This window comes from Salinicola endophyticus, from assembly GCF_003206575.1.
In the GTDB taxonomy this organism is placed as follows: domain Bacteria; phylum Pseudomonadota; class Gammaproteobacteria; order Pseudomonadales; family Halomonadaceae; genus Salinicola; species Salinicola endophyticus.
Genome location: NZ_PZJO01000001.1, coordinates 282,284 through 338,545, shown reverse-complemented (window position 1 = coordinate 338,545; position 56,262 = coordinate 282,284). Strand labels below are relative to the sequence as shown.

The following is a 56,262-nucleotide window of genomic DNA, read 5'->3' as shown; positions in this document are numbered from 1 at the left end:
TGTGTTCGTCGCTGGTGTTGTAGCGCAGGCGCAGCGTCAGCGGATGGTCGGGGCCATAGCCGGCCTCCTCGAGCAGCGCCTTGGCCTTGGCCATGCGTGCGTTCATATCGTCGCTGCCCAGATCCATATGCTGGGCCTGGTAGTGGTTGGTGCCCGGCGGCACCAGCCCGGTTGATGCCTTGAACGAGCCTGCCATGATCTGTTGCGAGATGACGTTACGTCGGATGGCCAGATTGAGCGCTTCGCGGACCCGCTTGTCGGTTGTCGGATGTCCGTCGCGATGATTGAGCACGTAGTAGTAGGAGCCGAGCATCGGGCTCATGTGGGTGGCCTTGGGCAGGTTCTCCTTGAGCCACTGGTAGCGGCTGGAGGGGTAGTCCGCCAGCACATCGAGCTCACCGGCACGGAAGCGTGAGATGCCCGCGTTGCGATCCTCGACGGTGTAGTAGTTGACGCCATCCAGGGCGACCTCGTCAGCGGCGTAGTAGGTCGGGCTCTTCTCGACGCTGATGCGCGACTGCGACACCCACTGCACCGGGTGAAAGGCGCCATTGGTGGCGATATGGTCGAGATCGACCCAGTCGCGGCCATACTCGTCGACCAGATGCTTGGGCACCGGGTAGGCGGTGTAGTGGGTCAGCAGCTGCAGAAAGTAGGGCGTCGGATGATCGAGGGTCACCTCGAGCGTCTTGCCGCCATCCAGCGACTTGGCCCCCAGGCTATCGGTCGGCTGTTTGCCGGTGTTGATCGCCTCGGCGTTGGCGATGGGGTAGAGCATGTAGGCGTACTTGGAGGCGTTCTTAGGTGCCAGCAGATGCTGCCAGCCGAACACGAAGTCCTCGGCGGTGACCGGCTCGCCGTCCGACCACTTGGCGTCGTCGCGCATATGGAAGGTGTAGGTCCTGCCGTCGTCAGAGACCTGCCAGCTCGTTGCCATGCCTGGCAGCAGCTCGCCTGTCGGCGATTGCACGACCAGACCCTCGAAGACATCCATTAGTACCTGGGATTCCCACACCCCACCGGAGACCTGTGAGGTATCGAAGGAGGCGAGCTCGCCCTGGACACCGATATTGAGCGTGTCGGCCTGGGCCGGGGCGGCGAGGCTGCCCATGGCGAGGGTCAGGGCGCTGATGGCGTAAAGACCGCGGGGAAGAGCGGGGAGGGGCATTGCAGATGTCTCCGAGTTTGTTGTTATGGCGCGCTTCAGGGGGCTTTTCAGACAGTGCCTAGGGTTTGTAAGAGTCGGTCAGTGCCTAGGGTTTGCAAGAAAAGTCAGCGAGCGGCCGATGTCACACCATCGCGCGATCGACGTGACGCGTCTAATTCAAATGCTCGATGGGGCGTTTCATCTCATGCATAGCAGGTCGAGCGGCCTGCGGCGACTGCCGTGGATCGGCGCGGTTGGGGAAGCGGTGCCAGGTGTGGGCGCATCAGGACAGGGGGCGAATCATCGTGGCGCTGTCGCCCTGCTCGGCGTCGTCGACGCAGATACGATCGCGGCCCTGGCGCTTGGCGCGGTAGAGAGCGCGGTCGGCGCTGACGATGGTTGCGGACAGTGTCTCGCCCTCCGGCGCCGCCTCGGCGATGCCGATCGAGAGCGTCACCGGGATATCGTGACCGGCGGCGTGCACCGGGGTGCGTATCATCGCGTCGCGCAGGCGCTCGGCGATCGCCCGGGCCGCTGCGCTGTCGGCCCCGGGCAGCAGTATCAGAAACTCTTCGCCGCCCCAGCGTACCACGACGTCCCCGTTGCGCACGGTCCCGCGCAGGCGCGCGGCGACCGCGACGATCACGCTGTCGCCGACCTCGTGGCCGTGGGTATCGTTGATACGCTTGAAGTGGTCGATATCCGCGAGCAGCACGCCGGCCCGGGGGCTCTCGGGGTCCGCCGTGCGCGCCGTCTCCAGCCGGCTCAGCGCGCGCTGGGCGCCGTGGCGGTTGGCCAGACCGGTGAGCTGATCGGTCTCGGCCTGCTGGCGCAGGGCGCGGTTGGCGCGCTCACCGGCCATGGCGATATAGCCGAAATAGACCAGGATACTGGCGACCCGGTCGACGGCAAACGAGGGGTAGTTGAGGCCTTCCAGCGTCGCTGGGGCGAGATCCAGCAGCAAGGCCGCGCTGGTGCCTGCCAGTACCACGGTGTAGGCGGCGAACGCCAGGGCCACGACGATCGACGAGAAGAGTCGTTCCGACGCCGGCCTGACGATCTCGAACACCGTCAGCGCGGCGGGTATGACGCAGGCCGCAGTGATGACCAGGCGGCGGTAGTGCAGTGCCACGTGGCATAGATCGAGCAAGGCGAAGGTCAGCAGCGGCAGCAGTAACAGGGCGCCCAGCAGGCGCCGATCGATGCGCCGGTGATAGAACAGCCGCATGCCGCTCCAGGAGCCGGCCAGACTGATCATGAACAGGAAGTAGGTCGCCAGGCTGACCGCCATCGCAGGCTCGCCGTTGGCCGGGAACCGCATCATCAGCGCCGCCCCCAGGGAGGAGCCGACCAGTGCTGCTAGCCAGTGCCACAGATAGCGCTCCTTGGGCTGGCTCAGGACCACGGTCAGAAACACCAGCAGGAAGGCGGCGCGGCTCAGCGTCGCTGTGAGCAGGGCATTGTCGATCATGTGCATGGTGTCGCCCTCCTTACCGGGTTGGGCCGCCCTCGTCGGATCAGAAGCGGTAGCCCAGCCCGGCGCCCAGTGTCCAGATGCTGGCCCGAAGCTCGCTGCTGAAGCCGTCGCCTTCGAAACGGTAGGTGGGCACCTTCAGGTAGCGCAGGTTGGCGCTGGCGAACCAGGCGCCGCCCAAGTGGTAATCGGCGCCGGCCACGACGAGCGGGCCGGTGACCGGCTCGACCGTGAAGTCGGGAATGCCGGCGGCGGGCTCGACGCTGTGCTCGCGGGCATGATAGAGACCCGCGCCCAGGTAGGGCGTCAGCGCCCCCCAGGGGAGGAAGTGATACTGCAGTGACAGCATCGCGCTGTCGCTGTCGACGCGGCCCACGTCGAAGTCACCGATCAGCGAGTCGCGCACCCGGTAGTACGCACGCGAGATACCGCCGGTGAATTCGAGCGCCCAGCGCTCACTCAGGAAATAGCTGATGTCGGCACCCGGCTGGATGCGGGAGTCGATCTCCAACGCGCCGCCGATGGTCGAGATCGTCGAGTGCACCTGGGCGGCTTGGCTACCGATCACCATGCCACGCAGCAGCCAGTCGCCTTGGTGCAGGGCATTGGCGCCGGCCGGTGCGGTCGGTGTCAGGACGGTGAGCAGGAGCAGGTAGAAAAGCACGACTTGGCTTCGGGAGGGCGCGTGGGGCTGGACGACAAGTGATGCGAGGTGCCGCATGACGCGCTCTCCCGGGGGCGATCGAAGGTCGGGGCCGGCCACGCCGGCACCGTAGCGCCCTGCCGCCGCTCGCTACTTTATCGGCGTCGGCGCAGCGCGCTTGAGCGCCACGGCCGCCGCGAGCGGCATTACTCCGGTTTGTGCACCCAGCGCGAGGCGTGCATGTCGAGGGCGTTGTCGTCCCAGCCGGTGAGCGTCGGTGCGACCAGGTTGCGCGAGCTGTAGGTGTAGATCGGCGTCAGCGGATAGTCGGCAAGTCCCAGCGCCTCGGCCTGCTGCATCAGCTGGGCCCGCTTGGCCGGGTCCTGTTCGCCATCCGATTCACTCAGCAATTGGTCGTAGCGCGCGTCGTGGTAGTCGCCGTAGTTGTTGGTCTCGGCGGAGAGCAGCTGGAGGAAGTTCTGGGCGTCGTCGTAGCTCGAGATCCAGGCCGCGCGGGCGACCTGGAAGTCCCCCTGCATCAGGTCGGCATAGTGGATGTTGGCCTCGGTGTTACGTAGTTCGACATCGACCCCCAGCGGCTTCCACATGGCGGCCACGGCCACCGCGATCTGGCGGTGCTCGTCGCCGCTGTTGAAGCGCAGGGTCAGCTTGAGCGGTTTGTCCGGGCCGTAGCCGGCCTCCTGCATCAGCGCCTTGGCCTTGGTCATGCGGGTGTCGATGGGCTCATCGAGCCCCGGCTGCGACTGCGCCTGATAGTCGCTGGTCCCCGGCGGCACCAGCGAGGTGGCGGCGGTGACCGCGCCCTTGAGCAGTTGCTCAGCGATCACATCGCGGCGGATGGCCAGGCTCAGCGCCTCGCGCACTCGCTTGTCGGCCACCGGTGAGCCGTCGCGCAGGTTGTAGACGTAGTAGTAGGTGCCCAGGGAGGGGAAGCGGTGGGTCGCCTTGGGCAGCATCTTGGAGAGGCGCGGATACTGGGCCGCGGGGTAGTCGCGCAGGATATCCAGCTCGCCGGCGCGGAAGCGCTGGATACCGGCCACCTTGTCCTCCAGCGGGTAGTAGTCGACGCCATCCAGGGTCACCGCGTCGGCGTCGTGGAAGTGTGGATTCTTGCGTGTCTCCAGCTCGGTGTTGGAGATCCACTTGACCGGTTTGAAGGCGCCGTTGACTGCGATGTGTGACGGGTCGCTCCAGTCGTCACCGTACTTGGCGTAGAGGTGCTGGGGAATCGGGTAGGCGAACGGCAGCACCAGGGTCTTGAGGAAGTAGACCGTCGGCTCGTTCAAGGTGATCTGTAGCGTCTTGCCGTCGTCGAGGGAGGCCACGCCGAGCGCCTCGAGGGGTTTCTTGCCGGCATTGATCGCCTGAGCGTTGACCACCGGATAGAGACGGTGGGCGTAGTTGGAGGCGGTCTTGGGGTCGACCTGGTGACGATAGGCGAAGACGAAGTCGTCGGCGGTCAACGGCTGGCCGTCGGACCACTCGAGGCCATCGCGCAGATGGAAGGTGTAGGTCTTGCCGTCGTCGGAGATCTCCCAGCTTTCGGCGGCGCCGGGGATGATCTGGCCCTCGGCATCGATGGCGATCGGGCCCTCGAACAGGTCCCGCAGCACGTCCTCCTCCCACACCCCGCCGGTGATCTTGGCCGGGCTGAGCGAGGCGGGATCCCCCGAGATGCCCATGTGCAGCGTGGCGGCCGGGAGTGAAAGCGAGGTCAGGCCGGCGGCCAGACCGATGGCGAGGGCGAGCGGATGGGAGCGCATCGGCAGGAGGTCCTTGTAGCTGTTGTTGGTCATGGCGATGTGTCGTTGATCATGGCGATAGGGTAGCGGCTGTCCGGTAATGGCCGTCGGGGGATCGCGCCCCCGATGGGCGACGAACTGGGCGTCGACGGTAGCAGGGCCTTCACGGCCGGCGTAAATGAATAATAGTGAAACCGTTATAACTATCTACCAACTGGTGCCTATCGCACGTGCCTGTCACGCACCCCTTGTCTCTGACGCTGCCCCTGGCGCCGCCCGGGATGACGCTCTGCCGGCGTTTGGCTACAATAGTCGACCTTTTGGGCAGCCCGGCGCCGGGTGCCACCCCTGCGGTTGGCGCGGCCTGGCGGGTGCCCACGCTCATGATGGCAGGAGTCCCATGCAAGAGATCAATCCGATCAACAACCTCATCAAGGACCTGTCCGAACGGACAGACGTCCTGAGGGGGTATCTTTGACTATGCCGAGAAGAAAGATCGGCTAGAAGAAGTCTCGCGCGAACTGGAGAACCCCGAGGTCTGGAATGACCCCGACTACGCCCAGAAGCTGGGCAAGGAGCGGGCGTCGCTGGAAGCCGTGGTCGAGACCATCGATACCCTGGACAGCGGCCTGGCCGACAACCGCGAGCTGCTCGAACTGGCGGTGATGGAGGAGGACGATGCCACCGTCGACGAGGTGTGCAAGGAGCTCTCCTACCTCGAGGGGCAGCTGGACAAGCTGGAGTTCCGGCGCATGTTTGCCGGGGAGATGGACGAGAACAACGCCTATCTCGACATCCAGGCCGGTTCCGGCGGTACCGAGGCCCAGGACTGGGCCAACATGCTGCTGCGCATGTACCTGCGCTGGGCCGAGCACCACGGCTTCAAGGCGGAGCTGACCGAAGTCTCCGCCGGCGAGGTCGCGGGCATCAAGTCGGCCACCGTGCATGTTCAGGGCGATTACGCCTTCGGCTGGCTGCGCACCGAGACCGGGGTGCACCGGCTGGTGCGCAAGAGTCCGTTCGACTCCGGCGGGCGCCGGCATACCTCGTTCGCTTCGGTGTTTCTCTCCCCCGAGGTCGATGACAACTTCGAGGTGGAGATCAACCCGTCCGATCTGCGCGTCGACACCTACCGCTCTTCCGGGGCCGGCGGTCAGCACGTCAACACCACCGACTCGGCGGTACGTATCACCCACGAGCCCACCGGTATCGTGGTGGCGTGCCAGAGCCAGCGTAGCCAGCATGCCAACCGCGACTTCGCCATGAAACAGCTCAAGGCGAAGCTGTGGGAGCACGAGATGCAGAAGCGCAATGCCGCCAAGCAGCAGGCCGAGGACAGCAAGGCCGACATCGGCTGGGGCAGCCAGATCCGCTCCTACGTGCTCGACGACCAGCGGATCAAGGATCTGCGCACCGGGGTGCAGACGAGCAACTGCGAGAAGGTGCTCGACGGGGAGTTGGATCAGTTTATCGAGGCGAGCCTGAAACAGGGGCTTTAAAGCGCGTGTCTGCGCTCGACGAGGCGGTGTTGCGCCGGCGCGAATCCTGCTCATGGACAACCGCGTCCACTGCGCGGATTCGCGCCGGCGCGCCTAGACTCGTCGTCGCTCGAACCCCGCGCTGCTAGCGTTGGCCGGGTTGATACCCTAGAACGGTTCGGGAATTCGACCCCCGCGCTGCGAGCGTTGGCCGGTTGATTCCCTGCGCGCAACATTGCCAGACCCTCTGGCGCTGGGCCAGGGCAAGGCGCGCAGCAGCGGGCCGACGGTTTCACAGATTCGACGACGTTATCGATTCGACGACTTCATAGATACGAATTTCCACAGGCGACGACATGGCGAACCAGGACAACCCGCAATCTCCCTCCGCTGCACCGAGCGACGTGCAGGAAGAAAATCGGCTGATCGCGGAGCGTCGCGGCAAGCTGGCGGAACGCCGCGAGCGCGCGGCGGAGCAGGGCGGCAGCGCCTTCCCCAACGCCTTCCGCCGCGACAGCCTGGCGGCTGAGCTGCAGACCGAGCTGGGTGAGCACGACAAGGCGGCGCTGGAGGCGCTGGATCGTCAGGCCGCGGTCGCCGGGCGGGTGATGCGCAAGCGCGGCCCGTTCATCGTGATTCAGGACGTCTCCGGGCAGATCCAGCTCTACGTCGACAAGAAGGGCCTGCCGGCCGAGCTGCTGGCGGATATCCAGAGCTGGGACATCGGCGATATCGTCGCCGGCAGCGGCCCGGTGCACAAGTCCGGCAAGGGCGATCTCTACGTCATGCTGCGTCAGGCCGAGCTGCTGACCAAGAGCCTGCGCCCGCTGCCCGACAAGTTCCACGGGCTCACCGATCTCGAGGCGCGCTACCGGCAGCGCTACGTCGACCTGATCATGAACCCGCAGTCGCGGCGGGTTTTCGAGGTGCGCTCCGGGGTGATCGCGGCGATCCGGCGCTTCATGGTCGAGCGCGGCTTCATGGAGGTAGAGACGCCGATGCTGCAGCCGATCCCCGGCGGCGCCACCGCGCGTCCCTTCGTGACCCACCACAATGCGCTGGATATCGACATGTATCTGCGCATCGCCCCGGAGCTCTATCTCAAGCGGCTGGTGGTGGGCGGCTTCGAGCGGGTGTTCGAGATCAACCGCAACTTCCGCAACGAGGGGCTGTCGACGCGTCACAACCCCGAGTTCACCATGCTCGAGTTCTACTGGGCCTACGCCGACTACCAGGACCTGCTCGACTTCACCGAGGCGATGATCCGGGATGTCGCCGAGCGCGTGCTGGGCTCCAGCGTGGTGGTCTATCAGGGCACCGAGTACGACCTGGGCCAGCCGTTCCGGCGCCTGACCCTGCGCCAGTCGATCCTCGAGCACGGCGATGGCATCGGCGAGGCGGACATCGATACGCTCGATGGCGCCACTGCCACCTGCCGGCGCCTGGGCATCGAGGTCAAGGCGAGCTGGGGGCTGGGCAAGCTGCAGACCGAGATCTTCGAGGCGGTGGCCGAGCATCGCCTCGATCAGCCCACCTTCATCACCGAGTATCCGGCCGAGGTGAGCCCGCTGGCGCGGCGCAACGACACCAACCCCCACGTCACCGACCGCTTCGAGTTCTTCGTCGGCGGGCGCGAGATCGCCAACGGCTTCTCCGAGCTCAACGACGCCGAGGATCAGGCCGAGCGCTTCGCCGCCCAGGCCGCGGAGAAGGATGCCGGCGACCTCGAGGCGATGTACTTTGACGCCGACTACGTGCGTGCGCTGGAGTACGGCATGCCGCCCACCGCGGGCGAGGGCATCGGCATCGACCGCCTGGTGATGCTGCTGACCGACAGTCCCTCGATCCGCGACGTGCTGCTGTTCCCGGCGATGCGCCCGGAGTGATCACGCCGCCCAGGCCCTTCGATATCGGCCGGCAGGGCGTCGGCGTCTAGCCCAGCGGGGCGACGCCGAGGCCCTCGACCAGGGTTTCCAGGGCGCGCAGGCCGGCGACCGAGTTGCCGTAGCTGTCGAGCCTTGGTGACCACACGCAGAGGCTCATCTGCCCCGGCACGATCGCCACGATGCCGCCGCCCACGCCACTCTTGCCGGGCAGGCCGACACGCCAGGCGAAGTCGCCGGCGGCGTCGTAGAGGCCGCAGGTGAGCAGCAGGGCGTTGAGCTGACGGTTCTGCTGCGGGGTGACGATGACGCTGCCGTCGTCCGGATGCACGCCGCGATTGGCCAGGAAGGCGAACGCCCGTGCCACGTCGACGCAGCTCATCGACAGCGCGCAGCCGTGGAAGTAGACGTCGAGCACCTCGTCGACCTCGCCGTGAAGATTGCCGTAGGCCTTCATCAGATAGGCGAGGGCGGCGTTGCGCGCCTTGTGCGCCATCTCCGAGCTGGCGACCCGGGTGTCGAAGGCGAGCGCCGGGTTGCCCGCCAGACGCCGCGCCAGTTCGCGCATCACCCAGTGGATCGACATGATCCGCGATACCAGCAGATCGGTGACCAGCAGCGCGCCGGCGTTGATGAAGGGGTTGCGCGGGATGCCGCGCTCCACCTCCAGCTGCACGATCGAGTTGAACGCCTGCCCCGAGGGTTCGCGGCCGACCCGCTGCCAGATATCGGCTTCGTCCAGGTGCTGGATCGCGATGATCAGGTTGAGCAGCTTGGAGATCGACTGGATCGAGAACGGCGTATCCGCCGCCCCGGCGCGGTAGACGCGGCCGGCGACGTCGCATACCGCGATGCCGAACTGATCCGGGACCACTTCCGCCAGCGCCGGGATGTAGCTGGCGACGTTACCTTCTCCGAAGTGGCGCGGGGCGTCGCGGGCGATACGCGTGAGCAGGTCGTCGAGGGCGCTGGGGTCGAACGAGGCGGGCATGGCGATGACGGCAATCGGCAGATGGAGGGGGCGCCAGTGTAGGCTGCCGCCGCGCCGATTGCATCCGTCTGCCCGCCGCCGTGCGAGCCTGCGGCGGGCGCGGCAATCCGGTGTTGGTCATGGGCGCGACGAACGCTCATACTGTCGGCGCTGCGCGCAGCGCCGCACCAGTGCGGCTTCGAGATCGCCGGCCTCAGGGCTGGCAAATTCGACGCCGTCGGTTTCGATGCAAAGGGGTGACACCATGAAGCTGCTCAACCGTTCCGCACTCAGCGTGAAGCCCACTCAGGCCTTCGTCGACTGGGTCAATTCGCTCGAACCCACCATGGGCGAGGACGATCTTACCCTCGACGACATCGCGGCGGAGACCACCGTCTATCTGATTCCCGAGATGGATACGCCGGAAGCGCTGGCGGCCTACGTCGAGGAGCGCTGCGTGGATATTCTCGAGAGCGAGCTGCGCGCCTGGGAAGAGGATTCGCGGCAGTGGCCGGAGGTGGTCGATCTGGCGCTGTTCGAGCAGTTCCTGATCGTCGAGCACAGCTATCTGGCGATCGACCTGGATGACGAGGTCGAGCTGGAGACCGCCGAGGTCGATGACGAGCTGCTGATGGAGACCGACGAGGAGTGAGCGAGATCCTGGGCCTGGTTGGACGCCGCCTGCTGCCGGAGGTGGGCGTGGCGGCATGCTGAAACGGTTGTTCGAGGTACGTGACGGCGACGACGGGCTGCCCGGGCGCGAGCGCAAGCTGGCGCTGCTGGCGCTGGTCACCGGCACGCAGATGGCGGTGCTCGACAGCGGCATCGTCAATATCGCGCTGCCGACCCTGGCCGACGAGCTCGGCATCAGTGGCGCGGCGTCGATCTGGATCGCCAACGTCTACCAGCTGGTCACCGCGGCGCTGTTGCTCACCTTCGCCGCGCTGAGCCGGGTCATCGGCCGGCATCGGCTCTATATCGGCGGCCTGGCGGTGTTCACCCTGGCATCGCTGGCCTGCGCGCTATCGCGCTCGTTCGAGCTGCTGCTGGTGTCGCGCATGCTGCAGGGGATCGGCGCGGCGGCGATGCTGAGTATCGGGCCGTCACTCTATCGCATCATCTTTCCCACCCGTCTGCTGGGCTCGGCGATCGGGCTCAGTGCGCTTACCGTGGCTTTCGGGATCGCCGCCGGGCCCTCGATCGGCGGTCTGATCCTGCATCTGGCGAGCTGGCCGTGGCTGTTCGCGATCAACGTGCCGGTGGGGCTGCTGGCGCTGTTCCTGGCGCTGCGCTCGTTGCCGCGTGAGCCGGCACAGCGGGTGCGCTTCGATGTCTGGGGCGCGCTGCTGTCGATCGTGATGCTGAGCGGCAGTGTCTTCGCCCTGGATCAATTCGGCCACGGCGGCGGCGGAGCGATGGCGCTGGCCACCCTGGCCCTGGCGCTGGCCTGCCTGGTCGGCTTCGTCTATCGTCAGCGCCACGTCGCCAGCCCGCTGGTGCCGCTGGCGCTGTTCGAGGAGCCGCGCTTCTCGTTCGCCGCGATCACCTCGATGTTCGCCTTCCTGGCCCAGGGCATCGCCTTCGTCGGGCTGCCGTTTCTCTACCAGCGGGTGATGGGCGTCTCGCCGATCGCCTCGGCTTTGCTGTTCACGCCCTGGCCGCTGGTGATCATGGTGATCGGCCCGGTGGCCGGGCGCCTTGCCGACAAGGGCAATCCGGCGCTGATCAGTTCGCTGGGTCTGGGTCTGTTCCTGCTCGGCATGCTGGCGCTGACCGGGCTCGACGCCGACTCCAGCCATCTCGACGTGATCTGGCGCACGGCGCTGTGCGGCGTCGGCTACGGCCTGTTCCAGGCGCCCAACAACCGCGAGATGATCGGCAGCGTGCCGCTGGCGCTGAGTGCCAACGCCTCCGGTGTGCTCGCCTCGGTGCGCACCTTCGGCCAGTCCCTGGGGACTGCGCTGGTGGGCCTGATCCTGGGGCTGTCGTTCGGCTCGCTGACGCTGTCGCTGTGGCTGGGCTGCGTCTCGGTGGTGGTGGCGCTGGCGCTGAGCCTCTACCGGATACCGCTGGCGGCCCGCGATCGACGCGGCTGAGGCAGCGGGTGCCGTCGCCGCGGCGGCCGCCAGACGTTACAATGAACCGACTGGCACAGGAGGTGTTGCATGAGTGTTCAAACCCGCATCGAAGAGAAGTTGGCCGCGCTCGAGCCGCAGTATCTGACGGTCGAGAACGAGAGCCACATGCACCATGTGCCGCCCGACTCGGAAACCCACTTCAAGGTGACCCTGGTCTCCGAGCGCTTCGCCGGGCTGATGCCGGTCAAGCGCCACCAGTTGATCTATTCGGTGCTGGCCGATGAGTTGGCCGGGCCGGTGCACGCCCTGGCGCTGCACCTCTACACGCCGCAGCAGTGGGAAGCGCGTGGCGGCAGCCGACCCGACTCGCCCAACTGTCGCGGGGGAGGCGGGCGGTGATCGCCGACCCCCAACGGCTGCAGTACCTCGAGGCGATGGGCGTTCCGGCCTGGGTCTCGCGCTACCGCTTGATCAACGCCCGATCCACCGAACAGTGTGAGTGGGCGGTGCCGGCGGCGGAGAAGCCCGCGCCGGGCCAGCGTCTTCACGCGCTGCTGGAGACGCCCCCCGCCCATTCCGAACCCGCAGCGCCCGCACCCGCTGTGGCGACTCCCGAACCCGCCGAGCGTGTTGAGGGCAGTGCTCCGGTGGCGCGTGCCCGCGCCCTGCTGGGCGAAGATCAGGCACCCGCCGAAGCGCCTGCTCCCGCTGCCGATACGACCGCCGCCCCCCCGGCTCCGGTGGCGGCAGCCGCCGAGCGGGCGGCGCCGCTGCGCTTTTCGCTGACGCTGGCGGTGCTCGACCAGCGCTGGTGGCTGCTGCTGCCGGGGGGGCGCGAGGGGCTGTCGTCGGCGGCCCAGGCGCTGCTCAAGCAGATGCTCGTGGCCGCCGGGCTGCCCGGCGACTGGCGTGCGCTTTCGAGCCTCGACTGGCCGCTGATGGAGGCGCCGGTGGACGATCCCGTCAATGAGGCCCGCGACGGCCTGGCGGTGTTCTGTCGCGGTCAGGCGATGCGCAACGGCCTGAGTATCTCCGGCGCCATCGTGATTCCCGGCGCTGATGACGAGGCGCTGTTCGCGGACGACGACACGCCGTTCGAGGTCGACTGCCACCGCTGGCCACATCCGGGCACCCTGCTCGGCGACACGGCGGCCAAGCGTGCCTGCTGGCCGCAGCTGCATGCCACCGGCGAGGCGTGGCGGCAGGCGACTGCCGGCACCGCCTGAGCCGAGGCGTCAGCATGAGTGCCATCCCCTCTCTCCCGGCATCGCCGCGTCTGCTGGGCGCGGACGATCTGACGCCCTGGGCCCGCTTCGAAGCGCTCGCCAACGATGATGCCTGGTCGGCCACACTGCTCGGCAGCGCGCTGAGTGACGACACCCTGGAAGTATGGGGCGTGTTCGAGGCCGCCGAGCTGCGCGCGGTGGCGGTGGTGGCCTATCTGCCGTTCGATGCCGAGCTGCAGTCGATCAGCGTGCACCCCGCTGCGCGCCGGCGCGGTCTTGCCGCGGCGCTGTTGGCGTGGCTGCTGGCGCGGACGGCGCGGCGTGGGGCCGAGCGCATGCTGCTGGAGGTGAGGGCGTCGAACCAGGCCGCGCAGCGGCTCTACCACAAGCTGGGCTTCGCCGAGGATGGCCGGCGGCGGGGGTACTACCGCTGTGACGACGGCGGCAGTGAAGAGGCGGTGTTGATGTCGCGGGGGTTGGCGGCAGGCGCCTCAGCGGAGTAGGCGGTGGCACCGACGACCGGGGCGGTCGCCGGTGCCGCGAGACGGGCTGAGCGGGGCCTCAGGCTCCGGCGTCGCTGGGTGTCTCGTCGAGGGCGCGCAGCTTGTCGAGCAGGCCGCCCAGGCGGCGTTCCCACTCGTCGCGCTCCTGGCGCAGCTGGGCGTTCTCGGCCTTCAGCTCTTCGTTTTCCATCTTCAGCATTTCGATGCTGTCGACGGCATTCTGAATCTTCTGTTCGAGCTGGGCGAAGATCTCTCCGTTCATGACGCTCTCCTTGGGGTTGACGACGGCTGCAGGTGACACAAGCGTGACCGCCAGCCTGCGGTCATGCGGGTGAGTGACGCCCGCGACTGCCGATGACTCGGCTGGCCGCCAGCCTACGTGGCGTGGCCGGCGGCGACAAGCGTCTCGATGTGGAGACGGCGGCACGGGCGGCGTCAGGCCTCTGGCGGAGTGCGCCGGAACAGCCGGGCGTGGCTGTCGCCGGCGCGCAGTTCCCGGTGCAGTTGCCACCCGGGTGGCGGCTGCCACGCCAGCTCGTGCTCGGTCTCGACATAGATCCAGGCGTGCGGTTCGAGCCAGCCCCCTTGCTCCAGCCGTTCGCAGGTGGCCGCCGCCAGCCCCTGGCGGAACGGGGGGTCGAGGAACACCAGCCCGCAGGGGGCCGCGGGTCCGGCCAGATAGGCGGCGACATCGCTGCGATGCACCGTGGCCTCAGCCCCCAGCGTGGCCAGGTTGCGCGTCAGCGCGGCGGCCACCGGGGCCGCCGCTTCGACGAAGTGCACCTCGCCGGCGCCGCGGGAGAGCGCCTCCAGCCCCAGCGCGCCGGTACCGGCGAACAGGTCCAGTACCCGTGCGGTGTAGCGCTCACTGGCGAGCCAGTTGAACAGTGTCTCGCGCACCCGGTCCGGTGTCGGACGCAGCCCGGGGCTGTCGAGAATCGGCAGCCGGCGGCGGCGAAATTCGCCACCGATCAGGCGCAGTTCGCCGCGCCCGCCGTGTGAGGCACGCTGGCCGCGACGGCCGCTGTCGGCGGCAGGGGAGGTGGCCCGCCCGCCCGGGGCGCCACGCTGGGATCGACGTCGATTCATGGCGCGCAATTGTACCCCCGCCACCCTCGCGGTGATAGGATTGACGCTCGATATCGACCTTTTCCGAGGCCGTGTCGACGCCCGCCGGGAAGGCGTCGTCGCCACGGCCATCAGCAGCGAAGTCATCCATGTTCGGACTATTCAAGAGCCGCAAGAAACAGCAGCAGGAGCAGGAAGCCGCCCGCCGGGAAGCGGAGGCGGCCGAAGCGCGCGCCGCCGAGGAGGCCCGCGCCGCCGAGACCGAGGCGCCGACAGCGGACGCCGCGGTGCAGGAGGTGCATCCCGAGCCTGAGGCGTCCGCCGCAGACGAGGTGGTGCAGGCCGCCGACCCCGAGCGAGGCGCTGCGGTCGACTACGACCCCGAGCCGGTCGAGACGACCGCTGCCCGTGCGGCGCTGGATGCCCCGCTGGCCGACGAGGCCGCGACCTCCGCCCTCGGCGAAACCCCGGCCGAGCCGAGCCGCGAGACGGCACTGGCCCACGATGCCACGGCGCCGAGCGAGAGCGATGCCACGGCGCCGAGCGAGAGCGATGCCACGGCGCTGAACGAGAGCGATACCAAGGCGCTGGCCGAGGATGAGCCCGCTACCGACATGGCGCCGGCGGCAGCGGCCGAGGCGGCCCCCGCCGAGGTCGCCGCCAGTGAGCCGCTGCAGGCCGAGAGCGGCGCGTCCGAGAGTCTGCCGGCGCAGGCGCCCCCGGCCCCGCGCGAGAAGCCCAAGGGCGGCTGGCTGGCGCGGGTACGCGCCGGTCTCGGGCGTACCCGCGCCAATCTGACCGATGGCATCGCCGATCTGCTGCTGGGCAAGAAGCAGATCGACGACGAGCTGATGGAGGATCTCGAAACCCAGCTGCTGTTGGCGGACGTGGGCATCGAGGCCACCAGCGAGATCATCGCGCGGCTGACCGAGCGCGTCTCGCGCAAGGAGCTCGCCGATGCCGATGCGCTCTACCGCGCCCTGCAGGAGGAGCTGGCGGCGCTGCTCGAACCGGTGACCCAGCCGCTGACGCTGCCGCCCAAGGGCGAAGGGCCATTCGTGATCCTGATGGTCGGGGTCAATGGGGTGGGCAAGACCACCACCATCGGCAAGCTGACCCAGCGCTTCCAGAACGAGGGCCGCAGCGTGATGCTGGCGGCCGGTGACACCTTCCGCGCCGCGGCGGTGGAGCAGCTCAAGGTATGGGGCGAGCGTAACCGGGTGCCGGTGATCGCCCAGCACACCGGTGCCGACAGCGCCTCGGTGATCTATGACGCGGTGGCGGCGGCGCGGGCGCGCAAGGTCGATGTGCTGATCGCCGACACCGCCGGGCGGCTGCACAACAAGAGCCACCTGATGGAGGAGCTCAAGAAGGTGCAGCGGGTCATGGCCAAGCTCGACGCCTCGGCGCCCCACGAGGTGATGCTGGTGCTCGACGCCGGTACCGGCCAGAACGCCATCTCCCAGGCCACCACCTTCGACGAGGCGATTCCGGTCACCGGCATCACCCTGACCAAGCTCGACGGCACCGCCAAGGGCGGCATCATCTTCGCCCTGGCCAAGAAGATGGGCACGCCGATCCGTTTCATCGGGGTCGGCGAGACGCTCGACGATCTGCGTCCGTTCGATGCCGACACCTTCGTCAAGGCGCTGTTCGACCGGGACGGTGACGCCGCTTCATGATCGCGTTCGAGCATGTCGGCAAGCGCTACGGCGGGCGTTTCGAGGCGCTCGCCGATATCAATTTCCGGGTCGAGCGCGGTGAGATGCTGTTCCTCACCGGCCACTCCGGCGCCGGCAAGAGCTCGCTGCTGCGGCTGATCATGCGCCTCGAGCGTCCTTCCCGCGGGCGCGTGCTGGTCGCCGGGCACGATCTCGACCGCCTGCACCTCAGCCAGGTGCCCTATTACCGGCGCCAGATCGGGGTGGTGTTCCAGGATCACCAGCTGCTGTTCGACCGCGATATCTTCGCCAATGTGGCCCTGCCGCTGACCATCCAGGGGATCGAGCCCCACGAGGCGGCGCGCCGGGTGCGCGCGGCGCTCGACAAGGTCGGCCTCTTGCACCGCGAGCGCGCGCTGCCGATCGAACTCTCCACCGGCGAACAGCAGCGGGTCGGCATCGCCCGTGCGGTGGTCAACAAGCCGGCGCTGCTGCTCGCCGATGAGCCCACCGGCAACCTCGACCCCCAGCTCTCGGCCGATATCATGCGGCTGTTCGAGGACTTCAATCGCATCGGCACCACGGTGCTGATCGCCAGCCACGACCTGGCCCTGATCGCGCGCCTGCGCCATCGCGTGCTCAAGCTGCGCGAGGGGCGCCTGGTCCGCGACGGGGAGGCGGCATGAGCGAACGTCAGCCGGCGCCGCGCGGCGCCCAGCGCGCCCGACCGGGGCCCGCCGGGGGCGGGCGGGCCTGGCTGCGTCACCATCGCGCCATGCTCGGCGACAGTGCCCTGCGCCTGGTACGGCGTCCGCTGGCCACGCTGCTGACGATGCTGGCGATCGCCATTGCGCTGATCCTGCCCGCCGGACTGTGGCTGGTGCTGGACAGCGCCCAGCTGCTCGATGCCCAGCTCGACGAGAGCGCCACGCTGACCGTCTACTTCGATCACGATATCGACGAGAGCCGTGCCCTGGCGCTCTCCGAGACGCTGGGTGCCGAGCCCGGCGTGGCCGGGACGCGGCTGGTGACTGCCGCCGAGGGGCTGGACGAGTTCCAGCGCGCGCTGGGGGTGGACGACGCGCTCAGCCAGCTCGAGCGCAACCCGCTGCCGGCCAGCGTGGTGGTGACACCGGATGACCCCTCCCCGGCCGCGGTGCAGGCGTTGAGCCAGCGTCTCGGCCAGCTGCCGGGGGTGGATGAAGTGCGCCTCGATCTGGCCTGGCTCGACCGCCTGCAGCAGTTGGCGGCGCTGGGCCAGCGGGTGGCGCTGGCGCTGGGCCTGCTGTTCGGGCTCGGGGTACTGCTGGTGGTGGGCAATACCATCCGCCTGGCGGTGGAGAGTCGGCGTCAGGAGATCGAAGTGGTGACCCTGATCGGTGCCACCCACGCCTTCGTACGGCGGCCGTTTCTCTACAGCGGCGCCTGGTACGGGCTCGGCGGCGGCCTGCTGGCGCTGGGCATACTGGCCCTGGGGGGCAACTGGCTGGCCGCGCCGGTGAACGCGCTGGCCGAGAGCTACGGCGCGCGCTTCGCACTACCGACTTTAGGCGTGTCCAACTCGGTTTTTCTGCTGCTTTTTAGTACACTATTGGGCTGGTTGGGCGCGTGGCTCGCCGTCGGTCGTCATCTGGCGGAGACCAAGCCGCGCTAGCGCGAACCGATCGAGACGGCACGCGACGTCTGCGTCATCTTCACGTCAGCCTGGAATGGCAGTAGCGGCTGGCATGGTCATCGTTTCACTCGGGGTAGTCATAGTCTCGAGGCATGATGTCGATAGCCGTCCCAACGCCGGGTCGCGCTGGCTCAACGATTGAACTTTTGTCTACACTCGGGGTCATAGAAGCATTCCTCGATCATAGACAGGCCTAACAACCTGCGGCGGTGCGATGCGACGCCCGAGCGATAGTGCGCTCGGCAACCGGGCACCGCCTAGCATGGAGACACGGCATATGAGCACCAGTCTTCAACCCATCGGAAACCTTTCGCCGGGCCACGACCTCAACGGTTATATCCAGGCGGTCAACGGCATCGCCGTGCTGACGGCCGAAGAGGAGCACGCCCTGGCGGTGCGCCTGCACGAAGAGGACGACTTGGAGTCGGCGCGCCGGCTGATCATGTCGCACCTGCGTTTCGTGGTGCACATCGCGCGCAGCTACTCGGGCTACGGTCTGCCCCAGGCCGATCTGATCCAGGAGGGCAACGTCGGCCTGATGAAGGCGGTCAAGCGCTTCGACCCCTATCAGGGGGTGCGCCTGGTCTCCTTCGCGGTGCACTGGATCAAGGCCGAAATCCACGAATACGTGCTGCGCAACTGGCGGATCGTCAAGATCGCCACCACCAAGGCGCAGCGCAAGCTGTTCTTCAACCTGCGCAGCGCCAAGAAGCGCCTGGCGTGGCTGAACAACGACGAAGTCGACGCCATCGCCAAGGATCTCGACGTCAAGCCCAAGGTGGTGCGCGAGATGGAAGGTCGGCTCTCGGCCTATGACGCCGGTTTCGACGCCAGCCCCGGCGAAGACGACGAGCAGAGCTACCAGGCCCCGGCCCAGTATCTCGAGGACAGCAGCTTCGACCCGGCGGCGCAGCTCGAAGCCGACGACTGGGAGGCGGACTACACCCGCCGCCTGCGTGATGCGCTGGCGCTGCTCGACGACCGCTCGCGGGATATCCTGCAGCGGCGCTGGCTCTCCGAGGAGAAGTCGACGCTGCACGAGCTCGCCGACGTCTACGGCGTCTCCGCGGAGCGTATCCGTCAGCTGGAGAAGAACGCCATGAAGAAGATCAAGCAGCAACTGGGCGACGCTCTCGCTGCCTGATCGATGACCGGCGCGCCGTCAGGCGTTGCCGGTTCATGCTGTTGGCGTGTCATCCCAGACTTGGCGGGTCAACTCAGGCCTAGGCGTTTGTAGACGCTGCCAAGACATACAAAGCCCGGCCATGCTGATGCATGGCCGGGCTTTTTAGTTCCCCGGTGTCACGCCGGCTGGTGTCGGGTCAGGCGCTGGTGGTGGCGAGCCCGATCAGCAGCTGCGCGCCGAGCAGGGTCCACTGGTCTTCCCAGTGGGCGCTCGGCAGGTGGCGGAAATCGCTGCGCACGTACTGACTGATGCGACCCTCGACGAAGGCAGCCAGCAGATTGGCGCTGGCCGAGACGGCGACCCGTGGACGCAGCCCCTCGCGCAGTTCGGCTTCGCGCAGGATCTGCTTGAACTGGGTCTCCAGGCGCTCGAACAGCTGAGACATGCGCGTGCGCAGCCGCGCCGTCTCGCCGGTGAGCACGTCGCCATCCATCAGTCGGCTGAGCCCGGGGTTCTTCTCGGCGAACATCAGCACCAGTTGCATGATCTTTTCGCAGCGCCCCAGGGCCTCCGGCGTCTCTTCGAGAATCCGCCGGATGCGTTCGAACAGGCTCGTCTCGATGAACTCGATCAGCCCCTCGAACATGCGCGCCTTGCTGGGGAAGTGGCGATAGAGCGCCGCTTCACTGACACCGACCTGGCGCGCCAGGGCGGCGGTGGTGATACGTTTGCCGCTGTCCTCTTCCAGCATCAGTGCGAGTGCCTGGAGGATCTGCTCGCGGCGGGAGAGCGTTGAAGTTGCCTGCGTCATGAGCGTTCTTGTCGGTAGTGGTGTCTTGGCTCCTGCCTGGAGTGACTCCGCCCCCTGCGCTGCCGGGGCGATGACGACCCGGACGAGGCAGAGCGGAGCGGGCCTTCCTGGCCCGCGTCGAAAGTGCGCTAGCGTGCGACGATCTGGGTACCGACGCCGGCGTCGGTGAAGATCTCCAGCAGGGTGGAGTGGACCACCCGGCCGTCGACGATCACCGCACTGCCCACACCGCCCTTGACCGCCTCCAGGGCGCAGCGGATCTTGGGCAGCATGCCGCCGTAGATGGTGCCGTCAGCGATCAGCGCGTCGACCTGCTCGGTGGAGAGCCCGGTCATGACATTGCCGTCGGCGTCCTGCAGGCCGGCGACGTTGGTCAGCAGCATCAGCTTCTCCGCCTTCAGCGCCTCGGCCACCTTGCCGGCGACCAGGTCGGCATTGATATTGTAGCTGTGGCCCTCGGCGTCGACCCCGATCGGCGCGATCACCGGAATGTAGTCGGCCTTCGAGAGCATCTCGATCAGATCGGTGGAGATGTGCTCGACCTCGCCCACATGGCCGATATCGATGATCTCCGAGGCGGTCATCTCCGGGGTGCGCCGCTCGACCTTGAGCTGGCGCGCACGGATCTGGGCACTGTCCTTGCCGGTCAGGCCGATCGCCTTGCCACCGCACTGGTTGATCTGGTTGACGATGCTCTTGTTGACCAGGCCGCCGAGTACCATCTCGACCACGTCCATGGTCTCGGCATCGGTGACGCGCATGCCGTCGACGAAGCGCGATTCGATGTTGAGCCGGGCCAGCAGCTGGCCGATCTGCGGGCCGCCGCCGTGGACCACCACCGGATTGATGCCGACCTCCTTCATCAGCACCATGTCGCGGGCGAAGGAGTCGATCAGCGTGTCCTCGGTCATGGCGTTGCCGCCATACTTGACCACGATCGTCTTGCCCGAGTAGCGCTGGATGTATGGCAGCGCCTCGGAAAGGATCTCGACCACGTGGCGCGGGTCGCGTGGGCTAACGCTCATGAGTCGTCACTGCTCCCAGGTTGAAATGAATGTCCCTTGATGCCTGTTCCTGCCTGCCCCGGCGCGCTCAGAACGGCAGCGTCGCGTCGGGCACCACGGCCTCGAGGGCGTGGCGGAAATATCCCTGGATGCGTTCGAGCGCGGCCTGATCCTGGCCCTCGAAGCGCAGCACCAGCATCGGTGTGGTGTTGGAGGCGCGGCACAACCCCCAGCCGTCGGGGTAGTCGACGCGAATGCCGTCCAGCGAGGTCTTGACGCCGTCCGGGCCGAAATCGCCATTCTCCGCCAGGCGCGCGACGATGGCGAACTTGGTCTCGTCGCTGACCGCGACGTTGAGCTCCGGCGTGCTCGGGTCCTGCGGATAGTCGGCGAAGAAGGCGTTCGCGTCCCGCGACTGGCCCGCCAGGATCTCGAGCAGCCGGGCGGCGGCGTAGAGACCATCGTCGAAACCGTACCAGCGCTCTTTGATGAAGATGTGTCCGCTCATCTCGCCGCCGAGCTGGGCTCCGGTCTCGCGCATGCGGGCCTTGATCAGCGAGTGGCCGGTGCGCCACATCTCCGGCTCGCCGCCGGCGCGCTCGATGCGCCGGGGCAGATGGCCGGTGCACTTGATGTCGAAGATCACCTTGGCGCCCGGGTTGCGTTCGAGCATGTCCTCGGCGAAGGCCATCAGCAAGCGATCAGGGTAGATGATCTCTCCCGCTGGGGTGACCACGCCCAGACGGTCGCCGTCGCCGTCGAACGCCAGCCCGATGTCGGCGTCGTGGGCGGCTACGGCGGCGATCAGATCGGTCAGATTCTCGGGCTTGCCGGGGTCCGGGTGGTGATGGGGGAAGTCACCGTCGATCTCGGCATAGAGCGGTACGGTATCCGCCCCCAGTGCTGCGATCAGCCTGGGGCCGAGCTCGCCGGCGACGCCGTTGCCGCAATCCACCACCGCCTTGAGCGGCCGCGCCAGGTGCACGTCGCCGAGGATGCGGTCGAGATAGGCCTGGCTCAGATCGCGGCTTTCCAGGCGGCCCTCGCCGTGGCTCAGGTCACCCTGGCGGATACGCGTATGCAGCGCGGTGATCGCCTCGTTGGAGAGTGCCACACCATCGAGCACGATCTTCAGGCCGTTGTAGTCGGGCGGATTGTGACTGCCGGTGACCATCACCCCGCTGGCGCTCTCGGCCAGGGTGGCGGTGGCGAAGTAGAGCACCGGGGTCGGCACCCGGCCGATGTCGATCACATCAATGCCGGCGGCGCGCAGGCCGCGGATCAGCGCCGCCGCCAGGGCGGGCCCGGAGTGGCGCCCGTCGCGGGCGACGATCACGCACTGCTGGCCGCGGGCCTCGGCTTCGCTGCCGATGGCGCGGCCAATCCACTCGACGCCCTCTTCGGTGAGGGTCTCTCCGACCACGCCGCGAATGTCATAGGCGCGAAAGATCGAGGCGGGCACTGCGTTGGCGGGTGTCTGTGGGTCTCGGTTCATGGGGTCTCCTCGGCGGGGCCGCTCCAGCGCTCGAACTCCAGCGATACCGTGGCCTGGCCATCGGTCAGCAGCCACTGCCCCTCCATGCGCGTGGCGTCCAGAGTGATGTTGCGCTCGACCCAGCCGGTCAGCGCCTCCAGCGGAGCCGCCGGCACGCTCAGCACGCGGACCCGGGGCAGGGCACGAATGTCGTCGCCGAGTTTTCTCCACCACTGCTCGGCACTGCGCGGCGAGTAGGGGTAGACGAGCACCGTCTCGGCGCGGGAGAGCCCCTGCTTGATACGCTTGAGCGACGGCTCGCCCAGTTCGATCCAGGCCAGGATGCGCCCGTCGGCGGCGGTGAGCCACAGATCCGGTTCGTCGTCGCTGCTCAGGCCTCGGGTCATGCTCAGTTCGCCCGGCGCCTGATTGGCCGGCGCGTTGAGCGTGTGGGCGTTGTCGATGAACGCGAGCAGCCGCACCATCAGGCGGGTGGCGGTCTCGGAGGGGTGGCATGCCACGGTCAGGGCGTGGGTGGCGTAGTAGTGGTGGTCCAGGTCACTCAGATTGAGCCTGGCCTTGTAGATGGTTGCGCCTAGCGCCACGCGACTCTCCTTGCTCGCTTCACGGTTGTCGCCTCAGGATTTCTATCCTGGGCGCTGGTCACTGCCGGCCGGAATGGCCGAAGCCGCCGGCAGCACGCTCGGTGGCGACGAAGTCTTCGACGATCTCGAGCTCGGCCTGCACGACCGGAACCAGCACGTACTGGGCCAGACGCTCGCCGGGTTCCAGCGTGAAGGTATCGCGGCCGCGGTTCCAGACCGAGATCATCAGCTCGCCCTGGTAGTCGGAGTCGATCAGGCCGACCAGGTTGCCCAGTACGATGCCGTGCTTGTGGCCCAGCCCGGAGCGCGGCAGCACCACGCCGGCGAGCTGCGGATTGCCGATATGGATCGCCAGGCCGGTACTCACCAGCGCGCTGTCGCCGGGGGCCAGTGTCAGCGGGGCGTCGAGCAGGGCGCGCAGGTCCATGCCGGCACTGCCCTCGGTGGCGTAGTGGGGCAGCGGATAGTCGTGCACGCGCGGATCGAGAATCTTGACCGCGAGCTTGGGCGCGGGCGAGGCGGGGCTGGTCATGACGAAACGTGATTCCTGCAAAAACGTGATGAATAGAATATCGCCACCGCGACGGCGGGCGGCAGCAGAAGTCGGCACTAGCTTACCATCGCTTGGTGGCCGGCGAACGCCGCCGTGCAGGGCGGCGTCCATTGATGGGTGTGTGCCGGCACGGGGGGACGTCAGGGCAGGCGCGTTACCAGGTGGTCGAGAATCGCCGTGGCCAGCGCCGTCTTGGGCTGGGGCGGCAGCGCCTGGCGGCGCACCGCGTCCGCTTCCCGCCACAGCAGGGTGGCGGCGTTGTCGTCGCTACCGAAGCCGAGTCCGGCCTGGGAGACGTCGTTGGCCACGATCAGATCGAGGCGCTTGCGCGAAAGCTTGTCGCCGGCATGGGTTTCCAGCGCCTGGGTCTCGGCGGCGAAGCCGACGCAGAAGGGGCGCTCGGAACGCGCAGCCACCGTGGCCACGATATCCGGATTGCGCACCAGTTCGAGCGTCATGCCGCTGGTGTCGTCGCCCTTCTTCAGCTTGTGCTCGGCAACGCTGGCGGCGCGGTAGTCGGCCACCGCGGCGCAGCCGATGAACAGCTCGCAGGGGAGTGCGGCTTCCACGGCCGCGAGCATCTCACACGCCGAGAGTACGTCGACACGCGCCACGCCGGGCGGCGTCGCCAGCGCCACCGGACCGCTCACCAGCGTCACCTGGGCGCCCCGCGCGGCGCAGGCGGCGGCCAGGGCGTAGCCCATCTTGCCGGAGCTGTGATTGGAGAGGTAGCGCACCGGGTCGAGCGCCTCGCGGGTCGGTCCGGCGGTGATCACCACCCGGCGGCCGGCGAGATCCTGGGTCGAGATGGCCGCTGCGGGGTCGAGCGCCTGCTGCAGCCGGGTGAAGATCGTCTCCGGCTCGAGCATGCGCCCGAGGCCGACATCGCCGCAGGCCTGATCGCCGGCATCCGGCCCCAGCAGGGTCCAGCCCAGTTCTTGCAGCCGATCGGCATTGGCCAGGGTCGCCGGGTGACGCCACATCGCCTGGTTCATGGCCGGTGCCATCAGGCAGCGGGCTTCCGTGGCGAGGCACAGCGTGGTCAGCAGGTCGTCGGCGTGACCGTGGGCCAGGCGGGCCATCAGGTCGGCGGTGGCCGGGGCGATCAGGATGATATCCGCCCATTTCGCCAGCTCGATGTGGCCCATGCCGGCTTCGGCCTCGGGGTCGAGCAACGAGGTGCGCACCGGCTCACCGGTGAGCGCCTGCAGCGTCAGCGGGGTGATGAAAGCCTGGGCGCCGTCGGTCATCACCACGCGCACTTCGGCGCCGCTCTTCTTCAGCAGGCGGGCGAGATGGGCGCTCTTGTAGGCGGCGATACCGGCACTGATGCCGAGCAGGATGCGGGTGCCGGCGAGTCCCGGCCCGAGGGGTAGCGACATGGGATACGTGTCCTGAAACATTGGCGCTACCTTACCACCACAGGGCGCCGGGGCGGAACGCGCGCTCCCACCCCGGCAGGCTCGTTGGCCTACTGGGCCGGCGCCTCGATCACCCCTTCACCGGCGACCTCGCCCTGCTTTAGCCACTCGATGCGGTCATCGCCCGCGGCGCGCACGCCATAGCACTCGACGCTGTCGCTGCCGTAGTCGAAGCACATGCGGTCGTCGACGATCCTGGCCTGGCCGGTGTAGCCGTCGCCCTGGATCTTGCCGTCGGCGGCATAGGTCTCGTCGTAGGACTGGCCATTGGCCATGGCGCCGTGGACGCGGTGCCCCCACACCCGCTGCTGGATCTCGTCGCCGCTGAGTACCCGGTCGCTCTCCGGCTGTGCCTGTGCGGCACCGGCATCGGCGGCGAAGGCGCTGGAGACGCCGCCGCTGAGGGTGGCGGCGAGAGTGGCGGCGATGGCCAGGGTAGCCAGGCGCTGGCTGGGGGCGAACGCAAAGGATCGTTGCATGGTGAGGCTCCCGAGAGATGAGGGTGTGACTTCACCATAGCCTAGTCAGCGTGTCTCGCCGCCAAGACCGTCCCTCGGGCACCCGCTGGGCTCAGCGGAGCAGCGCGTTCACCGCCGCTTCCACCCCACGCAGCTCGGCGAGCCCCTTGAGGCGGCCGATCAGCGGATAGCCGGGGCGAGTGTCGCGCTGCAGATCGTCGAGCAGGTGGTGGCCGTGATCGGGGCGCAGCGGCAGGCGCGCACCGCCATCGCGCTGGCGCCGGCGCGTTTCGCGCACCAGCGCGGCAATCACCCCGACCATATCGACGTCACCCTCCAGATGGCCGGCTTCGTGGAAGCTCGAGGCGTCCGCCTCGCGGCGGGTCGCGCGTAGATGGACGAAGTGGATGCGTGGGGCGAAGCGCTCGACCATCGCCACCAGGTCGTTGTCGGCGCGCACGCCGTAGGAGCCGGTGCAGAAGGTGAGACCGTTGGCCGGGCTGGGCGCGCTGTCGAGCACGTAGGCCGCATCGGCGGCGGTGGAGACCACCCGTGGCAGCCCCAGCAGCGGGCGCGGCGGGTCGTCGGGGTGGATCGCCAGGCGTATCCCGGCTGCCTCTGCCGCGGGAACCACGGCACGCAGGAAGGTGGCCAGATTGACGCGCAAGCGCTCGGCATCGATATCCCGGTAGGCGGCCAGGGCGTGGCGAAAGTCTTCGAGGGTGTAGTGCGCCTCTGCGCCGGGTAGCCCGGCGATGATGGTCTCGATCAACCGCTGGCGGGCGGCGGCATCGAGCTGGTCGAGGTAGGCACGGGCGGCGTCGCGCTCGGCGCTGGCGTAATCGGCTTCGGCGCCGGGGCGTGCGAGCAGGTAGAGGTCGAAGGCGGCAAAGGCGGTGTGGTCGAAGCGCAGGGCGGTGCCGCCGGCGGGCAGGGGCCAGGCGAGATCGGTGCGGGTCCAGTCGAGCACCGGCATGAAGTTGTAGCAGACCACATCGATTCCGCAGTCGCCGAGATTGGCCAGGGTATGGCGGAAGTTGTCGAGATAGCGTTCGGCTTCCGGCAGCCCCTGCTTGATCGCTTCATGAACCGGCACGCTCTCCACCACCGACCAGGTGAGCCCCGCCGCCTCGATCTGCTGCTTGCGTTCGAGGATGGCGGCTCGCGACCAGATCTCGCCGATGGGGATCTCGTGCAGCGCGGTGACGATGCCGGTCGCCCCGGCCTGACGAATCTCGCCGAGGCCGATGGGGTCTTTGGGGCCGAACCAGCGCCAGGTATGTTCCATGATCAAGCGTCCCGATCAGAAGCGGTGGGTATCAAGGCGGCAATGGCAGACTCCACGCCGTCGTTTTGCAGTCGCCTCAGCGCGTCGAGGAGCTGCTGGGCGAATGGCCTATCGTCGCGCAGTGCCGTGGGGAAGAGGGCATCGAGGGCGAGAAAGGCGTCGATCAGTGCGGCGGGGTCGTCGCCGTGGCGGCGATGGAGCGTGGCGAACGTCTCTGCCAGGGGGTCGTCCACCGCGTGCGGCTGGCCGCTGAGATCGGTGCCGACGGTGTAGCGAATCCAGCCGGCGACGCCGAGCGCCGTCGCCGCCTGCGACCGGCCCTTCTGCCGATTCTCGAGCGCGCCGGCCAGCCAGCGCTGGGGCAGCTTCTGCGAGCCATCCATGGCGATCTGCTGTAGCCGATGACGCAGGCTGTCATTGCCGAAGCGCGCCAGCAGCCGCTCGGTATAGGCCGCAGCGTCGCTGCCCGCCGGCAGGTCGAGGGTGGGCGCTGCCTCGCGCTGCCAGTAGTGCCGCAGCAGCCCGCAAAGCGCCGGGCGTGCGACGGCGACATCCACCGTCTCGATGCCGGCCAGCGCACCCAGATAGGCGAGCAGCGAGTGGGCGCCGTTGAGCAGGCGCAGTTTCATGGTCTCGAACGGCGTCACGTCGGTGACCATCTCCACCCCATCGCCCGCCCAGTCGGGCCGGCCCTGGGGGAACCTCTCCTCGATCACCCACTGGCGGAACGCTTCGCACACCACCGCCGCCGGGTCGTCGACACCCAGGTCTGCCAGGCGCGTCCGGTCCGCGTCGGTCATCGCCGGCACGATGCGATCCACCATGCTCGAGGGGAAGGCGACGTTGGCCTCGATCCAGGCGGCCAGTGCGCTGTCCTGCCGGCGCGCCAGTGCTACCACTGCGCGGCGGGTGCGCTGGCCATTGGCCGGCATGTTGTCGCAGCAGAGCACCGTGAAGGGCGGGGTGCCGGCGGCGCGGCGCCGGGCCAGCGCCGCCACCAGCAGGCCGGGTGCGGTGTGCGGCGTCGTTGGATTGGCGATGTCGTGGACGATCGGCTCGGCCTGGGTGAGCAGCTCGCCGCTCGCCGGATTGAGAAAGTAGCCCTTCTCGGTGACCGTCAGCGTGACGATGCGAACGTCAGGGTCGCTCATCCGCGCCAGCAGCGCCTCCCGGTCCGGTCCGTCGGGGCCGGCGTAGAGCGCCTCGCGGATGACCCCGATCTGGCGCAGGTTGAGGTGCTCGCTGTCGCGGTATTCGGCCACGTGGTAGCGCAGGCCGCCGGCGCGCAGCTGCTCGACCAGGGTGCGATTGGCGCGGATGTTGGCGCTGCAGACGCCCCATGTCTCGTCACCGGTGCGTTCGAGGCACTGCTGCAGGTAGACCGCTTGGTGGGCGCGGTGAAAGGCGCCCAGACCGAGATGGACGATACCGATCTGGCGGGGCAGCCGCGCGGCCGGGTGACGTTCGACATGGATCTCGCTGGGTGACATTTCAGGGCGTTCCCATCAGCAGGTTGGGCAACCACAGCGACAGCGCCGGCACGAAGGAGACCAGCAGCAGTACCAGAAGATTGCAGATCAGAAACGGCACGATCGCCCGCGCCACACGCAGCATCGGCAGCTTGCCGATGCTCGAGACCACGAACAGGCACACCCCCACCGGCGGCGTGGTCAGCCCGATCATCAGGTTGAGTACCGCCATCACGCCGAAATGGATCGGATCCATGCCGATACCGGTGGCGACGCCGAGCAGCGCCGGAAACAGGATGATCAGTGCGGCGATGGTCTCCATGAAGGCGCCGACGAAGAGCAGGATCAGGTTGAGGATCAGGATCACCACGATGGGGTTGTCGCTGAAGCCCAGAATCGCGCTGGCGATCAACTGCGGGATCTGCTGGCTGGTGAGAATCCAGCCGAACAGGTTGGCCAGCCCCACCAGCAGCATCAGCGAGGCCGAGGTGATCACGGTGTCCGTCAGGATGCCGCCGAGATTGCGCCAGTTGATGCCCTTGTAGACGAAGGCGCCCACCAGCAGTGCGTAGAGACTGGCGACGATCGACGCCTCGGTCGGGGTGAACAGCCCGCCGATGATCCCGTAGAGGATGATGAAGGTCATCAGCAGCGCCCAGAAAGCGCTGCGCCCCTCCCTGAGCAGGGTGCCGAAGGAGGCGCGCGGCTCCTTGGGGTAACCGCGCTTCACCGCCAGCCAGTAAACGGTGACCATCATCGCCACGCCGAGCAGCAGGCCGGGCACGGCGCCGGCCAGGAACATGCGCCCGACCGAAATGCCGGAGAGTGAGCCGACGATGATCATCGGCACACTGGGCGGGATGATCGGGCCGATGGTCGAGGAGGCCGCGGTGACCGCGGCCGCGAACGGCTTGTCGTAGCCACTCTTGGCCATCCCCGGAATCATCACCGAGCCGATGCTGGCGGCATCGGCCACCGCGGTGCCGGAGATACCGCTGAAGATCATCGAGCCGCCGACGTTGGCCAGCCCCAGGCCGCCGCGGACATGGCCGACCAGGGCGTTGGAGAAGCGCACGATGTGCTGGGTGATATTGCCCACGTTCATCAGGTTGCCGGCCATGACGAAGCCGGGGATGCACAGCAGCACGAAGGCGTCGATCCCCGAGAACATGCGCTGCGGCACGATGGTCAGCGAGATGCCGCCGAGCAGCAGATAGGCGACCGAGGAGACGCCCAGGCAGAAGGCGATCGGCAGGCCGAGCAGCAGTAGTGCCAGAAAGGTGATGAAGAGAACGGCGATATCCATCAGCACTCACTCCGGGCGTCGGGCGCCGGGCGGATCAGGGCCATGATCCCCTCGAGGGTGCAGATCGCCGCGTAGAACGCGAGCGAGGCGAACAGCAGCACCGAGGAGAAGAAGATGTAGATCATCGGGATTCGCAGCGTCGGCGAGGTCTGGAAGGCGCCGATCTGGGCGAACTGCCAGGCGCCGGGCAGCACCATCACCACGAAGCCGAGGGTGATCAGCGAGATCACGATGAGATAGAGGGCGCGCCCGCGTGGCGTGAGGCGTGCGTGGAACAGCTCGACATTGACGTTACGGTGGCGATGCAGCACCACCCCGGCGCCGAGCGAGACCATGTAGATGAAGAGGTAGCGGGTGAGCTCCTCGGTCCAGGCCAGGGTGATCGGCAGGAACAGGCGCGAAGCCACCTGCAGTAGCACGGTCAGCGACAGGCCGATCAGCGCGATTACCGCCAGCGTCAGCAGCACGCGGTCGAGCAGCGCCGCGAGCCTGCCCAGCGGCCCGCCCAGGCGAGGCACGCGGTTCAGCACCTCGAGGCCTTCCTGGACGTCGACCGAAGGGGGTTCCGGGATGGGGTGCGTCATGGGAGTCTCCGAATAAGAGAAGGTGCACGCGCAGACGCCTGCCGGTGGCGCTTGCCCTGCGGCGAGGCGTCACCGGCGGGCGACGTCTGGTTCAGAACGCCTAGGTGCCGTCTGAAAAGTCGACGAGCGAAGGCCAGGCAAGGCAAAAATCGGCGAAAACGCGGAGTTTACGGGTTGTAAATGAGCATGTGACTCGCTCCGCTCGCCCTCCGGGCCGTCCTTCGGACGTTCTGAACGTTGTTCAGTGAGCCGATTTTTAACGCCGCATGGGCGAGCGCAGTCCTTTTCAGACAGTGCCTAATTCAGAGCGCCTGGATCTCTTTATAGAGCGCGCGCTGCTCGTCGTTCAGGGCGTCGAGCACCGCCGGCTTGGCCTTCTTGGCGAAGGCCGCCTGGTCCACCTCGACGAAGGTCATGCCCTTGTCCTTGAGCGCCTGTTCGAGCCGCTTCTGGTCGGCGGCGAACAGCGTCTCTTCATAGGTCTGCATCTGGCTGGCGGCATCGCGCACCACCTGTTGCAGGTCAGCGGGCATCGATTCGAGCTTCTGCTTGCCGATCACCACGTAGATCCAGCTGCGCACGTGGTCGGTCATGTCGACGTACTTCTGCACCTCGTTGAAGCTGGCGCTCTCGATCAGGCTGAGCGGGTTCTCCTGGGCCTCGATGGTGTTCTGCTGCAGTGCGGTGAACACTTCGCTGAACGCCATCGGCGTCGGCCGTGCGCCGAGTGCCTTCCAGGTATCGACGAACAGCGGCACGTTGGGTACGCGAAGGCGCAGGCCGTCGAGATCGTCGGGGCTCTTGATCGGGCGGTTGGAGGTCAGCTCGCGCGGGCCGCGCTCGAACCAGGCCAGCGGCACCAGGCCGGTGCGCTCGGTGATCTGCGCTTCGATCTGCTTGCCGACATCGCCCTCCACGGCACGGCGCAGCTGGTCGGCATCCTTGAACAGGTAAGGCACCGCCATCATCGCCGCCTTGGGCGCCCAGTTCTGCAGGCTCTCGCCGGTGATGGTCATGTCGGCGGTGCCGAGCTGGATGCTGTTGATCACATCCATCTCGTTGCCGAGCTGCTCGTTGGGAAAGACCTGGACCTCGATCCGGCCATCGGAGTGGGTTTCCACCAGTTCCTTGAACTTGAGGGCGGCCTTGTTCCAGATGTTCTGCGCGTTGGCCAGGTGGCCGAACTTGAGCGTGTAGTCGGCGGCGAAGGTGGCCTGGCTGGCGACCAGAGTGGCGCCGAGCGCGACGCCGGCGAGTAGCTGCTTGAGGGTCGGGGTGGAGAACATGGCGTGAAACTCCTTGGGTGAGGTGACGCGGCGTTGTCACTGTTGTGCCGCGGGGACGACGGGCCGGAGCGAGTGACGCCGCGACCCGCCTGGCAGGGCGTCAGGGCGCGATTCGCCCCCGCACCTGGTGTGCCCGTTCTGGAGGGTTGGCGAGCAGATCGATTGGTATCAGGTGGAAACCGAGCCGGCCGAGGCGTCCGGCGGGCTGCTCGGCGACCCTGAAGGCGTGCGGGGCGCTGATGTGAAAGGCTGGCATCGAACTCTCCTGAAAAATGGCGCGGCCTGCGCCGGGGCGATTCGCCACGCGCCGGCGGTGGCGCTGCGTGTCACATCACCAGTGCCACAGGGTGCCGTCCTCGAGCCGGTTGACCGGCAGGCTGGCGGGTTTGTAGGGGTGGCGGGCAGCGGCGTCTTCGTCGATGTCGACACCGTGGCCCGGTGCCTCGCCGACCACGAAGTGCCCCGCCTCGAAGCGGTAGTCGTGGGGGAAGACGCTATCGGTCAGCGGGTCGTGGGGCATGTGCTCCTGAATGCCGAAGTTGGGCACCCAGGTGTCGAAGTGAACCGCTGCGCCGAGGCACACCGGCGACAGGTCCGTCGGCCCGTGGAAGCCGGTACGCACGTGATAGAGCGAGGCGAAATCGGCGATCCGGCGCACGTGGGTGATGCCGCCGCCGTGGGTCAGCGGGGTGCGGATATAGTCGATCCACTGGTTCTGGATCATCTCGCGGCAGTCGTGGATCGAGTTGAACACCTCGCCGATGGCCAGCGGCGTGGTGGTGTGCTCGCGGATCAGGCGCAGGCTCTCCTGGTTCTCGGCGGGCACGCAATCCTCCAGCCAGAAGAGATGATAGGGCTCTACCGCCTTGCCCAGCCGTGCCGCTTCGATCGGCGTCAGCCGGTGGTGGACGTCGTGGAGCAGATGCAGCTCGTGGCCGAAGTGCTCGCGTACGGCGGCGAACAGCTTGGGCACGTGGTTGAGATACTTCTCCGTGCTCCAGACGTGCTCGGCGGGCAGTTCGGCGTCCGCCGGCTCGTAGCGCTCGCCTTCGCGCTTGGCCACGCCATAGATCGTGTCGATCCCGGGTACGCCGGCCTGGACGCGCACGGCCTTGTAGCCCAGTTCGACGTGACGGGCGACCTCCTCGAGGCAGCTGTCGATCTCCTTGCCGGTGCAGTGGGCGTAGGTCATCACCCGCTCGCGGCTCTTGCCGCCCAGGAGCTGGTAGAGCGGCAGATTGGCCGCCTTGCCCTTGATGTCCCACAGCGCCATGTCCACCGCGCTGATCGCACTCATGGTGACCGGGCCGCGACGCCAGTAGGCGCCGCGATAGAGGTACTGCCAGGTATCCTCGATGCGGCTGGCGTCGCGGCCGATCAGTGCCGGCACCACATGCTCTTGCAGATAGGCGACCACGGCCATCTCGCGGCCGTTCAAGGTGGCGTCGCCGATGCCATGGATGCCGGATTCGGTGACGAGCTTCAGGGTGACGAAGTTGCGTCCCGGGCAGGTGACGATGACGCGGGCGTCGATGATTTTCATGCGCTCTCCGGCGGCGGTGGCGGTCTGTTCAGCACTCGGCGAACAGATCGGGGTGGCGTTCGATCAGACGCGGCAGCGAGGTCAGCAGCTCGCGCAGGTGCGCCTGGACCGCGCGCTCGGCGGCGGCCGGGTCGCGTTCGGCGATGGCACCGACGATGCGCTCGTGCTGGGCGACCAGGGTCTCCAGCGGCGTACCGTCGGGCACGCTGATGTAGCGCACGCGGTCGAAGTGCGCCTTGACCTCTTCGGTGAAACGCCACGCCGAGGCGTGGCCGGCTTCCCGCGACAGCGTCTGGTGGAAGGCTTCGTCGAGCAGGTAGAAACGCTCGTAGTCGTCGCTGCCCAGGGTGCGCCGCTGGCGCTCGACCAGTTCGTAGAGCTCGTCGAGACCGCGCCGGGAGAGCCCCGACTCCGCTGCCGACTTGGCCACCGCGACCTCGATCGCCTCGCGCACGAAGCGCGCGCTGTAGACCGCTCTGGGCGAAATCTTGACCACGAAGGTGCCGCGCTGGGGGCGCACCTCGACCAGCCCCGCCTCGGAAAGACGAATGAACGCCTCGCGCACCGGCTGGCGGCTGACCGCGAAGGTGTCGGCGATCTCCTTCTCCGAGAGCGCCTGGCCGGGGGCCAGCGCCAGCCGGATGATCGCCTGGCGCAGGGTGTCGTAGAGGCGCTGGCGCACGGGGCCGGTCGCGCTGGCGTCCCATAGGCTGTAGAGCGATTGGCTCACGGCGATCCTCGTCTGGAGCGGGGCTGAATGGCGTGGACAGGCGCCCTGGTGGCGTCTTTGTCTTCCTTGTCTATCTAGTATGGTAGTTGCCTGTGAGGCTTGGCGATTCGACTTTGGTGGCCCCACATCGATTGCGTGAGGCCGCCACTCTCTTGTAAGCCACGTCCTTGTACGCCACGTCGCGGCCCACAGTTTTTGCCGTGGTGGCCGATCTCTTTTCAGGGCGAGGGGAGTCCGCGTGGCGCCAACGCCCTGGCGGTCGCGCCGCCCGCGGTGCAGGTCGGGTAGCGCAGGGGCCCGGCAGAGACGTGCAGGCAGAGAAGCGCAGGTGAGAGGGACTGGGTAAAGAGGAGACCGGTCAGAGAAGAGGAGAGGCGGATATGGGCATCAACGACTGGCCAGCGGGCGAGCGCCCGCGCGAGAAGCTGCTGACGCTGGGTGCCTCGGCGCTCTCCGATGCCGAGCTGTTGGCGATCTTCCTGCGCGTCGGGGTCAAGGGGCGCTCGGCGGTGGACCTGGCGCGGGACCTGCTCGCCAGCTTCGGCGGTCTGCGGCCGCTGCTGGAGGCGGATCGCCAGCGCTTCTGCGCCGAGCATGGGCTGGGCGAGGCCAAGTACGTTCAGTTGCAGGCAACGCTGGAACTCTCGCGGCGCCATCTCGGCAGTCTGCTCGAGCGCGACGCCGCGCTCACCTCGCCGACCCTGGTGCGCCGCTTTCTCAGCGCCCAGCTGCGTCATCTTCCCCACGAGGCGTTCGCGGCGCTGTTCCTGGACAACCAGCACCGGGTGATTCGCTTCGAGATTCTCGCCGAAGGGACGCTGGATGGTGCTTCGATCTATCCGCGGGAGGTGGTGCGCCGGGCGCTGGCCCACAACGCGGGCGCGCTGATCTTCGCCCATAATCACCCATCCGGCCTGGCTGAACCGAGCCAGTCGGATCGCCGTGTCACCGAGCGCCTGAGCGAGGCGCTGGGGCTTTTCGATATCCGCGTGCTCGACCACTTCGTGGTGGGCGACGGCGAGGTGATTTCGTTCGTCGAACGTGGCTGGCTGTGAGCGCGGCGGAGGCGATGCCGGGCGCTGCGCTTGGCGTTAAAAAGCGCCCGTGCGCTTGCGGCAGGGTAGGGGGTCTGGTATAAAGTACGCCCTTTGAAACAGGGCAGAAGGCGGACGCCAGCCATTTTTCGTGGTTTGCCCGAGCTAAATCTGCATAACCCGCCAGTGGTCGGAGGCTTCCATGTCCCAAGTTTGTCAGGTTACCGGTAAGCGTCCGGTGACTGGTAATAACGTCTCGCACTCACAGCGCAAGACGCGTCGTCGTTTCGTGCCGAACCTGCACACCCATCGTTTCTGGGTCGAGTCCGAGAAGCGGTTCGTCAAGCTGCGCATCTCCTCCAAGGGCATGCGCATCATCGACAAGAAAGGCATCGAAGCGGTGCTCAGCGACATCCGCAAGCGCGGCGCCAGCATTTAAGGAGTCTGAGAGATGCGTGACAAGATCAAGTTGGTGTCCAGTGCCGGTACCGGTCACTTCTACACCACCGCCAAGAACAAGCGTAACACCCCGGACAAGCTTGAATTCAAGAAGTACGATCCGGTCGTTCGCAAGCACGTCATCTACAAGGAAGCCAAGATCAAGTGATCCGGCTTTTGCGTAGCACGAAGACCCGGCCTCGGCCGGGTCTTCGCGTTTAGGCCCGGCGCATCCGTCCCGGGCGCGTCTGTACCTGTCGCGCCGGCGGCACCTGAGCGCGCCTGGCCCTGGGGCCTGCCGCGGGTGAGCGCAGTCGGCCGTGCCCGCGTTCGTCGTCATCGATCGTGATTCCCGAGGATCTGCCATGCCGGAACTCCCCGAAGTCGAGACCACCCGCCGCGGTATCGCGCCCCACGTCGAGGGCCGCGAGATCGTCGAGGTGATCGTGCGTAGCCGCAGCCTGCGCGTGCCGGTGCCGGCGGATCTGGAGTCGGCGCTGATCGGCGCGCGCTTCGGCGAGCTCACGCGCCGCGCCAAGTACCTGCTGCTGCCGGTGGGCAGCCGTTCGCTGCTGTGGCATCTGGGCATGTCCGGCAGCCTGCGCCTGGCCCAGGTGGGCGATCTGCCCAGAAAGCACGACCATGTCGACGTGGTGGTCGAGGGTGGCGCCATCCTGCGCTACCACGATCCGCGCCGTTTCGGCTTCGTCGACTGGCTGGCGACGGAGGCCGGCGTCGACCCGAGGCTCGCGCGACTGGGGCCGGAGCCGCTGTCGCCCGATTTCGACGGCGAGCGTCTCTACACCCTGTCGCGGGGGCGCCGGGCGGCGATCAAGCCGTTCATCATGGACAACGCCGTGGTGGTGGGGGTAGGTAACATCTACGCCAGCGAGGCGCTGTTCATGGCCGGGATCGATCCGCGCCGCGCCGCCGGACGCGTCTCGCGCGAGCGCTACGCACGTCTGGCCGAGGCGATCAAGACGGTGCTGGCAGCGGCGATCACCCAGGGTGGCACGACCTTGCGCGATTTCGTCAGCGGCACAGGCGAGCCCGGTTACTTCGCCCAGCGCCTCAACGTCTACGGCCGCGCCAATGAGCCGTGCCGCGAGTGTGGCCACCTGCTGCGCCAGGTGACCCTGGGGCAGCGCGCCAGCGTCTACTGTCCGCTCTGTCAGCGCTGAGCGCCTGGCTCCGATACTGTTAGAATGCGCCCCGATCCTCCCAATCTGCCCATGGAGTCCTCCGTGCCCCAGACCCTGCGCCTCAAGAAGAACGCCGACCGCCGCCTGAAGGCGGGCCATCTGTGGCTCTACTCCAACGAGATCGATATCCAGGCCACGCCGCTGAAGGAGCTCGAGCCCGGCGCCCAGGCGGTGATCGAGGCCGCCAACGGCAAGCCGCTGGGGGTGGCCTACGTCAATCCACACTCGCTGATCTGTGCCCGGGTGGTCTCGCGGGATGCCGATGTGCGCCTGGACCGCTCGCTGCTGGTGCACCGTTTCAATCAGGCCCTCGGCCTGCGTGAGCGGCTCTTCGCCAAGCCGTTCTACCGTCTGGTCCACGGCGAGGGGGACCTGCTGCCGGGGCTGATCGTCGACCGTTTCGACGACGTGCTGGTGGTGCAGCTCAATACCCTGGGCATGGAGCGGGTGCGCGACGAGGTGATCGCGGCGCTGGACAAGGTGCTGTCGCCGCGGGCGATCGTGTTCAAGAACGACTCCAGCGGCCGCCGGCTCGAGCAGCTCGAGTCGGAAGTGGCGGTGGTGCACGGCGAGCTCCCCGAGCAGGTGCTGCTGGAGGAGAACGGCGTGCGCTTCGTCGCGCCGGTGCTGGATGGCCAGAAGACCGGCTGGTTCTATGACCACCGCGCCAACCGTGCCTGGCTCAACGGCCTGGTCGCCGGCAAGCGGGTACTCGATCTGTTCAGCTATGTCGGTGGCTGGGGCGTGCAGGCGGCGGCCCACGGTGCCAGCGAAGTGCTCTGCATCGACGCCTCCGAGGCGGCGCTCGAGCGGGTGGCCGAGAACGCGGCGCTCAACGGCCTGCACGAGCAGGTGGCGGTGGGCCACGGCGACGTGTTCGAGGCACTGACCGCGCTGCGCGCCGAGGGCGAGCGCTTCGACGTGGTGGTGCTCGACCCGCCGGCCTTCATCAAGAAGCGCAAGGACATCACCAACGGTGAGCGCGCCTACGCGCGTCTGAATCGCGAGGCGATGCGCCTGCTCGGTCGCGATGGCCTGCTGCTGTCGGCGTCTTGCTCGATGCATCTGGCCGAGGAGCGTCTGGTCGAGTGCGTGCGCGGTGCTGTGCGCCATCAGGACCGCCATGGTCAGATCCTCTATCGCGGCGGCCAGGCCGGCGACCATCCGATCCACCCGGCGATCCCCGAGACTGCCTATCTCAAGGCGCTCGGTGTGCGTGTCTTCCGCAATTAAGAGGGGGGGGCGATGACGGCGCTAGTCTGCCTCTTTCGTCATCCCAATGTCTTGCTGGTGTGTCATGTTCGCAATGTCATCGACAGCGCGGGTATCGTCGTCGAGTTGCGTAACATGACCCTGGCCGGCGCCGCCGGCGAGTTGCCAATGGACCAGTGCGAGCCACAGGTATGGGTGGCCCGGGCCGAATACGAGCGTGCCCGGGTGCTGTTGCACGAGGCGCTGGAGGGGCCGGCGGACGTGCCCGTCGACTGGGTCTGCCCCGGCTGCGGCGAGCGCCTCGCAGGTGCCTTCGACACCTGCTGGCAGTGCGCTGCCCCGCGCCCGCCCGCTGGTTCGGCGCCGGCCTGACAGCCACTGCAGGAGGACGGCATGAGCTGGGATCTACCCCACCCCTTCACCCTCGACATCGCGGTCGAGGCGAGCCATATCGACCACTATGGCCACGTCAACAACGCCGAGTATCTGCGCTGGGTCGAGCGTGCCAGCTGGGCCCACTCGCGGGCGCTGGGGCTGGGGCTCGAGGACTACCGCGCGCTCGACCGCGGCATGGTCGTGCATCGTCACGAGCTCGACTATCTCGCCCCGGCGTTCGAGGGCGATCGCTTGCAGATCGCCACCTGGATCGTCGCCTGCGATGGCCGCCTGACGCTGGAGCGACGCTTCCAGCTGCGCAATGACACCACCGGCGCCACGCTGCTGCGGGCGCACACTCGCTTCGCCTGCATCGAACTCTCCAGCGGCCGGCCGCGACGCATGCCGGCACGCTTCGTCGAGGTCTACGGCGGTGCGGTGATCTCTCCGGCAGTTTGTTAGTCTTTTCTGCTGTTTCGCGTCTATTGACGAGAATTTTCGTGGCAAGATTGGGTCGCTGCGCGATTTTTTCGTCTTTTTTTATCAGGTATCCCGTCGATATGGCTGCTGTGCTGTAATCCGCTCGATCCCCCCAACGACAAATCACGATCGAGGAATCCGCCATGCATATCGGTGTCCCCAAGGAAATCAAGAACCATGAGTATCGCGTCGCCCTGACCCCGGGCGGCGCGCGTGAACTTCTCGCCCGTGGCCATCGGGTGTCGGTCGAGGCGAGCGCCGGTGGTGGTGCCGGCTACCCCGACGACGCCTATCGTGAGGCCGGGGCGGAGATCGTCGATGACGTCGAGGTGCTGTGGCGCGAGGCCGAGGCGATCCTCAAGGTCAAGGAGCCCCAGGCGGCGGAGGTGGCGCGGCTGCGCCCGGGCCAGATCCTGTTCACCTATCTGCATCTGGCCGCGGAGGAGACGCTTACCCGCGGGCTGCTCGACAGCGGTGCCACCTGCATCGCCTACGAGACCATCACCGACGCCCAGGGCGGGCTGCCGCTGCTGGCACCGATGAGCCGGGTCGCCGGGCGCATGGCGGTTCAGGCCGGCGCGCACAGCCTGGAGAAGGCTCAGGGCGGCGCTGGCATCCTGCTGCCGGGGGTGCCCGGCGTGGCGCCGGCCAAGGTCAGCGTGATCGGCGGCGGCGTGGTGGGCGAGAACGCTGCGCGCATGGCGCTCGGGCTGGGCGCCGAGGTGACCATCCTCGACAAGTCGCTGGCGCGCCTCGAGGTGCTCGATCACCGTTACCAGGGTGCCATCCGCACCGTCTACTCCACCGCCGAGACCCTGGAGCAGGCGATTCGTGAATCCGATCTGATCGTCGGCGCGGTGCTGGTGCCCGGCGCGGCGGCGCCCAAGCTGATCACCCGCGCCATGCTCGCCGAGATGAAGCCCGGCAGCGTGCTGGTCGACGTGGCGATCGACCAGGGCGGCTGCTTCGAGACCAGCCGTCCCACCACCCATGCCGAGCCGAGCTACATTGTCGATGGCATCGTCCACTACTGCGTGGCCAACATGCCGGGCGCGGTGGCGCGTACCTCCACCCAGGCGTTGACCAATGCCACCCTGCCGTTCGTCATCGCCCTGGCCGACAAGGGCTGGCAGCAGGCGCTGGCTGATGACGCCCATTTCCTCGCCGGGCTCAACGTCCACGCCGGCCAGTTGACCTACGCCGCGGTCGGCGAGGCGTTCGGCATCGACGCGGTCGCTGCCGACAGCTGCCTGCGCTGAGCGTGATCCTGACCTCTGCGCCGTCATTCGTGGCGGCGCCGTGGAGGCCGTAGGTGCGGCGGGGCTTGTCCCTGACCGCGCCGGGAGACGCTGAGCCAGTAGCCCGCCAGACCCGCCAAGCGCGGATGTCGAGTCTCGCATAGCGAGACGAATTCGCCCGCGCGTCTCGGTATGCTCGAACGACATTCGCCGCCGAGCCATGACCGTGCCTGCCAGCCGTGACGCCTCACACACGCCCTCGACCCTGCGCCACGTGATGGCGCTGCTGCGCGTGACCGCCGCCTGTGGCGCCCGAGGGGCGGGTATCGATGACTATCTCGACGCCACCGAGCTGAGCCGACCGACCATCTACCGCCTGCTCAAGGGGCTGCGCGAGGAGGGCTTTCTGCGCCCCTCGCCGCTGCGTCACCGCTATCTGCTCGGCTACGAGCTGCTGGTACTGGGGGCCGAGGCGGGCAATGGCGCCCAGCTGCGCGATCTGGCGCGGCCCCGGCTGCTGGCGCTGGCCCAGCGCCTGGGCGGCAGCTTCTATCTCTTCGCCCACGATGGCCTGCATGCAGTCTGCCTGGAGATCCAGAACGGGGCCTACCCGGTGGGGGGCTTTGTGGCGTCCATCGGCGGACGTGTGCCGCTGGGCGTGGGCCAGGCCTCGATCGCACTGCTGGCGTCGCTGGAGGAACGCGAGCGGGCCTGGATTCTGGAGGCCAATCGCGAGTGCTTGATGCGCGACTACGCCATCGATGTCGCTGCGGTACGCCGCGAGATCGACTACTGCCATGCCCATGGGCATGCACGTGGCGTCGAGGGTTCGAGCCTGCCCGAGTTCACCGGTCTGGCGATGCCGCTGCTCGGCCCGGGCGAGCGCTGTCTCGGCGCCTTCAGCTGCTCGCTGCTCAAGTCGCGTCTGAGCGAGGCGCACCGCGCCACGCTGATCACCGCCATGGCCAGCGAGGTCGCCGACCTGAAGGCCGATCTCCACGGTCTGCTGCAGCCGGAGTCCTGAACATGACGCTAGCCCCCCACCTGGCGCCGCACCTCGCCACTCACCCCAGTCATCGCAGCCCCTGTGGCTGGCAGGCGTTGCTGCCGGCGCGCACGCCCGGGCCGAGCCAGCGCGGCGACGAGCGCGCCGAGCTGGTGATCGTCGGTGCCGGCTACACCGGGGTCGCCGCCGCGCGTACCTATCAGGCGTTGGCGCCCGACCGACGGGTGGTGATGCTCGAGGCGGAGACCCTCGGCGACGGCAGCCCGGGGCGCAACTCCGGCTTCATGCTGGAGATCGCGCTGGCCAACGATGCCAGCAGTGGGGCGCTGTCGCGCATGGCGACCCTCAACCGCCTCAGCCGCGAGGCGATGGCGTCACTCAAGGCGCAGGTCGATACCCACGCCATCGACTGCCAGCTGACCCGCAGCGGCACCTTCCGTGCCGCTCGGGGCGCCGCCGGGCGCGTGGCGCTGGCCAGCTACGCCGAGTTTCTGCACGCCGCGGGGCTCGATTACCGCCGTCTCGATCGCGCGGCCCTGGCCGAGCGCCTGGGCACCGACTACTACGCCGAGGGGCTCTACTCGCCGGACTGCTATCTGGTGCAGCCGGCGGCGCTGATTCGCGGGCTGGTGGCGGCGCTGCCGCCGGCGGTCACCTGCTACGAGCAGAGCCCGGCGCTGTCACTGACCCGGGACGGCGATGGCTGGCGCGTGACCACCCCCGAGGGCGAGATCCGCACGCGCCAGGTGATGCTGGCCAACAACGCTTTTGCCCGCGCCCTGGGTGCCGACCGGTCACGCCTCACCGCTATCTATACCTATGCCGCGTTGACTGCGCCGCTGGCCCCCGAGCGAGCCGCCGCGGTGGCCGGCGCCCCCTGGGGGCTGTTACCGGCGCACCGGCTCGGCTGCACCCTGCGCACCACCGCCGACCGGCGCTTGATGATCCGCGCCCAGTACGACTACGAGCGCGAGCGCGACCCGGCCAAGGTGGCCGCCGGGCTGGCCGCGAGCCTGGCGGCGCGTTATCCGGAACTGGTCGATGTCGGCTTCGAGCAGGTCTGGGGCGGCACCACCGGGCTGACCCACAACGGTGCGCCGCTATGGGGCGAGATCGGCCCGGGTCTCTACGTCTCGGCGGGCTGCAACGGCGGCGGCATCGTCAAGGGTAGCGTGCTGGGCGAGGCGCTGGCACGGCTGGCGCTGGGGCGGTCGGCGGAGGACATCCCGGCGCTGTTCGGCCGCGCCAGCTGGATGCCACCGGCGCCGATTCGGCGCCTGGCGTTCGAAGCGATCCGCCGCGTGGAGCAGCACCGCGGCCGCGACGAGGCCTAGGCGCCACGAGTGATGGCGCCAGCAAGCGCAAGACGACGATCCCGGTTCGATAACAACATCAACAACACCCAAGGAGTCAGCATGGATCCGCAAATGCACTATGGGCTGCTCTCGCTGCTGCCCGCCTGTCTCGCCATCGTCCTGGCCTTCGCCACCCGCAATACCGTGTTCTCGCTGGCCGTGGCCTGCGTGGTGGGGGTGTCGATCATGGGGCAGGGGCCGCTGGGCTTTCCCACCCTGTTGAAGCGCTCGCTGGGGACCACGGACTTCTCGTGGATCCTGCTGCTGGAGCTGTTCATCGGTACCGTCATCGCCTTCTTCCAGCGCACCGGGGCGATCCGCAACTTCACCGCCTGGGTCGAGGCGCGGGCGCTGTCGCGGGTGCGGGTCCAGCTGGTGGGCTGGTTCATGGGCATGTTCGTGTTCTTCAGCGACTACTTCAGCCCGCTGTTCGTCGGCTCCACCCTGCGCGGACTCACCGACCGCTACCGTGTCTCGCGGGAGAAGCTGGCCTATATCGCCGACTCCACCTCGGCGCCGGTCAGTGTACTGGTACCGATCACCGGCTGGGCGGTATTCATCTCGGGGCTCTTGATCGGCATGGGCCCGATCGACACTGCCGGGGAGGCCATGCAGGCGTTCGTCTACGCGGTGCCGTTCAACCTCTACGCCTGGCTCTCGGTGCTGGTGGTGGGGCTGGTGATCGTGGGCGTAGTGCCGCTGTTCGGCCCGCTGAAGCGTGCCGAGGCGCGTGCCCAGAACGAGGGCAAGGTGTTTCGTGACGGCGCCGATCCGCTGCTCGGCGAGGAGCTGACCGACCTGCAGCCGTTCGAGGGCGTGCGCACTCACCTGTTTCTCAACTTCGTGCTGCCGGTGCTGATCGTGATCGGCGTCGCCGTGAGCACCTTCGTGGTCATGGGCTCGGCCAAGACGATGGAAGCTTTCCTGGCCGCGGCGGTGGTGCTGGGGGTGATCATGCGGCTGCAGGGCATCCCGCTCAACGACATCATGAAGACCGCCACCGCCGGCATGAAAGGGGTGATGCCGGCGATTCTGATCCTGGCCCTGGCCTACTCGCTCAATCAGCTCTCCAAGGAGATGGGCACCGCCGACTATATCGTCGAGATCAGCCGCGACTGGCTCTCGCCGACGCTACTGCCGGCGATCACCTTCCTGCTGGCGGCGCTGATCGCCTTCGCCACCGGCTCCTCCTGGGGCACCTTCGCGATCATGATGCCGATCTCGGTACCGGTGGCCTTTGTCTTCACCGGCGATACGCTGACGCCGCTGGTCTACGCCACCATCGCCGCGGTGGCAGGCGGCGGGGTATTCGGCGATCACTGCTCGCCGCTGTCGGATACCACGGTGCTTGCCTCGACCGGCTCCGCCTGCGACCACATGGACCACGTGCGCACCCAGATTCCCTACGCGCTGGCGGTGGCGCTGGTGTCACTGGCGATCTATCTGCTGGTGGGCGTGACCCTCGTCGATATCGGTTGAGCCCCGGCGTCCCCGCCATGTCGAGGGTGGCTGCACCAGGGTGGGTTCGCTAAGGCACGGGCGGCAAGGTAAACTGCCGCCATTCGCCATTTCCCGTCCACTCTCCCATCGATCGAAGAGTTCATGAGCCAGCGACGCGTTCTTACCGGCATCACCACCACGGGTACGCCGCATCTGGGCAACTATGTCGGCGCGATCAAGCCGGCGATCGCCGAGAGCCAGAATCCCGATGTGCAGTCCTACTACTTCCTCGCCGACCTGCATGCGCTGATCAAGGCGCAGGACCCGCAGCGGGTGCAGCAGTCGCGGCTCGAGATCGCCGCCACCTGGCTGGCGCTGGGGCTGGATACCGACAACGCGATCTTCTATCGCCAGTCCGACATCCACGAGATCCCGGAACTCGCCTGGCTGCTCTCCTGCGTCTGCGCCAAGGGGCTGATGAACCGCTCCCACGCCTACAAGGCGGCGGTCGCGGAGAACGAAGAGGGCGGTGTCCCCGACCCGGATCGGGGCGTCACCATGGGGCTGTTCGGCTATCCGGTGCTGATGGCCGCCGATATCCTGATGTTCAACGCCCACAAGGTGCCGGTGGGGCGTGACCAGATCCAGCATATCGAGATGGCCCGCGACATGGCGGGGCGCTTCAATCATATCTACAAGGGTGACTACTTCACCCTGCCCGAGGCGATCGTCGACGAGAAGGTCGAGGTGCTGCGCGGGCTCGACGGGCGCAAGATGTCCAAGAGCTACGACAACACCATCCCGCTGTTCGTCTCGGCCAAGAAGCTCCAGAAGCTGGTACGCAAGATCAAGACCAACTCGCTGGAGCCCGGGGAACCCAAGGACCCGGAAACCTGCACCCTGTTCCAGATCTACAGCGCCTTCGCCACGGCCGAGGAGAGCGCCGACATGCGTCGCCGCTATGCCGAAGGGATCGGCTGGGGCGAGGCCAAGAACGAGGTGTTCGAGTACCTCGATGCGCACCTGAGTGGACCGCGCGAGCGCTATGAGGCGCTGATGAACGATCCCGGGCATATCGAACAGGTCCTGCAGCGTGGCGCCGAGCGCGCCCGCGCCGAAGCCAATACGCTGATGGAACGGCTGCGGGTGGCCGTGGGGCTGGGGCGCTTCCAGTAGCTCGGCTGCCCGTCACTTCGTGGCGCCACATCCCGCTAACCCGACGAGCCGGCCCTGCGCCGGCTCGTTGCCGTCTGGGCATCCGGCAGGCGACGGCATCGATCGGGGCATATAACACTTTCGTCTATATAAAGAATATCTAGTCGTTTTCGAATTCCTGACCAAAAGACTAAGGTATCGCCCATTCGATTCCGGTCTAAAAAGGGATATCGCTTATGACGACATTGACACAAACCGCGCCGCCCGGGCTGGGGCGGCTCTCGCCTAAGGCGTGGTTCGCCGCGCTGCTTCTGGTACTCGGTGCGCTCGCCGTGGGGCTCTTCGTCGGCGGCCGTCAGGGCTGGCTGATGCTGATCGGCGGTGCCCTGGGCATGGTGCTCTACCACGCCTCCTTCGGCTTCACCTCGGCATGGCGGGTATTCATCACCGAGCGCCGCGGTCGCGGTCTGCGCGCGCAGATGGTGATGCTGGCGCTGGCGGTGGTGCTGTTTCTCCCCGCGCTGGGCGCGGGCTCGCTATTCGGGGAGCCGGTGCGGGGATTCGTCTCGCCGATCGGCGTCTCGGTGATCGTCGGCGCTTTCCTCTTCGGCGTCGGCATGCAGCTCGGTGGCGGCTGCGCCTCGGGCACGCTGTTCACCGTCGGCGGCGGTAATGCGCGCATGCTGATCACGCTCGCCTTCTTCATCGTCGGCTCGGTGATCGGCACGGCGCACTTCGCCTGGTGGCAGAGCCTGCCGGCGTTCCAGCCCACCTCGATGATCGATCTGTTCGGCACCGGGGGCGGTATCGCCGCCAGTCTGGTGCTGTTTGCGGGTATTGCCGCCTTCACGGTGGTGATGGAGAAACGCCGCCACGGGCAATTGGAGCAGGCGCCACGGGTGCCCCATGGTGGTGCGCGCTGGCTTACCGGTCCGTGGCCGATCCTGGCCGGGGCCATCGGTCTGGCGCTGCTCAACTACCTGATCCTGGCGCTGGCCGGGCGCCCCTGGGGGATCACCTCGGCGTTCGCGTTGTGGGGCGCCAAGGCGTTCCAGGCGGTGGGCGGCGATGTCACCGCCTGGGGCTACTGGCAGAACCCCGGACGTGCCGCCTCGCTCGACAGCAGCATCTTCAGCGACATCACCACGGTGATGAATCTCGGCATCATCCTGGGGGCGGGACTGGCGGCATCGCTGGCTGGTCGTTTCGCACCGAGCCTGCGCATTCCGCTGCGTTCGGTCGCCGCCGCGGTCATCGGCGGGCTGCTGCTGGGCTACGGCGCGCGGCTCGCCTTCGGCTGCAACATCGGCGCCTACTTCAGCGGTATCGCCTCGGGCAGTCTGCACGGCTGGCTGTGGCTGGTGGCCGCCTTCGCCGGCAACATGCTGGGTGTACGGCTGCGTCCGCTGTTCTTCTCCGGTCCGGCCAGGCCGGTCGCTGCCAGCTGCTGAAGCGGCGAGCCACGGCGTGCCAAGCCCCGCCACGGCGGGGCTTTTTCGTGCCCGTACGGCGCGCGCCCGGTTCCGTGACCGCGCCGGTACATGTCTTTGGCGCCGCCAAGTGGCATACTGGGCGACCCTCGACCGGCGGTAGCCGGTCGCCCGCCCGCCAGGCGCCGCCGGTGGGGCGATAACGATAGCGCGCCACTTCCCGGTCTGGCCCCGTTGCGGGGCGTCATGCTCGGTCCGGCTGGCGCTTTTCATCCGTAGGTCATCGCGAGAGCCGATTCATGTCCGATCACGCCAAGCGCCCCCTCTATATTCCCTACGCCGGCCCGACGCTGCTGGAGATGCCGCTGCTCAACAAGGGCAGTGCCTTCACCAGCGAAGAGCGGGTCGAGTTCAATCTGCTGGGGCTCTTGCCGCAGAACGTCGAAAGCATCGAGGAGCAGGTCGAGCGCGCCTATCGCCAGTACACGATGTGCCAGAACAACCTCGACAAGCACATCTATCTGCGCGGTATCCAGGACGACAACGAGACGCTGTTCTTCCGCCTGCTCGAGGAGCACCTCGAGGAGATGATGCCGATCATCTACACCCCGACGGTGGGCGAGGCGTGCGAGGAGTTCTCCAAGATCTATCGCAACCACCGCGGGCTGTTCATCTCCTATCCCGACCGCCATCGCATGGACGACATCCTGCGCAGTGCGACCAAGGACAAGGTGCGGGTGATCGTGGTCACCGATGGTGAACGTATTCTCGGTCTCGGCGACCAGGGCATCGGCGGCATGGGCATCCCCATCGGCAAGCTTTCGCTCTACACCGCCTGCGGCGGTATCAGCCCGGCTTACACCCTGCCGATCACCCTCGACGTGGGCACCAACAACCAGAAGCTGCTCGACGATCCGATGTACATGGGCTGGCGCCACGAGCGCGTCTCGGCGGAGGAGTACGCCGAGTTCATCACCCTGTTCATGGAAGCGCTCAAGCGCCGCTGGCCCAACGTGCTGCTGCAGTTCGAAGACTTCGCGCTGACTAACGCCATGCCGCTGCTGGCGCGTTACCGCGACGAGCTGTGCTGCTTCAACGATGACATCCAGGGCACCGCCTCGGTGTGCGTGGCGACCCTGCTGGCCTCGTGCAAGGCCAAGAACGCCAAGCTCAGCGATCAGGTGATCACCTTCGCCGGCGCCGGTTCCGCCGGCTGCGGTATCGCCGAGCAGATCGTGGTGGCGATGACCCGCGAGGGTCTCTCCGACGCCGAGGCGCGCAAGCGCGTCTTCATGGTCGACAAGAACGGTCTGTTGACCACCGACATGGATGGCCTGCACGACTTCCAGCGGCGTCTGGCCCACGACCCCGACGCGCTCGACTTCGATGGTGATGCCCGTGGGCTGATCGACGTGGTGCGCAATGCCAAGCCGACCATTCTGATCGGCGTCTCGGGGCAGCGCGGGCTGTTCACCGAAGAGGTGATCACCACGCTCAACAGTCACTGCGAGAATCCGCTGGTGATGCCGCTCTCCAACCCGACCTCCAAGGTCGAGGCAACGCCGCAGGACGTGCTCGACTGGACCCACGGTCAGGCCATGGTCGCCACCGGCAGCCCGTTCGCGCCGGTGGAGATCGATGGGCGCCAGATCCCCATTGCCCAGTGCAACAACTCCTACATCTTCCCGGGCATCGGGCTCGGTGTGATTGCGGCCAACGCCAATCGCGTCACCGACAACATGCTGATGGCCGCCTCCAATGCGCTGGCCGAGAGCGCGCCGATCGTCAAGACCGGCGAAGGGGCGCTGCTGCCGTCGCTCGGCGATATCCGCGAGATCAGCCAGGAGATCGCTTTCGCCGTGGGCAAGCAGGCGCAGCAGGATGGCGTCGCGCTGACCTCCAGTGACGACGTGCTGTGGGATGCGATCCACGGCCACTTCTGGTATCCGCGCTACCGTCAGTACCGTCGCCGCTCGATCTGAGCCCGGCAATACGGGGTGTCCGTCGAAGCGGTCTTTGGCACGTCCCTCAAAGCGATATTCGGCGCGTCCCCTCGGGGGCGCGCCGTTCGTTTTGCATCACCTGCTAAGCGCTCATTGCCAAACCTTCTGACGATGGGCGCCGGAGGCAGGGCAAAGCGAGGGTCCTTTGCCACGGATGGCAAAGGTAGCGCCCAGGCAAGGGTTCACAGCGCCCTTGCGACGCCCTGTCGCCGGAGAAGCCCTCTTCATCTAATGGTTATCTACTGAAAGGCTTCCAAGTCCCGTCCCCGCGGCTTCTTGCCGGTCTGTTGCTGCCGTCAGCGGTTGTACTGTTGGTCGAACTTCTCTTCGCTGATCACCAGGAAGTAGATGAACTCGAAGAAGGCGATCAGCGCCGGCACCAGGGTCCAGCAGAACAGCAGATAGATCAGGCCGACGATCGGCTGGCCCAGGTAGAAACGGTGCACGCCGAAACCGCCCAGGAAAAAGGCGAGGATCGCTGCACTCCACTTGCTGCGGCCACTCCTGGCGCTGCGCGCGACGGCGCCGCAGTGCGGGCAGCTCCTGGCGCTCTCGTGGATCGGCTTGCCACAGCCGTGGCAGTAGATCATGCCGGCGGAGAGCGGCTGCGGCCGGGTATCGACGTTTTGGGTCATGCGGGGTTCCCTATGGGTGAACTTGAGGGAAACGCTGCATAAATACCTGCGCGAGCGAATCGCTGCGTTGCGTGGTACTGGTGCGCCAGCCCGGTCGAACACTCGCCTAACCCCATGTTATGTCTCGTGTTCTGTGTTCCATGCGCCTTGCGCTTCATCTCGCTCGTCGATTTATTCAGCGTTTCCTGAGCCGGCGCGGTCTTTGCCGCGATGTCCGGTCGCCAAGCCGCCAAGTCTAAGGGATCGGCGGCGGGCCCGACAGCGCCTCGCCGCCGCGGGTGCGTCGCGGCTCGCGGGTCACGCCTCGCGTTGGCACTGGGTCCACCACTCGGCGCCCTGGACATCGACGAACAGGCTGTAGATCGAGGTGGTGGCGGTGATGTAGAGGCGCTGCCCGTCGCTGCCGCCGAAGCACAGGTTGGAGACCGTCTCGGGGATCAGGATGCGCCCCAGCAGGGTGCCGTCGGGGGCGAAGCAGTGCACCCCGTCGGCCGCCGACGACCACAGGTTGCCCTCGCGGTCCACGCGCATGCCGTCGGGCACGCCGGCGCCGATCTCGGCGAAGATGCCGTCGTCCTTGAGCGTCTCGCCGCTGACCCGGAAGCGGCGGATCACCGGTGCCACCGTGGGGTCGTGGGTGGCACCGCTCTCGGCCACGTAGAGCAGGCGCTCGTCGGGAGAGAAACAGAGCCCGTTGGGCTGGACGAAGTCGCTCGCCACCGCGGCCAGAGCACCCGTCTCGGGGTCGAGACGGAAGACGTGGCGGGCGGGCTGCTCGGGATCGGTGCGGTAACCCTCGAAATTGGAGATCAGCCCATAGGTGGGGTCGGTGAACCAGATCGCGCCGTCACGGCTCACCACCACGTCATTGGGCGAGTTGAGCCGCCCGCCGGCATAGTGCGAGGCGAGCACGCTGAGACGTCCATCGGGCTCGGTGCGAATAACGTCGCGACGGCCGTGGCGGCAGCTCACCAGGCGGCCCTGGTTGTCACGGGTATTGCCGTTGTTGAATTCGGTGTGCTCGCGGAAAGTGGTGACGCCGTCGCGCGCCGACCAGCGCAGCAGGCGCTGGGTCGGGATATCGGAGAACAGCAGACACTGGTGATCGCCGAACCACACCGGCCCCTCGGTCCAGGTGAAGCCGGTGGCCAGCCGGGTCAGCGGCGCCATGGGGTGAACCAGCCGCGCGAAGCGCGGATCGCGAGTGTCGAGATGGTCCGGGGTGGGAATCATGTGCGGCGTCTCCGGGCGTTGGCGGCGACCACGATCGCGATGATGATCACCCCGGTCAGCATCATGCGTGCGCCGGCATCGAAGCCATAGGCATTGAGCATCGACACCACCAGGAACATGAACAGGGCCGCACCCCATACCCCGGGCACATTGGAGAAGCCGCCGGCGATCGAGGTGCCGCCGATCACCACCACGGCGATCGACAGCAGCAGATACTGCTGTCCCATGTTGAGTGCGGCGCCGCCGGAGAAGCTTGCCAGCAGATAGCCGGCAAGTCCTGCCAGCAGTGCCACGCTGAGGTAGGCGCTGGCGCGCACGCGCTCCACCGGGACCCCGGCGAGCCTCGCTGCGCGAGGATTCTGGCCGGTGGCGAGCAGCCAGCGCCCCCACAGCCCGCGCTCCAGCAGCCACCATACGACCAGCGCCAGCAGCACGCCGATCAGCGCCACGTTGGGCACCCCCAGGGTTCGCCCGGTGGCGAAGTCGGCCAGCGCCGCCGGTGGCTTGATGCGCAGGCCGCGGTTGGACCAGATCGCCAGCGACTGATAGAGCAGCGAGGCGGCGAGGGTAGCGATGATCGGCGGCAGGCGCAGCAGCCGGATCAGCGCGAAGTTGGCCGCGCCGGCGCCCAGGCCCACCAGCAGGGCGACGCCCAGCCCCAGCAGCGCGGTGCCGGGAGCGCCGTCCATCGCCTTGAGGGCGAGAGTGCCGGCCAGGGTCATGACCGCGGGGATCGAGAGATCGATATTGCCCGGCCCCAGGGTGATCACCAGCATCTGGCCGATGCCGACGATGGCGGCGAAGGCGCCGAAAGAGAGTGCGGCGTAGAGTAGCCCGCCCGCCTGGGCCGCACCGGAGAGGGCGATGGAGAGGGCGAAGACCGCGATGGCGGCAAGCCAGGCCCAGAGCCAGGGCCGCGAGATCAGGCTTTGCATGGCGTCGATCCTTGCAGTTAGTAGAGGAGTCGCGTGGAGATGAGCCTCAGAGCAGCGCTTCGCGGCGTGTGAACAGCAGGCGCGCGGCGAGTACCAGGATCAGCACCGCACCCTGGGCGCCGATCTGCCAGTCCGGCGAGATGTGCATGAAGGCCAGCAGCGACCCCGCCAGCGACAGCGTCAATGCCCCTAGTACCGCACCGATCGGCGATACCCGGCCGCCGATGAACTCGCCGCCGCCGAGGATCACCCCGGCGATGCTGAGCAGGGTATAGCTGGAGGCCACGCTGGCCCCGGACGAGGTGTAGAGCCCCACCAGGGTGAGGCCGGCAAGCACCCCGAAGACCCCGGCGAGGCCGTAGGTCAGGGCATAGAGCCCGCTCAGGCGCCAGCCGGCGCGGGCCACCGAGCGTGAGTTGCCGCCCAGACCACGCAGTACCGTGCCGATCCCCGAGCGCATGATCAGCAGATGCGCCGCGGCGGCGATCAACAGCGCCGCCACCACCGCCATGGGCGCCAGCGGCGGCTTGACCGTCATCAGTGCGCGCAGCCACTCCGGCGAGGTGCCGCCGGGGGCGGGCATGATCACCAGCGCCAGCCCACCCCAGATGAACGACATGCCCAGGGTGACCACGATCGCCGGCAGGTCGAAGCGGTGGATCAGCGCCCCCAGGGCGGCGTAGGCGAGCACCAGGCCGGCCAGCGCCAGCCAGCCGAGCCAGGGGTGCTGCACCAGCAGGGTGGAGACGATGCACGCCACCAGGCTGACGAATGCACCCACCGAGAGGTCGATGTCGTTGACCATGATGATCAGCAGCTGGCCGATGGTCGCCAGGGCGATGGGGATGGTCAGATTGAACAGCAGGTTCAGGCCCAGATAGCTCATCGCCCGCTCCTGCAGGGCGAAGGTCGCGATCAGCAGGACGCTGAACGAGATGAGCGGCAGCAGCTTGCGCGGTGAGATCGAGTGACGGGTCATCTCAGTTCTCCTGCATCTCGAACGAGGCGGCCAGGATGCGCTCTTCGCTGATCTCGGCGCCGCTCAGTTCGGCCGAGATCTTGCCGTCGCGGAAGACAAAGACACGATCGCACTGACACACCTCCTCGGTTTCGGTGGAGTACCACAGGAAAGTCCGGCCGGCGTCGGCCTCGGCGCGGATCAGTGCGTAGACCTCCTGCTTGGTGCCGACATCGACCCCGCGCATGGGGTCGTCCATCACCACGATGGGGGCGCTCGACGCCAGCGCCCGGGCGAACAGCACCTTCTGCTGGTTGCCGCCGGAGAGTGAGGTAATGGGGTTGCCCAGGTCGTCGCTGCGGATGCCGATGCGCTGCTGCCACTCGCGGCCCAGCGTCGCCTCGGCGCGGCGATCCACCGCGCCACGACGGGCCCCGGCCGGCAGCACCGAGAGGCTCAGGTTGCGCAGGATCGACCACAGCGGCAGCACCCCGTCGCGACCGCGGTCGCCGGCGACGAAGGCCATCCGGGGCTTTCGCGGTGCGCGCCAGCCGGAAGTGCCGGCGAAGTAGAGCTTCGCCAGGGCCTCGGCCTGGCCGTGGCCGGCGAGCCCGGCGAGGCCGACGATCTCGCCACGCCGCGCGCTCAGCCCGGCGGCATCCTCGATCACTGTCTCGCTCGCCGCCCCGGCCGGCGCGCTGCCCTCGGCATGCCGGCGCTGTTCACCGCTCGGCGCGTGCTGCGCCACGTGGCCCATGGCGTCGACCAGCGAGTCGCGGTCGAACCCGGCACTTTCACGCTCGGCCACCACGCGGCCGTCCTGCATCACCACGATGCGGCTGGCAACGCGGAAGATCTCTCCCAGCATGTGCGAGATGAACACCACCGTGCCGCCCTCGGCGCAGAAGCGCTCGACGTGGGCCAGCAGCTGCTCGGCGATACCCGCATCGAGTGACGAGGTGGGCTCGTCGAGGATCACCAATCGCGCCTGGCCGCCGCGCGGGGCGAAGCCGATGGCGATCTCGATCATCTGGCGCTGGGCGATGGAGAGGGTGTCGACCCGGGCGTCGGTATCGATACCGTGGCCGGGAAACACCTGGTCCAGGCTGGTACGGATCTCTGCCCCGGCGCGGCGGCGCCAGCCGAGCCCCTTGAGCGTGGGGTGAGCGATACGCAGGTTCTCGGCCGCGCTCAGGTTGGGGCACAGCGAGAGCTCCTGGAACACCGAGCGGATGGCGCTGCCGCGGCCGCCGCGGGTCACGTGGCTGTCGATCTCGCCCTGGCTCGGCTTGAGCGTGCCGTTGATCAGATTGACCAGGGTCGACTTGCCGGCGCCGTTGTGGCCCACCAGGCCCACGCACTCGCCGGGGGCCAGGGCGAGGTCGATGCCATCGATTGCCCTGACCGCGCCGAACTGCTTGTGCACGCCGCGCAGGGCCACCACCGCTTCCACTGGCTGGGGGGTATTCATGGTTTGGGCTCCTGAGCGGGGGCCGGGGTCGCGGCGCTGGTCTGCGCGGGTGCGGTGGCCGCTTCGGTACCCGGTGCCGCCGCCTTTCGGGTTTGCTGGATCAGCTTTTCGACGTCGGCACGGGTGAAGATCTGGTCGGCGACCGATCCCTTGGGCGTATGCGCCAGCACCTCGGAGAGCTGGTCCTGGCGGATGTGATAGAGCGGCACCGTCAGCTGTTTGGGTACGTCTTCGCCGGCGAGAATACGTTGTGCCACCCAGAAGGCGACCACGGCGATGCCGGGGGCATTGGAGATGGCGATGCTCTGGTAGCCGTTTTTGCGGTGCTGCTCGGCCCACCACGCCAGCTCGTCCTGGGCGTTGGAGAAGATGATCACCGGCATCTCGCGCTGCGAGGCGCGGAATGCCTGGGCCACGCCGTAGGCCTCGCCGCCCTGGTTGAGCACGCCGTCGATGTGCGGCAGGGAGGGGAGTACACCGGCCACTGCCTGCTGGGTCACGTCCTGGGCCCAGTCACCCTCCACCGAGGAGACGATATGCAGCTTGGGATAGTGCTTGAGCTCGTCGACGATGCCCTGATGCAGATCGTCGTCGACGAAGGTGCCCGGCAGCCCGCGCACCTCGAGCAGGTTGGCGCCGTCGGGGAAGCGCTTGGCCATGTAGTCGACCTGCTCTCGGCCCCAGGCGTGGAAGTCGTTGACGATCTTCCAGGCGCAGGGGGCGGTGACGATGCCGTCGAACGAGACCACTACCACGCCGGCGTCGCAGGCCTCCTGCACCGCGCCATTGAGGGCGGTGGTCGAGGCGGCGTCGATCACGATGGCGTCGTAGCCCTGCAGGATCAGATTCTGGATCTGGGCGGCCTGATCGGTGGGCTGGTTCTCGGCGATGGTGAAGGCATCGGCTGCGGCGACCACACCCGTCTTGACCGCCGGCGCGGTCTGCGCCTGCCAGGCGGCGAGCATCTGCTGGCGCCAGGCGTTGCCGGCGTAGTTGTTGGACAGTGCGATGCGCTTGTCCGCGGTCGCACTCTCCTGAGGTGGGGCCTGGGTTTGGCCTTCGACCTGAGTCCGGGCTGGGCTCTGCGGCGAGGCTGCTGTCTCACCACGGGTGTCGGCGTGCGCGCTCAGCGCCGCGGCACTCAGGGCCAGCCCCAGCAGGCCGGCCCGCCAGCGCCGTTTGTCGTTATCCGGGGTCATGCTCGGCTCCCATCTCTCCTGCCGCCCGCCGTCGCGATCGGGTCGCGCTGGCGGTGCGGAAATCGCCCCGGGCGGGGCGTGGTATTGGACGCGTGTCCAGGTGGATCCATGGTTGGGCGTGGCGGCCTGAGGTGTAAAGGCGGCCCCCCGCACAAATGCTGCGGGTTCCCGCAGTTTGGTCCTCAACTTAAGGATGAGGGGAAGGCGCCGGCGATACCGCTATGCTGGTCGCCCCGGCGTCCGGTTCGTGCCCGAGATTCACGCGTCCGGGTGCGTGCACGTCCCATGGCCCTGCAGGTCTCCTGGGCCCTACAGGCCGTTCGGGCCAAGCAGGACATGAGAGAGAGGAGTTCGGCGTGAGCGAGACGACCACCCCCCAGCCCCTGGCAGCGACGCCGCCCGGCGAGACCTCGGCGGCGCGTGAGGCCGCGGTCACCGCGCTGCTGCTGCGGCTTCCCGCACTGCTGGGTGCGGCGAGCGATATCCAGGGCGCGCTCGATCGGGTCGCCGAGGCGCTGACGCCGCTGCTGCCATTCACCCATGCCGATGTCTGCCTCCACGACGGGCCCGAGTGGTCGGTGAGCTATGAAGTGGGCATCAGCACCCACTGGTCGGCGCGACGTACGCGGCTCGACTGCTCGCCGATCCGCTCGGTGCTCGACGGCTCTGTGCCGCTGATGGTCAGCGCCAACGCGCTGCTCGATCCGCGACAGATCTTCGCCGGCGCCTGCTGCGAGCCGATCTTCGCTCATCAACTACGCAGCCGGGTGCACGTGGCGCTGCGCAGCGGTGGCCAGGTGATCGGTGCGTTGAGCGTCTCGCATCGCGAGGCCGACCACTTCGAGGCCGCCGACGTGGCCCTGATCCAGCGTCTGGCGGCACCGCTGGCGCCGGTGTTCCACGCCCTGCACGGCGCCGCCGAGCTGCGCCAGCAGGCCCACGGTCGCAGTCAGACCCAGGCCAGCGAGGAGTGGCTGCGCCAGGGGTCGCTGCAGTTGACCCAGGCGCTGGAGCAGGCGCGGCAGCGCATCGGCATGGACCTGCACGACCAGACCCTGGCCGATCTGACCCGCCTGCTGCGCGAGCTCGAGGGCGCGGGGCCACCGCCCAGCCGCGAGGCACTGGCGCAGGCGCTGGCCCAGAGCATCGACGACCTGCGCTGCATCATCGATCGCACCGCGCCCAAGCTGCTCGATCTGTTCGGCTTCCACCATGCGGTACGCGATCATCTGGAGCGAGCCACCGAGGGCGAGCGCATCCAGATCCTGGTCGAGGATCTCACCGCGGGCGCCCCTGACCGGTTGCCCGGGGAGACCCGCACCGCGCTCTATCGCATCGTCCAGGAGGCGATCAACAATGCCGCGAGACATGCCCGCGCCGAGCGCATCGAGGTGCATGTGACGCTGGCGGCCGAGAACACCCTGTGCGTCAGCGTGGATGACGATGGCCAGGGGCTCGCCAATGCCGGCACGCGTCAGTCCGGGCTGGTCCACATGCGCACCCGGGCGCGGCTGATCGGTGCCACCCTGGATATCTTCGAGCACGTCGGCACCCGGGTCGCGGTGCGTCTGGCGCTGCCGCCGAGGGAGATCGCCGCATGAAGATCCTGGTGGTGGAGGATGATCAGTTCCACGCCTCCTTCCTGCAGGGGGTGATCGCCGAGGCGCTGCCGGAGGTGACCGAGACGCTGCACGTCCAGGACGGGTTGCAGGGCGAAGCGGCGGCGCGCGCCGGGCGCTTCGAGGCGGTGGTGATGGACCTGCAGATGGCGCGGCGCAACGGCATCGAGGCCGCACGCACCATCTGGCACGAACGCCCGCGCACCCGCATCCTGTTCTGGTCCAACTACTCCGACGAGGCCTATCTGCGCGGGGTCGCCGACATCGTGCCGGCCCACAGCGCCTATGGCTACGTGCTCAAGACCGCCAGCCGCGAGCGTCTCAAGCTGGTGCTGCGGGCAGTGCTGCTGGAAGGGCAGGTGATGATGGATCGCGAGATCCAGCGCCTGCGCCGGCGCAGCGCCTCGCCGCGACACTCGCTCAGCCAGAGCGAGTATGCGGTCCTGCTGGATCTCGCCCTGGGGCTGCAGGACCGGCTGATCGCCGAGCGTCAGGGGTTGTCGCTGCGCACGGTGCAGAATCGACTGCTGACGCTCTACGACAAGCTCGGGGTCAACGGCGAGGAGCAGGCGCTGCCGGGGCTCAACAAGCGCGTGCGCGCGCTGTCGCGGGCGATC

At 67.8% G+C, this 56,262-nt stretch carries 55 protein-coding genes (2 of these 55 only partly in view); 27 read left to right on the top strand and 28 right to left on the bottom strand.

The features are described 5' to 3' along the window. The 4 genes from DOM66_RS01515 to DOM66_RS01500 form a co-directional block, all read right to left on the bottom strand. On the bottom strand, nt 1-1,168 hold the 5' portion of the coding sequence (locus DOM66_RS01515) for a peptide ABC transporter substrate-binding protein (RefSeq protein ID WP_110689048.1). It extends 431 nt beyond the left edge of the window; 1,168 of the gene's 1,599 nt are visible here — the first part of the coding sequence; the start codon lies at nt 1,166-1,168; its stop codon lies off the left edge, out of view. Nucleotides 1,169-1,430: 262 nt separating this feature from the next. Next, a complete protein-coding gene (locus DOM66_RS01510) occupies nt 1,431-2,624 on the bottom strand; it encodes a GGDEF domain-containing protein (RefSeq protein WP_110689047.1) in 1,194 nt (397 codons plus the stop codon). Nucleotides 2,625-2,664: 40 nt separating this feature from the next. After that, nucleotides 2,665-3,285, bottom strand: coding sequence for an OmpW/AlkL family protein (locus DOM66_RS01505; protein WP_157958958.1), 621 nt, complete (start codon nt 3,283-3,285; stop codon nt 2,665-2,667). A gap of 185 nt (nt 3,286-3,470) precedes the next feature. Beyond that, nucleotides 3,471-5,081: a peptide ABC transporter substrate-binding protein gene (locus DOM66_RS01500; protein WP_245392335.1), complete on the bottom strand. Its 1,611-nt coding sequence runs from the start codon at nt 5,079-5,081 to the stop codon at nt 3,471-3,473. Nucleotides 5,082-5,427: 346 nt separating this feature from the next. Between DOM66_RS01500 and prfB the strand changes: the two genes are divergently transcribed. Both prfB and lysS read left to right on the top strand, forming a co-directional pair. Continuing rightward, nucleotides 5,428-6,526, top strand: a protein-coding gene (prfB, locus tag DOM66_RS01495; protein ID WP_110675228.1) for a peptide chain release factor 2 whose coding sequence is annotated in 2 segments (ribosomal slippage) — nt 5,428-5,502 and nt 5,504-6,526 — 1,098 coding nt in all. Because the reading frame shifts where the segments join, the coding sequence is not laid out codon by codon here. A 335-nt stretch (nt 6,527-6,861) separates the two neighbouring features. After that, nucleotides 6,862-8,391, top strand: a complete 1,530-nt coding sequence (gene lysS, locus DOM66_RS01490; RefSeq protein ID WP_110675227.1) for a lysine--tRNA ligase — start codon at nt 6,862-6,864, stop codon at nt 8,389-8,391. A gap of 46 nt (nt 8,392-8,437) precedes the next feature. On the opposite strand, the gene glsB is transcribed toward lysS, so the two are convergent. After that, nucleotides 8,438-9,379, bottom strand: coding sequence for a glutaminase B (gene glsB / locus DOM66_RS01485; protein WP_110675226.1), 942 nt, complete (start codon nt 9,377-9,379; stop codon nt 8,438-8,440). A gap of 244 nt (nt 9,380-9,623) precedes the next feature. Here glsB and DOM66_RS01480 point away from each other — a divergent pair, with 244 nt between their 5' ends. The 5 genes from DOM66_RS01480 (at nt 9,624) to rimI (ending at nt 13,165) form a co-directional block, all read left to right on the top strand. Further along, nucleotides 9,624-10,010, top strand: a complete 387-nt coding sequence (locus DOM66_RS01480) for a hypothetical protein (RefSeq protein WP_110675225.1) — start codon at nt 9,624-9,626, stop codon at nt 10,008-10,010. Between the two features lie 55 nt (nt 10,011-10,065). Then, complete coding sequence (locus DOM66_RS01475; RefSeq protein WP_110675224.1) at nt 10,066-11,454, top strand: MFS transporter; 1,389 nt, start codon at nt 10,066-10,068, stop codon at nt 11,452-11,454. A gap of 69 nt (nt 11,455-11,523) precedes the next feature. Next, on the top strand, nt 11,524-11,835 hold the full coding sequence (locus DOM66_RS01470; RefSeq protein ID WP_110675223.1) for a BolA family protein: 312 nt from the start codon (nt 11,524-11,526) through the stop codon (nt 11,833-11,835). Beyond that, nucleotides 11,832-12,662 carry a hypothetical protein gene (locus DOM66_RS01465; protein ID WP_110689045.1) on the top strand — a complete coding sequence of 277 codons (831 nt, stop codon included), beginning with the start codon at nt 11,832-11,834 and terminating at the stop codon, nt 12,660-12,662. Before DOM66_RS01470 ends, DOM66_RS01465 begins: the two co-directional genes overlap by 4 nt. Before the next feature lie 14 nt (nt 12,663-12,676). After that, nucleotides 12,677-13,165, top strand: coding sequence for a ribosomal protein S18-alanine N-acetyltransferase (gene rimI, locus DOM66_RS01460; protein WP_110675221.1), 489 nt, complete (start codon nt 12,677-12,679; stop codon nt 13,163-13,165). Nucleotides 13,166-13,223: 58 nt separating this feature from the next. On the opposite strand, the gene DOM66_RS01455 is transcribed toward rimI, so the two are convergent. Then, complete coding sequence (locus DOM66_RS01455) at nt 13,224-13,427, bottom strand: cell division protein ZapB (RefSeq protein WP_110675220.1); 204 nt, start codon at nt 13,425-13,427, stop codon at nt 13,224-13,226. A 173-nt stretch (nt 13,428-13,600) separates the two neighbouring features. Then, on the bottom strand, nt 13,601-14,254 hold the full coding sequence (rsmD, locus tag DOM66_RS01450) for a 16S rRNA (guanine(966)-N(2))-methyltransferase RsmD (RefSeq protein ID WP_110689044.1): 654 nt from the start codon (nt 14,252-14,254) through the stop codon (nt 13,601-13,603). Nucleotides 14,255-14,382: 128 nt separating this feature from the next. Here rsmD and ftsY point away from each other — a divergent pair, with 128 nt between their 5' ends. From ftsY to rpoH, 4 genes are all read left to right on the top strand, one after another. Continuing rightward, nucleotides 14,383-15,915, top strand: a complete 1,533-nt coding sequence (gene ftsY, locus DOM66_RS01445) for a signal recognition particle-docking protein FtsY (protein WP_110689043.1) — start codon at nt 14,383-14,385, stop codon at nt 15,913-15,915. Further along, a complete protein-coding gene (gene ftsE, locus DOM66_RS01440) occupies nt 15,912-16,580 on the top strand; it encodes a cell division ATP-binding protein FtsE (RefSeq protein ID WP_106419408.1) in 669 nt (222 codons plus the stop codon). Before ftsY ends, ftsE begins: the two co-directional genes overlap by 4 nt. Beyond that, nucleotides 16,577-17,548 carry a permease-like cell division protein FtsX gene (ftsX, locus tag DOM66_RS01435; RefSeq protein ID WP_110675217.1) on the top strand — a complete coding sequence of 324 codons (972 nt, stop codon included), beginning with the start codon at nt 16,577-16,579 and terminating at the stop codon, nt 17,546-17,548. Before ftsE ends, ftsX begins: the two co-directional genes overlap by 4 nt. 298 nt (nt 17,549-17,846) lie before the next feature. Then, on the top strand, nt 17,847-18,713 hold the full coding sequence (rpoH, locus tag DOM66_RS01430) for an RNA polymerase sigma factor RpoH (RefSeq protein ID WP_110675216.1): 867 nt from the start codon (nt 17,847-17,849) through the stop codon (nt 18,711-18,713). Nucleotides 18,714-18,891: 178 nt separating this feature from the next. On the opposite strand, the gene slmA is transcribed toward rpoH, so the two are convergent. The 15 genes from slmA to DOM66_RS01360 all read right to left on the bottom strand — a co-directional run bounded on the left by slmA (nt 18,892) and on the right by DOM66_RS01360 (nt 33,227). Continuing rightward, on the bottom strand, nt 18,892-19,506 hold the full coding sequence (slmA, locus tag DOM66_RS01425; RefSeq protein ID WP_110689042.1) for a nucleoid occlusion factor SlmA: 615 nt from the start codon (nt 19,504-19,506) through the stop codon (nt 18,892-18,894). Between the two features lie 128 nt (nt 19,507-19,634). After that, on the bottom strand, nt 19,635-20,531 hold the full coding sequence (gene argB / locus DOM66_RS01420; protein WP_110675214.1) for an acetylglutamate kinase: 897 nt from the start codon (nt 20,529-20,531) through the stop codon (nt 19,635-19,637). 67 nt (nt 20,532-20,598) lie between these two features. Further along, nucleotides 20,599-22,005, bottom strand: a complete 1,407-nt coding sequence (locus DOM66_RS01415) for a phosphomannomutase/phosphoglucomutase (protein WP_110689041.1) — start codon at nt 22,003-22,005, stop codon at nt 20,599-20,601. Continuing rightward, a complete protein-coding gene (locus tag DOM66_RS01410) occupies nt 22,002-22,589 on the bottom strand; it encodes a YaeQ family protein (RefSeq protein ID WP_110675212.1) in 588 nt (195 codons plus the stop codon). The genes DOM66_RS01415 and DOM66_RS01410 overlap by 4 nt, the downstream gene beginning before the upstream one ends. A 58-nt stretch (nt 22,590-22,647) precedes the next feature. Then, nucleotides 22,648-23,121 (bottom strand): dUTP diphosphatase, encoded by a 474-nt coding sequence (dut, locus tag DOM66_RS01405; RefSeq protein WP_110689040.1) that lies wholly within the window; start codon nt 23,119-23,121, stop codon nt 22,648-22,650. 161 nt (nt 23,122-23,282) lie between these two features. Further along, nucleotides 23,283-24,524, bottom strand: a complete 1,242-nt coding sequence (coaBC, locus tag DOM66_RS01400) for a bifunctional phosphopantothenoylcysteine decarboxylase/phosphopantothenate--cysteine ligase CoaBC (RefSeq protein ID WP_110689039.1) — start codon at nt 24,522-24,524, stop codon at nt 23,283-23,285. Nucleotides 24,525-24,613: 89 nt separating this feature from the next. Beyond that, entirely contained in the window at nt 24,614-25,042 is a 429-nt protein-coding gene (locus DOM66_RS01395) for a hypothetical protein (RefSeq protein WP_110689038.1), read from the bottom strand. Between the two features lie 91 nt (nt 25,043-25,133). Next, the gene (gene uxuA / locus DOM66_RS01390; protein ID WP_110675208.1) at nt 25,134-26,309 is read right to left on the bottom strand and encodes a mannonate dehydratase; all 1,176 of its coding nucleotides are present in this window, start codon (nt 26,307-26,309) and stop codon (nt 25,134-25,136) included. Between the two features lie 2 nt (nt 26,310-26,311). Continuing rightward, nucleotides 26,312-27,799 (bottom strand): mannitol dehydrogenase family protein, encoded by a 1,488-nt coding sequence (locus DOM66_RS01385; RefSeq protein WP_110689037.1) that lies wholly within the window; start codon nt 27,797-27,799, stop codon nt 26,312-26,314. A gap of 1 nt (nt 27,800) precedes the next feature. Continuing rightward, on the bottom strand, nt 27,801-29,084 hold the full coding sequence (locus DOM66_RS01380) for a TRAP transporter large permease (protein WP_110689036.1): 1,284 nt from the start codon (nt 29,082-29,084) through the stop codon (nt 27,801-27,803). Then, the gene (locus DOM66_RS01375; RefSeq protein ID WP_110675205.1) at nt 29,084-29,668 is read right to left on the bottom strand and encodes a TRAP transporter small permease; all 585 of its coding nucleotides are present in this window, start codon (nt 29,666-29,668) and stop codon (nt 29,084-29,086) included. Before DOM66_RS01375 ends, DOM66_RS01380 begins: the two co-directional genes overlap by 1 nt. A 302-nt stretch (nt 29,669-29,970) precedes the next feature. Then, nucleotides 29,971-30,954 (bottom strand): TRAP transporter substrate-binding protein, encoded by a 984-nt coding sequence (locus tag DOM66_RS01370; RefSeq protein ID WP_110675204.1) that lies wholly within the window; start codon nt 30,952-30,954, stop codon nt 29,971-29,973. A gap of 100 nt (nt 30,955-31,054) precedes the next feature. Further along, nucleotides 31,055-31,210 carry a hypothetical protein gene (locus DOM66_RS19415; RefSeq protein ID WP_157958815.1) on the bottom strand — a complete coding sequence of 52 codons (156 nt, stop codon included), beginning with the start codon at nt 31,208-31,210 and terminating at the stop codon, nt 31,055-31,057. 75 nt (nt 31,211-31,285) lie between these two features. After that, nucleotides 31,286-32,497 (bottom strand): D-mannonate dehydratase ManD, encoded by a 1,212-nt coding sequence (manD, locus tag DOM66_RS01365; RefSeq protein WP_110675203.1) that lies wholly within the window; start codon nt 32,495-32,497, stop codon nt 31,286-31,288. 28 nt (nt 32,498-32,525) lie between these two features. Beyond that, the gene (locus tag DOM66_RS01360; RefSeq protein ID WP_110689035.1) at nt 32,526-33,227 is read right to left on the bottom strand and encodes a GntR family transcriptional regulator; all 702 of its coding nucleotides are present in this window, start codon (nt 33,225-33,227) and stop codon (nt 32,526-32,528) included. A 380-nt stretch (nt 33,228-33,607) separates the two neighbouring features. Between DOM66_RS01360 and radC the strand changes: the two genes are divergently transcribed. From radC to DOM66_RS01290, 14 genes are all read left to right on the top strand, one after another. Continuing rightward, entirely contained in the window at nt 33,608-34,282 is a 675-nt protein-coding gene (gene radC, locus DOM66_RS01355) for a RadC family protein (RefSeq protein ID WP_110689034.1), read from the top strand. Between the two features lie 181 nt (nt 34,283-34,463). After that, nucleotides 34,464-34,700 carry a 50S ribosomal protein L28 gene (gene rpmB, locus DOM66_RS01350; RefSeq protein ID WP_106419421.1) on the top strand — a complete coding sequence of 79 codons (237 nt, stop codon included), beginning with the start codon at nt 34,464-34,466 and terminating at the stop codon, nt 34,698-34,700. 12 nt (nt 34,701-34,712) lie between these two features. Continuing rightward, nucleotides 34,713-34,868 (top strand): 50S ribosomal protein L33, encoded by a 156-nt coding sequence (rpmG, locus tag DOM66_RS01345; RefSeq protein ID WP_035472447.1) that lies wholly within the window; start codon nt 34,713-34,715, stop codon nt 34,866-34,868. A 196-nt stretch (nt 34,869-35,064) separates the two neighbouring features. Continuing rightward, the gene (mutM, locus tag DOM66_RS01340) at nt 35,065-35,880 is read left to right on the top strand and encodes a bifunctional DNA-formamidopyrimidine glycosylase/DNA-(apurinic or apyrimidinic site) lyase (RefSeq protein ID WP_110689033.1); all 816 of its coding nucleotides are present in this window, start codon (nt 35,065-35,067) and stop codon (nt 35,878-35,880) included. Between the two features lie 63 nt (nt 35,881-35,943). Then, nucleotides 35,944-37,134, top strand: a complete 1,191-nt coding sequence (locus tag DOM66_RS01335; RefSeq protein ID WP_110689032.1) for a class I SAM-dependent rRNA methyltransferase — start codon at nt 35,944-35,946, stop codon at nt 37,132-37,134. Between the two features lie 12 nt (nt 37,135-37,146). Continuing rightward, a complete protein-coding gene (locus DOM66_RS01330; RefSeq protein ID WP_110689031.1) occupies nt 37,147-37,485 on the top strand; it encodes a putative signal transducing protein in 339 nt (112 codons plus the stop codon). A 21-nt stretch (nt 37,486-37,506) separates the two neighbouring features. Further along, nucleotides 37,507-37,950, top strand: coding sequence for an acyl-CoA thioesterase (locus tag DOM66_RS01325; RefSeq protein WP_110675198.1), 444 nt, complete (start codon nt 37,507-37,509; stop codon nt 37,948-37,950). 161 nt (nt 37,951-38,111) lie between these two features. Beyond that, a complete protein-coding gene (gene ald / locus DOM66_RS01320; RefSeq protein WP_110675197.1) occupies nt 38,112-39,227 on the top strand; it encodes an alanine dehydrogenase in 1,116 nt (371 codons plus the stop codon). 199 nt (nt 39,228-39,426) lie between these two features. Further along, nucleotides 39,427-40,230, top strand: coding sequence for an IclR family transcriptional regulator (locus DOM66_RS01315; RefSeq protein WP_110675196.1), 804 nt, complete (start codon nt 39,427-39,429; stop codon nt 40,228-40,230). Nucleotides 40,231-40,232: 2 nt separating this feature from the next. Next, nucleotides 40,233-41,546 (top strand): NAD(P)/FAD-dependent oxidoreductase, encoded by a 1,314-nt coding sequence (locus DOM66_RS01310; RefSeq protein WP_110689030.1) that lies wholly within the window; start codon nt 40,233-40,235, stop codon nt 41,544-41,546. 81 nt (nt 41,547-41,627) lie between these two features. Next, the gene (locus DOM66_RS01305) at nt 41,628-43,046 is read left to right on the top strand and encodes a Na+/H+ antiporter NhaC family protein (protein WP_110689029.1); all 1,419 of its coding nucleotides are present in this window, start codon (nt 41,628-41,630) and stop codon (nt 43,044-43,046) included. Between the two features lie 123 nt (nt 43,047-43,169). After that, nucleotides 43,170-44,183 (top strand): tryptophan--tRNA ligase, encoded by a 1,014-nt coding sequence (locus tag DOM66_RS01300; protein WP_110689028.1) that lies wholly within the window; start codon nt 43,170-43,172, stop codon nt 44,181-44,183. Between the two features lie 215 nt (nt 44,184-44,398). Next, nucleotides 44,399-45,613, top strand: coding sequence for a YeeE/YedE family protein (locus DOM66_RS01295; RefSeq protein ID WP_110689027.1), 1,215 nt, complete (start codon nt 44,399-44,401; stop codon nt 45,611-45,613). Between the two features lie 278 nt (nt 45,614-45,891). After that, nucleotides 45,892-47,574 carry an NAD-dependent malic enzyme gene (locus DOM66_RS01290; protein ID WP_110689026.1) on the top strand — a complete coding sequence of 561 codons (1,683 nt, stop codon included), beginning with the start codon at nt 45,892-45,894 and terminating at the stop codon, nt 47,572-47,574. A gap of 317 nt (nt 47,575-47,891) precedes the next feature. Here the strand turns inward: DOM66_RS01290 and DOM66_RS01285 are convergent, their stop codons facing one another. The 6 genes from DOM66_RS01285 to DOM66_RS01255 all read right to left on the bottom strand — a co-directional run bounded on the left by DOM66_RS01285 (nt 47,892) and on the right by DOM66_RS01255 (nt 54,026). Then, nucleotides 47,892-48,230, bottom strand: coding sequence for an NINE protein (locus tag DOM66_RS01285; protein ID WP_110689025.1), 339 nt, complete (start codon nt 48,228-48,230; stop codon nt 47,892-47,894). A gap of 297 nt (nt 48,231-48,527) precedes the next feature. Beyond that, nucleotides 48,528-49,463, bottom strand: a complete 936-nt coding sequence (locus DOM66_RS01275; protein WP_110689024.1) for an SMP-30/gluconolactonase/LRE family protein — start codon at nt 49,461-49,463, stop codon at nt 48,528-48,530. Further along, complete coding sequence (locus DOM66_RS01270) at nt 49,460-50,398, bottom strand: ABC transporter permease (protein ID WP_110689023.1); 939 nt, start codon at nt 50,396-50,398, stop codon at nt 49,460-49,462. Before DOM66_RS01270 ends, DOM66_RS01275 begins: the two co-directional genes overlap by 4 nt. A gap of 46 nt (nt 50,399-50,444) precedes the next feature. Beyond that, nucleotides 50,445-51,377, bottom strand: a complete 933-nt coding sequence (locus DOM66_RS01265) for an ABC transporter permease (protein ID WP_110689022.1) — start codon at nt 51,375-51,377, stop codon at nt 50,445-50,447. Nucleotide 51,378: 1 nt separating this feature from the next. After that, entirely contained in the window at nt 51,379-52,827 is a 1,449-nt protein-coding gene (locus tag DOM66_RS01260; RefSeq protein WP_110689021.1) for a sugar ABC transporter ATP-binding protein, read from the bottom strand. Next, nucleotides 52,824-54,026, bottom strand: a complete 1,203-nt coding sequence (locus tag DOM66_RS01255) for an ABC transporter substrate-binding protein (protein WP_110689020.1) — start codon at nt 54,024-54,026, stop codon at nt 52,824-52,826. The genes DOM66_RS01260 and DOM66_RS01255 overlap by 4 nt, the downstream gene beginning before the upstream one ends. Nucleotides 54,027-54,382: 356 nt before the next feature. Here DOM66_RS01255 and DOM66_RS01250 point away from each other — a divergent pair, with 356 nt between their 5' ends. Next, nucleotides 54,383-55,627: a GAF domain-containing sensor histidine kinase gene (locus DOM66_RS01250; RefSeq protein ID WP_223161864.1), complete on the top strand. Its 1,245-nt coding sequence runs from the start codon at nt 54,383-54,385 to the stop codon at nt 55,625-55,627. Beyond that, nucleotides 55,624-56,262: the 5' portion of a response regulator transcription factor gene (locus DOM66_RS01245; protein WP_110675183.1), read on the top strand. Its footprint extends 123 nt past the window's final position; the window shows 639 of its 762 coding nt (coding positions 1-639); the start codon lies at nt 55,624-55,626; its stop codon lies off the right edge, out of view. Before DOM66_RS01250 ends, DOM66_RS01245 begins: the two co-directional genes overlap by 4 nt.

Coding starts and splice junctions, on each gene's coding strand:
- DOM66_RS01510 (WP_110689047.1), bottom strand. CDS start 2,624: ATGCACATGATCGACAATGCCCTGCTCACAGCGACGCTGAGCCGCGCC.
- DOM66_RS01500 (WP_245392335.1), bottom strand. CDS start 5,081: ATGACCAACAACAGCTACAAGGACCTCCTGCCGATGCGCTCCCATCCG.
- lysS (WP_110675227.1), top strand. CDS start 6,862: ATGGCGAACCAGGACAACCCGCAATCTCCCTCCGCTGCACCGAGCGAC.
- glsB (WP_110675226.1), bottom strand. CDS start 9,379: ATGCCCGCCTCGTTCGACCCCAGCGCCCTCGACGACCTGCTCACGCGT.
- DOM66_RS01480 (WP_110675225.1), top strand. CDS start 9,624: ATGAAGCTGCTCAACCGTTCCGCACTCAGCGTGAAGCCCACTCAGGCC.
- DOM66_RS01475 (WP_110675224.1), top strand. CDS start 10,066: ATGCTGAAACGGTTGTTCGAGGTACGTGACGGCGACGACGGGCTGCCC.
- DOM66_RS01470 (WP_110675223.1), top strand. CDS start 11,524: ATGAGTGTTCAAACCCGCATCGAAGAGAAGTTGGCCGCGCTCGAGCCG.
- rimI (WP_110675221.1), top strand. CDS start 12,677: ATGAGTGCCATCCCCTCTCTCCCGGCATCGCCGCGTCTGCTGGGCGCG.
- DOM66_RS01455 (WP_110675220.1), bottom strand. CDS start 13,427: ATGAACGGAGAGATCTTCGCCCAGCTCGAACAGAAGATTCAGAATGCC.
- rsmD (WP_110689044.1), bottom strand. CDS start 14,254: ATGAATCGACGTCGATCCCAGCGTGGCGCCCCGGGCGGGCGGGCCACC.
- ftsY (WP_110689043.1), top strand. CDS start 14,383: ATGTTCGGACTATTCAAGAGCCGCAAGAAACAGCAGCAGGAGCAGGAA.
- ftsE (WP_106419408.1), top strand. CDS start 15,912: ATGATCGCGTTCGAGCATGTCGGCAAGCGCTACGGCGGGCGTTTCGAG.
- ftsX (WP_110675217.1), top strand. CDS start 16,577: ATGAGCGAACGTCAGCCGGCGCCGCGCGGCGCCCAGCGCGCCCGACCG.
- rpoH (WP_110675216.1), top strand. CDS start 17,847: ATGAGCACCAGTCTTCAACCCATCGGAAACCTTTCGCCGGGCCACGAC.
- slmA (WP_110689042.1), bottom strand. CDS start 19,506: ATGACGCAGGCAACTTCAACGCTCTCCCGCCGCGAGCAGATCCTCCAG.
- argB (WP_110675214.1), bottom strand. CDS start 20,531: ATGAGCGTTAGCCCACGCGACCCGCGCCACGTGGTCGAGATCCTTTCC.
- DOM66_RS01415 (WP_110689041.1), bottom strand. CDS start 22,005: ATGAACCGAGACCCACAGACACCCGCCAACGCAGTGCCCGCCTCGATC.
- dut (WP_110689040.1), bottom strand. CDS start 23,121: ATGACCAGCCCCGCCTCGCCCGCGCCCAAGCTCGCGGTCAAGATTCTC.
- coaBC (WP_110689039.1), bottom strand. CDS start 24,524: ATGTCGCTACCCCTCGGGCCGGGACTCGCCGGCACCCGCATCCTGCTC.
- DOM66_RS01395 (WP_110689038.1), bottom strand. CDS start 25,042: ATGCAACGATCCTTTGCGTTCGCCCCCAGCCAGCGCCTGGCTACCCTG.
- uxuA (WP_110675208.1), bottom strand. CDS start 26,309: ATGGAACATACCTGGCGCTGGTTCGGCCCCAAAGACCCCATCGGCCTC.
- DOM66_RS01385 (WP_110689037.1), bottom strand. CDS start 27,799: ATGTCACCCAGCGAGATCCATGTCGAACGTCACCCGGCCGCGCGGCTG.
- DOM66_RS01380 (WP_110689036.1), bottom strand. CDS start 29,084: ATGGATATCGCCGTTCTCTTCATCACCTTTCTGGCACTACTGCTGCTC.
- DOM66_RS01375 (WP_110675205.1), bottom strand. CDS start 29,668: ATGACGCACCCCATCCCGGAACCCCCTTCGGTCGACGTCCAGGAAGGC.
- DOM66_RS01370 (WP_110675204.1), bottom strand. CDS start 30,954: ATGTTCTCCACCCCGACCCTCAAGCAGCTACTCGCCGGCGTCGCGCTC.
- DOM66_RS19415 (WP_157958815.1), bottom strand. CDS start 31,210: ATGCCAGCCTTTCACATCAGCGCCCCGCACGCCTTCAGGGTCGCCGAG.
- manD (WP_110675203.1), bottom strand. CDS start 32,497: ATGAAAATCATCGACGCCCGCGTCATCGTCACCTGCCCGGGACGCAAC.
- radC (WP_110689034.1), top strand. CDS start 33,608: ATGGGCATCAACGACTGGCCAGCGGGCGAGCGCCCGCGCGAGAAGCTG.
- rpmB (WP_106419421.1), top strand. CDS start 34,464: ATGTCCCAAGTTTGTCAGGTTACCGGTAAGCGTCCGGTGACTGGTAAT.
- rpmG (WP_035472447.1), top strand. CDS start 34,713: ATGCGTGACAAGATCAAGTTGGTGTCCAGTGCCGGTACCGGTCACTTC.
- mutM (WP_110689033.1), top strand. CDS start 35,065: ATGCCGGAACTCCCCGAAGTCGAGACCACCCGCCGCGGTATCGCGCCC.
- DOM66_RS01330 (WP_110689031.1), top strand. CDS start 37,147: ATGACGGCGCTAGTCTGCCTCTTTCGTCATCCCAATGTCTTGCTGGTG.
- DOM66_RS01325 (WP_110675198.1), top strand. CDS start 37,507: ATGAGCTGGGATCTACCCCACCCCTTCACCCTCGACATCGCGGTCGAG.
- ald (WP_110675197.1), top strand. CDS start 38,112: ATGCATATCGGTGTCCCCAAGGAAATCAAGAACCATGAGTATCGCGTC.
- DOM66_RS01315 (WP_110675196.1), top strand. CDS start 39,427: ATGACCGTGCCTGCCAGCCGTGACGCCTCACACACGCCCTCGACCCTG.
- DOM66_RS01310 (WP_110689030.1), top strand. CDS start 40,233: ATGACGCTAGCCCCCCACCTGGCGCCGCACCTCGCCACTCACCCCAGT.
- DOM66_RS01305 (WP_110689029.1), top strand. CDS start 41,628: ATGGATCCGCAAATGCACTATGGGCTGCTCTCGCTGCTGCCCGCCTGT.
- DOM66_RS01300 (WP_110689028.1), top strand. CDS start 43,170: ATGAGCCAGCGACGCGTTCTTACCGGCATCACCACCACGGGTACGCCG.
- DOM66_RS01295 (WP_110689027.1), top strand. CDS start 44,399: ATGACGACATTGACACAAACCGCGCCGCCCGGGCTGGGGCGGCTCTCG.
- DOM66_RS01290 (WP_110689026.1), top strand. CDS start 45,892: ATGTCCGATCACGCCAAGCGCCCCCTCTATATTCCCTACGCCGGCCCG.
- DOM66_RS01285 (WP_110689025.1), bottom strand. CDS start 48,230: ATGACCCAAAACGTCGATACCCGGCCGCAGCCGCTCTCCGCCGGCATG.
- DOM66_RS01275 (WP_110689024.1), bottom strand. CDS start 49,463: ATGATTCCCACCCCGGACCATCTCGACACTCGCGATCCGCGCTTCGCG.
- DOM66_RS01270 (WP_110689023.1), bottom strand. CDS start 50,398: ATGCAAAGCCTGATCTCGCGGCCCTGGCTCTGGGCCTGGCTTGCCGCC.
- DOM66_RS01265 (WP_110689022.1), bottom strand. CDS start 51,377: ATGACCCGTCACTCGATCTCACCGCGCAAGCTGCTGCCGCTCATCTCG.
- DOM66_RS01260 (WP_110689021.1), bottom strand. CDS start 52,827: ATGAATACCCCCCAGCCAGTGGAAGCGGTGGTGGCCCTGCGCGGCGTG.
- DOM66_RS01255 (WP_110689020.1), bottom strand. CDS start 54,026: ATGACCCCGGATAACGACAAACGGCGCTGGCGGGCCGGCCTGCTGGGG.